This window comes from Pseudomonas kitaguniensis (assembly GCF_009296165.1).
GTDB classification, from domain to species: domain Bacteria; phylum Pseudomonadota; class Gammaproteobacteria; order Pseudomonadales; family Pseudomonadaceae; genus Aquipseudomonas; species Aquipseudomonas kitaguniensis.
The window spans coordinates 1-43,053 of record NZ_VUAZ01000023.1 but is presented as its reverse complement, the minus strand read 5'-3'; the positions used below and the strand labels follow the sequence as shown (position 1 = coordinate 43,053).

Genomic DNA, 43,053 nt, shown 5'->3' with positions numbered 1-43,053 from the left:
GCAAGCCCCCTCCCACATTAGATTTTCAGTGGATTAGCGGTTACGGCTTGGCGATTCAGGCGTCGTCGCCTTCATCATCATCCGCACCGTCAACCTTCATCCCCAGCTCTTTGATCTTGCGAGTCAGGGTATTGCGGCCCCAACCCAGCAGCACAGCGGCGTCGCGGCGGCGACCTGCGGTGTGCTTGAGCGCGGTTTCGATCATGATTCGCTCGAAGGCCGGCACGGCGCTGTCCAGCAGGTTCGACTGGCCACGCGCCAGCGCCTGATCGGCCCATTGGCGCAGCGCCTGCTCCCAGTTGGTCACCGGGGCCGAATCCTGCGGCAAACTCAACAGCTCTGGCGGCAGGTCGCTGATATGCACTTCGCGGCCGGAGGCCATCACCGTAATCCAGCGGCAGGTGTTCTCCAACTGGCGCACGTTGCCGGGCCACGGCAGGTTCTTAAGGTATTCCTCGGTCTCGCTTTTCAACAGCTTCGGCTCGACGGCCAGTTCTTGCGCGGCGCGGCTGAGGAAGTGGCGGGCGAGGGTCGGGATGTCTTCGCGACGGTCCGACATGCGCGGGATGTGGATGCGGATCACGTTCAGGCGGTGGAACAAGTCTTCGCGGAACTTGCCGGCCTGCACCAGGGTTTCCAGATTCTGGTGCGTCGCCGCGATGATGCGCACGTCGACCTTGACCGGCGTGTGCCCGCCAACGCGGTAGAACTCACCGTCTGCCAACACGCGCAGCAAGCGGGTTTGGGTGTCGGCCGGCATGTCGCCGATTTCATCGAGGAACAGCGTGCCGCCGTCGGCTTGTTCAAAGCGGCCGCGACGCAGGTTGGCGGCACCGGTAAACGCGCCTTTTTCGTGGCCGAACAGCTCCGACTCCATCAAGTCCTTGGGAATCGCCGCCATGTTCAGCGCGATAAACGGCGAGGCTGCCCGTGGGCTGTGGCGATGCAGTGCATGCGCCACCAATTCTTTACCGGTACCCGACTCGCCGTTGATCAGCACGGTGATGTTGGAGTGGCTCAAGCGCCCGATGGCGCGAAACACTTCCTGCATCGCCGGGGCTTCACCGATGATTTCCGGGGTGCGCGTCAGGGTCGGTGGCGCTTGCTGGTTTTGCTGTTCCTGGGCGTGCTGGTTGGCGCGCTTGACCAGCGCCACCGCCTCGTCCACGTCGAACGGCTTGGGCAGGTATTCAAAGGCGCCGCCTTGATAGGAGGCGACAGCGCTGTCCAGGTCGGAGTGCGCGGTCATGATGATCACCGGCAGGCGCGGGTGTTGCTCGCGGATGCGCGCGAGCAAGTCCAGGCCACTGGCGCCGGGCATGCGAATGTCAGAGATGATCACGTCCGGCTGCTGGCGGGCCAGGCGGCTCATCACCCCGTCGGCGCTGTCGAAGCTTTGGGTGGTCATGCCTTCTTGCTGCAAGGCTTTTTCAAGGACCCAGCGGATAGAACGGTCGTCATCGACGATCCACACAGTTTCACTACGGCTCATGTCGATGGGGCTCCTTGTTCCAGAGGCAGAAAGATCGAGAAGGTGGTGTGGCCAGGATGGCTCTCACATTCGATCAAACCCTGATGCTGGCTGATGATGTTCTGGGTAATGGCCAGGCCCAGCCCGGTACCGTCCGGGCGGCCACTGACCATGGGAAAGAAAATGGTTTCCTGCAGTTCCGCAGGAATGCCCGGGCCGTTGTCGATGATCTCGACTTTGGTCACCAGGCGATGGCGCACATGGCCGATGGTGAACTGGCGCAGGGCGCGCGTGCGCAGGCTGATACGGCCCAGGCGCAGCTCGTTCTGGCTGCTGATGGCCTGCATGGCGTTGCGCACGATGTTCAGCACCGCCTGGATCATCTGCTCGCGGTCGATCAATACGTCGGGGATGCTCGGGTCGTAGTCGCGCACCAAGGTGATGCAGCCCTGGCTTTCAGCCTCGACCAAGTGGCAGACGCGCTCCAGCACCTCATGCACGTTGGTCATGGCCAGCGACGGCAGCTTGTTGGAGCCGAGCATGCGGTCGACCAGATTGCGCAGGCGGTCGGCCTCTTCGATGATGACGTTGGTGTAATCCTTGAGGTGCTCTTCGGGCAGTTCGCGGGCCAGTAACTGCGCCGCGCCACGAATCCCGCCGAGCGGGTTCTTGATCTCGTGGGCCAGCCCGCGCACCAGCATTTTGCTGGTTTCCTGCTTGGACAACTGCGCTTCTTCTTTGGTAATGCGCAGCAGGCGGTCGCGCGGGTGCACTTCAAGCAACAGCAGCGTGGCGCCATTGCTCAGGATCGGCGTCACCGCATAGTCGACCGTCAGCGTCTGGCCGGTGAGGGCGGTGAGCATCGCTTCGCGTTTGGTGAACGGATGCGCCTGCTCCACCGCTTGGCGCAATGAACTCAAGGCTTCGGCCGACTCGGTGAACAATTCGCTGATGAACTGCCCATGGCTGCGCTGACCACTGATGGCCAGGAGCATCTCCGCCGCCGGGTTCATGTACTCAAGACGCAAGTCGTCATTGAGCAGGATGGTGGCGGTGGTCAGGTTGTCGAGTAACAAACGGTGCAGTGCATCGCTAATGGTCATCAGGACCTCTTTTGGAGCAAGGCGCGGGCTTGAGGCACACGCTGATACAATGAAAATGCAAAAACCAAACCAAGGCTCCGAAAAGAAGCGCTAAAGCTTTGAAATAGGGGTTTATGGCTCGAAACTGTGGCGTTCTGCCAGCTTGATCGGGAAGATTCGAACCAAAATGGGCTGTTCGGCTGGGAAGAGTGCAGCGTGTCGCACCAATATAGTGCGATTTTGAAAGGTGTGTTCAGGAAGTTGCCGATAGCAGTGGGTCAGTCAGCTTATGTGTGGCTTAACCACTGCTATCGGGAGCAAGCCCCCTCCCACATTGAATATTGGCGTCAGTGGGGGAGATGGCTTGCAGTTTTCAGCCTTTGTAGATGCACAGCTCGGCGGTGGCGCGAATCATCGCCAGTTGGCGCATTGGGTCGTTCTGCGGCTCATGCACGGCCTGCGATACCCATTGCTGGCACTGAGGGTCGGTGCGATGCGGGGTGAAATCGGCTAATTGCTTGAGCAGGCGTTTTTGCAGTTGGTCCAGTTGCGGGCGAATTTGCTTCACCAGGTCCGGGCGCGGGGTGTCGGGCGCCTTGCCTTGAAATTGCCAGTCGGACAGCAAGGTGTATTGCACCAGCTTATTGGCCTCGATCTGCGCCGAGAAAAATTGCTCGGCGGCGGCGGGCGGCAGTTTGTAGTTGGGTGCCTGGTTAACCACGCTGGCGATCACGTCCTGCTCTCGCTGTCGGTCTTCTACAGCCTTGTGGCTGTCCCATTTGCTCAGCGCTACTTGTTCACCAATCTCCAGGCGCTCGGCGATGCTGTTGAGCAAGGGGGTGAGGGAAGAAGGTGGCGCAGCGCTCGCACTGGCGCTGACGAATAACAGGGCGAATACAAGTCGAGACTTCAAGGGTGATCTCCTGTGGGGGCGGGCGCTCCCGCAATGGCGGAGGATTACTAATACAACATGTAACTGGTTTCGCGCTATCGCAGCACAGTGCCAGCGAGCCTGTGTGGCAAGCCCGCTTGCCACGGCAGCACTGCCCGCTAAAGCGCAGGCAAAAAAAGACCTCCCGGAGGAGGTCTTTTTTCATCACGCCGCGTTAAGCGGCGCTACCGGATCAGCAGCTGTAGTACAGCTCGTATTCCAGTGGGTGTACGAAGGTGCGTACTTTGATTTCTTCTTCGCTTTTCAGCTCGATGTAAGCGTCGATGAAGTCGTCGCTGAACACGCCGCCTTTGGTCAGGAACGCACGGCCCTTGTCCAGCTCTTCCAGGGCTTCTTTCAGGCTGCCGCACACTTGTGGGATCTCTTTGGCCTCTTCAGGCGGCAGGTCGTACAAGTTTTTGTCGGCGGCGTCGCCAGGGTGGATCTTGTTCTGGATACCGTCCAAGCCAGCCATTACCAGCGCAGCGAAGGCCAGGTACGGGTTGGCTGCCGGGTCCGGGAAGCGGGCTTCGATACGGCGAGCGCGCGGGCTGGACACGTAAGGAATACGGATCGAAGCAGAACGGTTACGCGCCGAGTAGGCCAGCATTACCGGTGCTTCGAAACCTGGAACCAAGCGCTTGTAGGAGTTGGTCGACGGGTTGGTGAAGCCGTTCAGGGCCTTACCGTGCTTGATGATGCCGCCGATGAAGTACAGGGCGGTGTCGGACAGGCCGGCATAACCTTCGCCAGCGAAGGTGTTCTTGCCTTCTTTGGCGATCGACAAGTGAACGTGCATACCCGAGCCGTTATCGCCATACAGCGGCTTAGGCATGAAGGTAGCGGTACGGCCGTAGGCATCAGCCACGTTGTGTACGCAGTACTTCAGGGTCTGAACTTCGTCAGCCTTGGCCACCAGGGTGTTGAACTTCACACCGATTTCGTTCTGGCCGGCAGTGGCCACTTCGTGGTGGTGAACTTCGATAACCAAGCCCATTTCTTCCATGGCGTTGCACATGGAGGTACGGATTTCGTGGTCATGGTCGAACGGCGGAACCGGGAAGTAGCCACCTTTGATACCTGGACGGTGGCCTTTGTTGCCGCCTTCGATGTCCTGGTCAGACATCCACGAACCTTGTTCGGAGAAGATTTTGAACATGGAGCCGGAGATGTCGGACTTGAACTTGACCGAATCAAAGATGAAGAATTCTGGCTCCGGGCCTACGAATACGGTGTCACCGATACCGGTCGACTTCAGGTATTCCTCGGCACGCTTGGCGATCGCACGTGGGTCGCGGTCGTAGCCTTGCATGGTCGAAGGCTCGATCACGTCACACACGATGATCACGGTTGGGTCTTCGGTGAACGGGTCGAGTACGGCAGTGCTGTCGTCCGGCATCAGGATCATGTCGGAAGCTTCAATGCCTTTCCAGCCAGCAATGGAGGAACCGTCGAACATTTTGCCTTCTTCGAAGAAAGCGTCATCCAGCGCGTCGCGAGCCGGCATGGTCACGTGGTGCTGAGTGCCTTTTGTGTCCGTGAAGCGCAGATCAATCCATTTAACGTCATGATCTTTGATGAGTTGAACCGACTTCGACATGGTGTCCTCCGGGTGGCTTCGGGCTGGGGTAGTGGAGTTAGCCCTTAGAATGTGGGTGATGCCGGCGCGAATAGTCGACCAAGGCAACCTGCCTCACAAGAGAGCAAATTGCATGCCAGTGCGCCAACATGGCCTTTTTGCCTCAAATTGGCCCCTATAACGGTGCAATTCGTAAAACTACAGCAAATGGCGCACTGCAATGCAGCGTTAATGTGCGCGAGTGATCCGTTTTGGTGCGCGATAGGTGCGATGCATATTAACTGGTCAAACCTTGAGCGATTTCCGCTATAATCCGCGCCCCCCTTTTTCGGCAGGCTCTGCGCGCGCTGTTTCCATGAAATTAATCGTTAAAGTCTTCCCCGAAATCACCATCAAGAGCCGACCGGTACGGATGCGTTTCATCCGTCAGTTGGCCAAGAACATCCGTGCCGTGCTCCGCGATCTGGACCCGGCTGTGGTGGTGAACGGCGTGTGGGACAACCTCGAACTGGAAACCCGCCTGACCGATGCCAAAGCCTTGAAGGACATGACCGAGCGCCTGAGCTGCATGCCGGGCATCGCGCATTTCCTGCAGGTCGACGAGTACCCGCTGGGCGACTTTGACGACATCACCGAAAAGTGCAAACAGCACTTCGGCAATGAGCTTGAGGGGAAGATTTTTTCGGTGCGTTGCAAGCGTGCCGGCAAGCACCCATTCAGCTCCATGGACGTCGAAAAATACGTCGGCAGCAAGCTGCGTCGCGAGTGCGGCGCCGCCGGAATTTCCCTGAAAGCACCGCAAATTGAAGTGCGCATGGAAATTCGCGACCAACGGTTGTTTGTGATCCACAGCCAGCACAACAGCATCGGTGGCTACCCGCTGGGCGCCCTGGAACAGACCCTGGTATTGATGTCCGGCGGTTTCGATTCCACGGTCGCGGCTTACCAGATCATGCGCCGTGGGCTGATGAGCCATTTCTGCTTCTTTAATCTGGGCGGGCGTGCACACGAATTGGGCGTGATGGAAGTCGCGCACTTTATCTGGAAGAAGTACGGCAGCTCCCAGCGCGTGCTATTTGTGAGCGTGCCGTTCGAGGAAGTGCTCGGCGAAATTCTCGCAAAAGTCGATAACAGTCATATGGGCGTAGTATTGAAGCGTATGATGTTGCGCGCTGCGTCGAAGATTGCCGATCAGTTGCAGATTGATGCACTGGTAACCGGTGAAGCGATTTCCCAGGTGGCCAGCCAGACGCTGCCCAACCTGTCGCTGATCGACTGCGTGACCGAGAAGCTGGTATTGCGCCCGCTGATCGCCAGTCACAAGCAGGACATCATCGACCTGGCCGAAGAAATCGGCACGGCAGATTTTGCCAAGCACATGCCTGAATATTGCGGGGTCATCTCGGTGAACCCCAAGACCCACGCCAAGCGCAACCGCGTGGAGTACGAAGAACAACAGTTCGACATGGCGATTCTCGAGCGTGCGCTTGAGAACGCCAAAATGGTGCCAATCGATCGCGTAATTGACGAATTGGGCCAGGATGTACAGATCGAAGAAGTCAGCGAAGCCCTGGCCGGTCAAATCGTCGTCGATATCCGTCACCCGGATGCCGCTGAAGATGAGCCGCTGGAAATCGCTGGCATCGACGTGCAAGCGCTGCCGTTCTACGCACTGAACGCGCGTTTCAAGGAACTGGATAACAGCCGTCAGTACCTGCTGTATTGCGACAAAGGCGTGATGAGTCGCCTGCATGCCCACCATTTGCTCAGTGAGGGGCATGCCAATGTGCGCGTTTATCGACCGAGCTAAGAGCCCGGGGCTGTTTGCCTGTGGCCTGCGTCACCGGCCCCCCGACTCTGCCGTCAAGCTGTAACGGCAAGGCCTGACTCTACTGTTAATCGCTGCCACGACCTGTCAGCACACCGAATCCTCTGATCGAGATACACAAGTGATCGAAAATCTACGTAACATCGCCATCATTGCTCACGTTGACCATGGTAAAACCACCCTGGTAGACAAACTCTTGCGTCAATCCGGCACCCTGGAGCGCAACGAGCTCAACGACGAGCGCGTGATGGACTCCAACGACCAGGAAAAAGAGCGCGGTATTACCATCCTGGCTAAAAACACCGCTATCAACTGGAACGGCTACCACATCAACATCGTGGACACCCCGGGCCACGCCGACTTCGGCGGCGAAGTTGAACGTGTAATGTCGATGGTTGACTCCGTTCTGCTGCTGGTTGACGCTCAAGACGGCCCTATGCCGCAAACCCGTTTTGTGACCAAGAAGGCTTTCGAAGCCGGCCTGCGTCCAATCGTCTGCATCAACAAGGTTGACCGTCCAGGCGCGCGTCCGGACTGGGTTCTGGACCAGATCTTTGACCTGTTCGACAACCTCGGTGCTACCGAAGAACAGCTGGACTTCAAAGTCGTCTACGCCTCGGCCCTGAACGGTATTGCCGGTCTGGACCACAACGACATGGCTGACGACATGACCCCGCTGTACCAGTCGATCGTCGACAACGTGCCTGCGCCGGCTGTTGACCGTGACGGCCCGTTCCAGATGCAAATCTCGGCACTCGACTACAACAGCTTCCTGGGTGTTATCGGCGTTGGCCGTATCGCTCGTGGCAGCATCAAGCCAAACACCCCGGTTGTAGCGATCGGTGCTGATGGCAAGAAGCGTAACGGTCGTATCCTGAAGCTGATGGGTCACCACGGTCTGCACCGTGTAGACGTTGAAGAAGCAGCTGCAGGCGACATCGTGTGCATCAGCGGCTTCGACCTGCTGAACATCTCCGACACCCTGTGCCACCCGGACACCGTTGAAGCGATGAAGCCGTTGACCGTTGACGAGCCAACCGTTTCGATGACCTTCCAGGTAAACGACTCGCCTTTCTGCGGTAAAGACGGCAAGTTCGTAACCTCGCGTAACATCCGTGAGCGTCTGGACAAAGAGCTGCTGTACAACGTTGCGCTGCGCGTTGAAGAAGGCGACTCGGCTGACAAGTTCAAGGTTTCCGGCCGTGGTGAGCTGCACCTCTCGGTACTGATCGAAACCATGCGTCGCGAAGGCTTCGAAATGGGCGTTGGTCGTCCAGAAGTGATCATCCGTCAAGTTGACGGCGTGAAGCAGGAACCGTTTGAAAACGTCACCATCGACACCCCTGAAGAATCCCAGGGCAAGGTCATGGAAGAGATGGGCCTGCGTAAGGGCGACCTGACCAACATGGTGCCGGATGGCAAAGGCCGTGTGCGTCTGGAATACAACATCCCTGCACGTGGTCTGATCGGTTTCCGTAACCAGTTCCTGACCCTGACCAACGGCGCCGGCATCCTGACCTCGATCTTTGATCGCTACGACACCATGAAGTCCGGCGACATGTCCGGCCGTCAAAACGGTGTTCTGGTATCGGTAGAAACCGGCAAGGCGCTGACCTACTCCCTGGAAACCCTGCAGGCGCGTGGCAAGCTGTTCGTTGAACACGGTCAAGAGATCTACAACGGTCAGATCGTTGGCTTGAACAGCCGCGACAACGACATGGGCGTTAACCCAACCAAAGGCAAGAAGCTCGACAACATGCGTGCTTCGGGCAAAGACGAAACCATCGCTCTGGTTCCACCGGTGAAGTTCACCCTGGAACAAGCTCTGGAATTCATCCAGGACGACGAGCTGTGCGAAGTTACGCCTAAGTCGATCCGCCTGCGCAAGAAGATCCTGGACGAAGGCGAGCGTACCCGCGCTGCCAAGAAAGCCAAGAACTGAGTTAGCTCAGGCTTAAAAACGCCCCCGGTCGAAAGGCCGGGGGCGTTTTTTTATGCCTGCAGATTAAGTGGTGACGGTGCTGGCCTCATCGGGAGCAAGCCCCCTCCCACATTTGACCGAGTTCCAACTTTGGAATGCATTCAAATGTGGGAGCGGGCTTGCTCGCGAAGAGGCCAGTCAAAACACCAAAAAGTCCAGATCAGAACTTATCCAGCGTCCGAAACTTGGTTTCGCGCACCACTTCTTTCGGCTTGTACGCACAATACCCTGGCCGTGGGCCGATTTTCGGGTGGTTGCGGCAAGTATCCGGGCGCTTGTCATAAATAGTGCAGAAGCGCGTCTTACGATCCAGGTACAGGCAATCGTTGTTGCTCATGCGCTGCAGGGTAAAAATCTCGGATTTGGAATTGAAGCGCTCCACGATGCCTTCTTTCTGCAACCGCTTGGCGATGTTCTTCGGCGGGTCGCCGAGCTCGAATTCATCGACGATGCCAATGCGGATCAGGTCCTTGATCTTCACTTCGACCGGCAGCGTGCAGCAGCTGGACACGCAGCCACCGCACATGTGGGCGGAATATTTCTGCCATGTCTCGAGACGGTCGAGTTCCGCGGCGGCGATCAGTTGAGGCTTCATCAGGGTTCCAAGGTGGGGCTGTATCCGGGCGCGCGATCATACCGGGATTGGTGATTTTTTGAACAACATTTTACAGGTTTCAGCTCAAAGGTTGAGGCGGCGGCCGATCAGGCACGACCCCTGCATCAAATTCCGACAACGGTGAATGAGTTAAAAAACTGCCGAACCAGAGCCCCTGCCGTCTGTCAGACCGACTAGGCTTTAGCAACTCTTTCAATCTCGCCCGAGGTCGCATCGATGTCTCAGGAACCGCTAGCACGAGAAGCAGAGGTAGCCGCATTTCGCGATGCTGTCTTGACCAAACTCACTTACGCGGTGGGTAAAGACCCCGACCACGCCTTCGACCATGACTGGTTCGAAGCCATTGCACTGGCCGCCCGCGACCAGATGGTCGACCACTGGATGGACCACACACGGCGGATCTATCGCAAAGGCCAGAAGCGGGTTTACTACCTTTCCCTGGAATTTCTGATCGGCCGTTTGCTCTACGACAGCCTGAGCAACCTCGGCGTGCTGGAGATCGCTCGCGAAGCGCTGTCCGAGCTGGGTGTCGACCTGGAGCGCATCCGCCTGCTGGAGCCCGACGCGGCGCTCGGCAACGGTGGCCTGGGCCGTTTGGCGGCATGTTTTATGGAAAGCATGTCGACCTTGGGCATTGCCGGCCACGGTTATGGCATTCGCTATGAGCACGGCCTGTTCCGCCAGGCGATTGTGGATGGCTGGCAGCAGGAACAAACCGAACGTTGGCTGGATTTTGGTAACCCATGGGAGTTCGAACGGGCCGAAGTGATTTACCCGATCGGCTTTGGCGGCAGCGTCGAAACCCTGCCGGACGCCTCCGGCAAAATGATTCAGGTGTGGACGCCGAACGAAACCGTACGCGCAGTGGCCTACGACACCCCAGTAGTCGGCTGGCGCGGTGCCAGCGTCAACACCCTGCGCCTGTGGCGTGCACGCGCCGTGGAAGACCTGCACCTGGAGCGCTTTAACGCCGGTGACCACTTGGGCGCCGTCGCCGAAGTGGCCCGTGCAGAAAGCATCTCGCGTGTGCTGTACCCGGCCGACAGCACCGAGGCGGGGCAGGAATTGCGCCTGCGCCAGGAATATTTCTTCGTCTCTGCCTCACTCCAGGACTTGCTGCGCCGCCACAAGAACATGCATGGCTCGGTGCTGAGCCTGGGCGAGCACGCCGCGATCCAGCTTAACGACACGCACCCATCGATTGCCGTGGCCGAGTTGATGCGTCAACTGGTCGACCTGCACGATATTCCGTGGGAAGCCGCGTGGGACGTGACCGTCGAGACGCTTTCGTACACCAACCACACGCTGCTGCCCGAGGCGCTGGAAACCTGGCCGGTCGGCTTGATGGAGCGCATGCTGCCGCGGCACATGCAGATCATCTACCTGATCAACGCGCAGCACATCGATTCGCTGCGTGCCAAGGGCGTTCACGATTTCGACGTACTGCGCGCCGTGTCGCTGATCGAAGAAGACAACGGCCGCCGCGTGCGCATGGGCAACCTGGCGTTCCTCGGCTCGCACAGCGTGAATGGCGTATCGGGTTTGCACACCCAGTTAATGCGCAACACGGTGTTCTCCGAACTGCACAAGCTCTACCCGGACCGCATCAACAACAAAACCAACGGCATCACCTTCCGCCGCTGGCTGTACCAGGCCAACCCGAAGCTGACGTCGATGCTGGTCGAAGCGTTGGGGCCGGATATTCTCGACACCATGGAAACCCGCCTGACGGAGTTGGAAACCTTCGCCGAGAAGCAAACCTTCCGCAAAGCCTTCGCCGATCAGCGCCTGCACAGCAAGCGCGCACTGGCCGAGATCATCCACGAGCGCCTGGGCATTTCGGTTAACCCGGCGGCGATGTTCGATGTACAGGTCAAGCGCATCCACGAATACAAACGCCAGTTGCTCAACCTGCTGCACACCGTGGCGCTCTACCAGGCGATTCGTGCCGAGCCGGGCACTGATTGGGTGCCCCGCGTGAAGATCTTCGCGGGCAAGGCTGCCGCGAGTTATCACCAGGCCAAGTTGATCATCAAGTTGACCAACGACATCGCGCGCACCGTCAATAACGACCCGACCGTGCGCGGTTTGCTCAAAGTGGTGTTCCTGCCCAACTACAACGTCAGCCTGGCGGAGAGCATTATTCCGGCGGCGGACCTTTCGGAGCAGATCTCTACCGCTGGCTTTGAAGCCTCGGGCACCAGCAACATGAAGTTCGGCCTCAACGGCGCGCTGACCATCGGCACCATGGACGGCGCCAACGTGGAGATGCACGAGCGCGTAGGCGCCGATCACATGTTCATCTTCGGCCTCAGCGCGCAGCAAGTCGAAGCCCGCAAGCACGCCGGTGAGTTCAACGCCGGGCCGGACATCGCGGCTTCGCATCGTTTGAACGATGTGCTGCAAGCGATCCGTGGCGGGGTGTTCTCGCCGGATGACCCAGGCCGTTATGTCGGCTTGATCGACGGGCTGATCGATTACGACCGCTTCCTGGTGTGTGCCGACTTCGATGCCTACTGGGACGCCCAGGCGCGCGTCGAGGCGCATTGGCATGACTCCAAGGCGTGGTGGCGTTCGGCTGTGCTGAATACCGCGCGCATGGGCTGGTTCTCGTCCGACCGCACCATCCGCGAGTACGCCACGGAGATCTGGAAAGCCCTCGACTAAACCCAGCGGTAGCAATTGTGGGAGGGGGCTTGCTCCCGATGCCGGTCTGTCAGTTGACGAATAAGTCGACTGACACACCGCCATCGGGCGCAAGCCCCCTCCCACATTGTTTAGGCGCAAGCCATGAACTCTATTGGCGTTAATTCCTCTGATTAGAGGAAATAACCCTCGACTCGCGCTAAACTGCGCGGGTTTTCAAGCCCCCCATTGTCGTCCGGAGCCTTCCATGTCCCGCGTTACCCTGAGTCGCTATTTGATCGAGCAGACCCGCAGCAACAACACGCCTGCCGATCTGCGCTTCCTTATCGAAGTGGTGGCGCGTGCTTGCAAGGAAATCAGCCACGCCGTATCCAAAGGCGCGCTGGGCGGTGTCCTGGGCAGCATGGGCACTGAAAACGTGCAAGGCGAAGTGCAGAAGAAACTCGACGTGATCTCTAACGAGATCCTGCTTGAAGCCAACGAATGGGGCGGTCACCTGGCCGGCATGGCGTCCGAAGAAATGGACAATGCCTACCAGATCCCGGGCAAGTACCCGAAAGGCGCCTACCTGTTGGTGTTCGACCCACTGGACGGCTCGTCCAACATCGACATCAACGCACCGGTCGGCACGATCTTCTCGGTACTGCGTTGCCCGAACGAATACCTGAGCCAAAACGAAGCCCTCAACGAAAACGCCTTTTTGCAGCCAGGCACCGAGCAAGTTGCCGCCGGTTACGCGATCTACGGCCCGCAAACCATGCTGGTGCTGACCCTGGGCGATGGCGTCAAAGGTTTCACCCTGGACCGCGAAATGGGCAGCTTCGTGCTGACCCACGAAGACATCACCATTCCTGCCTCCACGCAGGAATTTGCGATCAACATGTCCAACCAGCGCCACTGGGAAGAACCGGTAAAGCGCTACGTGAACGAGTTGATGGAAGGCGAAGAAGGCCCGTTGAAGAAGAACTTCAACATGCGCTGGGTGGCCGCGATGGTTGCCGACGTACACCGCATCCTGACCCGTGGCGGGCTGTTCATGTACCCACGTGACAGCCGTGAGCCTGCCAAGCCCGGCAAACTGCGCCTGATGTACGAAGCCAACCCGATGTCGTTCCTGGTTGAGCAGGCGGGTGGTGCGTCCACCGACGGCCACCAGCGCATCCTCGACATCCAGCCTGAAGGCCTGCACCAGCGCGTAGCGGTGTTCCTGGGCTCCAAGGAAGAAGTTGAGCGTGTGACCGGTTACCACAAAAAGTAAGTGCGGTGAGGGAGCTTGCTCCCTCGCTACGTTCAAGACGTGAGGTTTTGAACGGCAAGGAGCCCCGAAACGTTTCAGCGTTTGCGGGGCTTTTTTGTTTTCGCGCACCGGGAACCAGACCCCGCTTTTCCCTTCTAAGCTTCTGGCAGATACCCCAGCTGCGTTGTCCCTCCAGGAGTTTTTCCATGTCATTACGCCGTCTCGCCCTGCTGACTTTTTGCGTGCTTTTGGCCGCTTGCAGCAAGGTTAACCAAGAAAATTACGCGAAGTTGTCGGCGGGCATGGCCAAGGCTGAGGTGGAGTCGTTGCTGGGCACGCCAACCGATTGTTCCGGCGCGCTGGGCATGTCCAGCTGCACCTGGGGCGATAAAGAAAGCTTTATCAGCGTTCAATATGCCGGTGACAAGGTTCTGATGTTTTCCGGGCAAGGCCTGAAGTAAACCGGGGCGCGAGCCTGCGGGAGAAGAAGAATGATGCGTTTTGTTTTATGCCTTTGTGCCAGCCTGTTTTTGGCGGGCTGCGCCAGTCATTCTGGCGATGATCTGCAACCCAAAACAGCCAACAACGTCAATCTCAAGCGTTACCAGGGCACCTGGTACGAATTGGCGCGATTGCCGATGTACTTCCAGCGCAACTGCGCGCAGTCCGAAGCCCGCTACACCTTGCTGCCTGATGGCGATATGTCGGTGTTCAACCGCTGCCTCACCAGCGAGTGGAAGTGGGAAGAAGCCAAAGGCACGGCCACGCCGCAAGTGCCTGGCAAGACCGACAAGCTCTGGGTCGAATTCAATAACTGGTTTACCGCGCTGCTGCCGGGTGTTGCCAAGGGCGATTACTGGGTGCTGTACGTCAGCGATGACTACAAAACCGCCATCGTCGGCAGCCCGAGCCGACGCTACATGTGGATCTTGTCGCGCACCCCGACGGTGAGTACCGACACCCGCGAAGACCTGCTGAGCAGGGCGCGCCAACAAGGGTATGACACCACGCGATTGATCTGGCGTACCTCGGACAAACAGATGGCCAAAACCTCGCAGTAACCCGAGAAGGCCATTGTTCTAATGTGGGAGCTGGCAAGCCAGCTCCCACATTTGTCAGGTGTCGCCTGTTAGCCGAGCAGGTCTCTCAAGACTTGCGTGAATGCGCGGCTGCTCTCTTCCTCGCCAGCATGATGCCCATCGCGCACCACCCACTTGCCGTTCACCAGTACATCACGCACTTGCCGATCGCCACCGGCAAATAGCCAGCGATTGAGAATTGCGTCTTCAGTCGCGGTCGCCAGGTACGGGTCGTTGCCGTCGAGTACCAACCAGTCTGCGCGCTTGCCCACTTCCAGCCGGCCAATTGGCTGGCCCAGCGCCTGCGCGCCGCCGTCCAGTGCAGCATCGAACAGCGTGCGGCCGACCATCGGCTGATCACTGCGGTACACGCGATTACGCCGCTGATCGCGCAGGCGCTGGCCATATTCGAGCCAGCGCAATTCCTCCACCACACTCAGCGACACATGGCTGTCGGAGCCAATACCCATGCGCCCGCCTTGGGCAAGAAAATCCACCGCCGGGAAAATCCCGTCGCCCAGGTTGGCCTCAGTGGTCAGGCACAAGCCGGCAATCGCGCGGCTGTTGGCCATGCGCGTAACCTCGTCCGCATCGGCGTGAGTGGCGTGCACCAGGCACCAGCGCTCATCGACTTCAACGTTGTCATACAGCCATTGCAGCGGGCGTTTGCCGCTCCAGGCCAGGCAGTCGTCGACTTCTTTTTGCTGCTCGGCAATATGAATATGCACCGGGCAAGCCTTGTCGCTGGCGGCCAGGACTTCGTGGATTTGCTGCGGCGTGACCGCGCGCAGCGAGTGAAAACACAGGCCTGATTGCTGCGCCGGTTGCGCGGCCAGAATCGGTTTCAGGCGCGCTTGCAGGTCGAGGTAATCCTCGGTGCTATTGATAAAGCGTCGCTGGCCTTCGTTCGGCGCCTGGCCACCAAAGCCTGCGTGGGTGTACAGCACTGGCAGCAGCGTCAGGCCAATCCCGCTGCTCGCCGCCGCTTGGCTGATCTGCCGCGACAGCTCGGCGCGGTCGGCATACGGTTGGCCGCCGGCATCGTGGTGCACGTAGTGAAACTCAGCCACGGAGGTATAACCGGCCTTGAGCATTTCGATGTAAAGCTGCCGCGCGATGATCTGCAATTGGTCCGGGCTGATCTTGCCGACCATGCGGTACATCAAGTCGCGCCAGGTCCAGAAGCTGTCATTCGGGTTGCCTGCCACTTCCGCCAAGCCGGCCATGGCACGCTGGAATGCATGCGAATGCAGGTTGGGCATACCTGCCAACACCGGGCCTCTCAGCCGTTCGGCGTGTTCTGCACTGGCATTCGGCTCAACGTGTGTCAGCAGGCCATCGGCGCTGACTTCAAAGCGTACATCGTTGGCCCATCCACTAGGCAGCAGCGCGCGTTCGGCAAAGAAAGCGGACATGATCAAGGCACCCCGGTCGTGTGTTTATTTGTATATACATATACAGACGTTTGCCTGCTCGGTAAACTCCGGCAATCTATGCATCTTTTCCCCCTGCAAGGATTCCCTGTGCCGACTCCGCCTGCCAAGTCTTCGCTGGCTGCCCACATGGACGAAAGTCCGGCGCCCTTGTACGCCCGCGTCAAACAAATGATCAGCCAGCAGATCCTCAACGGCAACTGGCCGCCGCATTACCGCGTACCGTCAGAGAGCGAACTGGTCAGCCAATTGGGCTTCAGCCGCATGACCATCAACCGCGCGCTGCGTGAACTCACCGCCGAAGGGTTGCTGGTGCGCATGCAAGGCGTCGGCACTTTCGTCGCCGAGCCCAAGAGCCAATCGGCGCTGTTTGAAGTGCACAACATTGCCGATGAGATCGCCTCCCGCGGCCATCGGCACACCTGCCAAGTCATCACCCTGGGCGAAGAGGCCGCCGGCTCCGAGCGCGCCGTCGCCCTGGAAATGCGCGAAGGCGGGCGGGTGTTCCACTCGCTGATCGTGCATTTTGAAAACGATATTCCGGTGCAAATCGAAGACCGGTTCGTCAACGCACTGGTCGCGCCGGAATACCTGCAGCAGGATTTCACCCAGCAAACCCCTTACGCGTATTTGAACCAAGTGGCGCCGCTGACCGAAGGCGAGCACGTGGTTGAAGCGATCCTCGCCGATGCCGCCGAGTGCAAGCTGTTGCAGATCGAGCCCAGCGAGCCGTGCCTGTTGATTCGCAGACGCACCTGGTCGGGTCGCCAGCCGGTGACCGCCGCGCGTTTGATCCACCCCGGTTCCCGTCATAGCCTGGAAGGGCGTTTCAGTAAATGAGTGAAGTGAAAGTCTGGCGCGCGCCGATTACATTCGCATGCCGTGGAAAAACGGCGGCGGCAGCACCGAAGAAATCACGCGTGACGCAGGCACCGGCCTGGAGGGTTTTGGCTGGCGCCTGTCGATTGCCGACATTGCCGAGTCAGGTGGCTTTTCGACCTTCGAAGGTTACCAGCGCGTGATCACCGTGATCAAAGGCGCCGGCATGGTGCTGACGGTGGACGGCGAGGAGCAGCGCGGCTTGTTAACGCTGCAGCCGTTTGCGTTCAAGGGTGAGAGCGAAGTGTCGTGCCGCTTGATCACCGGGCCGATCCGCGACTTCAACCTGATTTATTCGCCTGAGCGCTACCATGCGCGCCTGCAGTGGATTGACGGCGTGCAGCGGTTTTTCAGCACCGCGCAGACGGTGTTGGTGTTCAGCGTGGCGGATGAGGTGAAAGTGCTCGACCAAAAGCTCGGCCATCACGATTGCCTGCAAGTGGACGGTAACACTGGCCTGCTGGATCTCGCCGTCACCGGGCGCTGCTGCCTGATCGAACTGACTGCACGCGGTTAAAACGCTGGAAGCTCTGCAAACTCTGCAAACTCTGCAAACTCTGCAAACTGTGGAAACTGTGGAAACTGTGGAAACTGTGGAAACCTGTGGGAGGGGGCTTGCTCCCGATTGCGGTGTGTCAGCCAGTACATCTGGCACTGACACACCCCCATCGGGAGCAAGCCCCCTCCCACGGTTGATCTGTGATTGTCACAAAATTTTGTTTCCAGCCCTGTGCACCAATTTGTTACCGAACGCCCCAGCGTGGCGCAAACGCTCGCTGTCGCCACAACCCAGCCTGCGCTGCAAACCTCCCCCAAAACAAATTTAATCCCGCCCCGAAGCCTTAATTTTCAAGGCTTTTGCACGCCTCACAAAAAAATCTCCACAACCCACTCAGAAAGTTGGCCGCTCGATTGCATATGCTTGTATGTACAAGTAAAGGTGTGTGCGTAAGACTCCCTTTCGCACCCTCCATGTTCGCGCATCGTGCCGAGGAGTCCAGCTGTGACCGATTTTTCCGCTAAGCCTACTAAATACCGTGACGTCGAAATCCGCGCAGCCCGCGGTAACAAGCTCACCGCCAAAAGCTGGCTGACTGAAGCACCGCTGCGCATGCTGATGAACAACCTCGACCCGCAAGTGGCCGAGAACCCGAAAGAACTGGTGGTGTACGGCGGTATCGGCCGTGCAGCGCGTAACTGGGAGTGCTACGACCAAATTGTCGAGAGCCTTACCCACCTGAATGACGACGAAACCCTGCTGGTGCAATCCGGCAAGCCGGTCGGCGTGTTCAAGACCCACAGCAATGCGCCGCGCGTATTGATCGCCAACTCCAACCTGGTGCCGCACTGGGCCAGTTGGGAACACTTCAACGAACTGGACGCCAAGGGCCTGGCCATGTACGGCCAGATGACCGCCGGCAGCTGGATCTACATCGGCAGCCAAGGCATCGTCCAGGGCACCTATGAAACCTTCGTCGAAGCCGGGCGCCAGCACTACGATTCGAACCTCAAGGGCCGTTGGGTACTCACCGCCGGGCTCGGCGGCATGGGCGGCGCGCAACCGTTGGCCGCTACCCTGGCGGGCGCCTGCTCGCTGAACATTGAATGCCAACAGGTCAGCATCGATTTCCGCCTGGCCAGCCGTTATGTCGACGAGCAAGCCACCGACCTCGACGACGCCTTGGCGCGCATTGCCAAATACACCCAAGAAGGCAAGGCCATCTCCATCGCCCTGCTGGGCAACGCGGCTGAAATTCTGCCGGAACTGGTCAAGCGCGGCGTGCGCCCAGACATGGTCACCGACCAGACCAGCGCCCACGATCCGCTCAATGGTTACCTGCCGGCTGGCTGGACGTGGGACGAATACCGCGCCCGCGCCAAGACCGAACCAGCAGCCGTGATCAAGGCCGCCAAACAGTCGATGGCCGTGCACGTGAAAGCAATGCTTGAGTTCCAAAAGCAGGGCATTCCGACCTTCGACTACGGCAACAACATTCGCCAGATGGCGCAAGAAGAAGGCGTCGAAAACGCCTTCGACTTCCCCGGTTTTGTGCCGGCGTACATCCGCCCGCTGTTCTGCCGTGGCATCGGCCCGTTCCGCTGGGCCGCACTGTCGGGCGACCCGCAGGACATTTACAAGACCGACGCCAAAGTCAAAGAGCTGATCCCCGACGACGCCCACCTGCACAACTGGCTGGACATGGCCCGCGAGCGCATCAGCTTCCAGGGCCTGCCGGCGCGTATCTGCTGGGTTGGCCTCGGCCAGCGCGCCAAGTTGGGCCTGGCGTTCAACGAAATGGTACGCAGCGGCGAGTTGTCGGCGCCGGTCGTCATCGGCCGTGACCACCTCGACTCCGGCTCGGTTGCAAGCCCTAACCGCGAAACCGAATCCATGCAAGACGGCTCCGACGCCGTGTCCGATTGGCCACTGCTTAACGCCTTGCTCAACACCGCCAGCGGCGCGACCTGGGTTTCGCTGCACCACGGCGGCGGCGTGGGCATGGGCTTCTCCCAGCATTCGGGCATGGTGATTGTGTGCGACGGCACCGATGAGGCGGCCGAGCGTATTGCCCGCGTGCTGCACAACGACCCGGCCACCGGCGTGATGCGCCACGCAGACGCCGGTTACCAGATCGCCATCGACTGCGCCAAAGAGCAGGGCTTGAACCTGCCGATGATCAAGTAAGCCAGCGCCACCCAGAAAACAATCCATCAGAGGTTGAACACCCATGGCTGCAAATGACGCGCGTGCAAGCACCACCCCGTTGATCGAGCGACGTTCGATCGACTACATCCCGGAATCGGAACGCCACGGCCGTCTCTTCAGCCAGTTCACCCTGTGGCTGGGTGCCAACCTGCAGATCACCGCCATCGTCACCGGGGCGTTGGCCGTGGTGTTGGGCGGTGATGTGTTCTGGTCGTTGATCGGCCTGCTGATCGGTCAATTGCTCGGCGGCGGTGTCATGGCGTTGCACGCGGCGCAAGGGCCAAAGCTCGGGCTGCCGCAGATGATTTCCAGCCGCGTGCAGTTCGGCGTGTATGGCGCGGCCATCCCGATTGTGCTGGTGTGTTTGATGTACCTGGGGTTCACCGCAACCGGCGCGGTGCTTTCCGGCCAGGCGCTGGGCCAGTTGTTTGGCGTCAGCGACAGCGTTGGCATCCTGATCTTCGCCAGTGTCATTGTGCTGGTCACGGTGCTCGGCTACCGGGTGATCCATTTCATCGGCCGTGTCGCCAGCGTCATTGGCGTGATCGCCTTTGTTTATCTGTTCAGTCGGCTGATCAGCCAGACCGACGTGGGTGCACTCCTGCAAATCCGCCACTTCAGTTGGAGCAGTTTTTTGCTCGCAGTGTCGCTCGCAGCCTCCTGGCAAATCGCTTTCGGCCCTTACGTGGCCGACTACTCACGCTACTTGCCGAGCAACACGTCGTCGCTGAAAACCTTTCTGGCGGCTGGCGCGGGCTCGGTGATTGGCGCACAGGTGGCGATGATCCTCGGCGTGTTTGCCGCCGCCATGTCCAACGGGCAGTTCGCCGGTCACGAGGTGGCCTACATCGTCGGGTTGGGCGGCACCGGTGCGACGGCTGCGTTGCTGTACTTCAGCATCGCGTTCGGCAAAGTGACTATTTCTACGCTCAATTCCTACGGCAGCTTCATGTGCATTGCGACCATCATCAGTGGCTTTCGCGGTCGCCTGGAGGTGACGCGCTTGCAGCGGCTGGTGTTCGTGCTGGTGATCGTCGGTGCTGCAACCCTGATCGCCTTGCTCGGCCAGCACTCGTTCCTCGGTGCATTCAAGTCCTTCATCTTGTTCCTGCTGGCGTTTTTTACGCCATGGAGTGCGATCAACCTGGTGGACTACTACTGCATCACCCGCGACCGTTATGACGTACCGGCACTGGCCGATCCGACCGGTCGCTACGGCCGCTGGAACCCGCTCGGTATCAGCGTTTACGTGTTTGGTGTGCTGGTGCAATTGCCGTTCATCTCCACCAAGTTCTACACCGGCCCGCTGGTTGCCGCGCTGGGTGATGTGGATATTTCCTGGATCATCGGCCTGGTGCTGCCCGCCGCCCTGTACTACCTGTGTGCGAAAAAATGGCACGGCGCAGTCCCCGAACACCTGATTCTGCCGGTAGAGCAGGGCGCTACACGCATAACTACCCCTAAAAATAACGGGCTGGCTGCACAAGCCTGATGGGACGTGGACAGGGCAGGACGCCTACTGACTGCCGTAATCCATTTCAAGATTGGGAGCGTCACAACAATGAAAATGACTAAGACCCTGCTGGCGACAGTGTTCTCTGTGAGCGTGTTGGCGAGTGCTGGCGCGCAGGCGGCCGGCTGGTGCGAATCCGGTAAACCGGTGAAATTCGCAGGCCTGAACTGGGAAAGCGGCATGTTGCTCACCGACATCCTGCAAACCGTCCTCGAAAAGGGCTACGACTGCAAAACCGACAGCCTGCCGGGCAATTCCATCACCATGGAAAACGCCCTGAGCAGCAATGACATTCAGGTGTTCGCCGAAGAATGGGTCGGCCGCAGCGAAGTCTGGAACAAGGCCGAGAAGGCCGGCAAAGTCGTCGGCGTGGGTGCGCCGATTGTGGGCGCCATTGAAGGTTGGTACGTGCCGCGTTACGTGATCGAAGGCGATGCCAAACGCAAACTCGAAGCCAAGGCGCCGGGCCTGAAAAGCATCGCCGACCTGGCCAAATATGCCGCCGTGTTCAAGGACCAGGAAGAACCGTCCAAGGGCCGTTTCTACAACTGCCCGGCCGGTTGGACCTGTGAGCTGGACAACAGTGAAATGCTCAAAAGCTATGGCCTCGAAAGCACCTACACTAACTTCCGCCCAGGCACCGGCCCGGCGCTGGATGCGGCAGTGCTGTCGAGCTACAAGCGCGGCGAGCCGATTCTGTTCTATTACTGGTCGCCAACCCCGCTGATGGGCCAGGTCGACCTGGTCAAGCTGGAAGAAAGACCCGGCGTGGATAAAAGCGTGAGCATCAAGGTTGGCCTGTCGAAAGCCTTCCACGAGCAAGCGCCTGAACTGGTCGCCGTGCTGGAAAAGGTCAACCTGCCCATCGACCTGCTGAACCAGAACTTGGGCCGCATGGCCAAGGAACGAATTGAGTCGCCGAAACTGGCGAAAATTTTCCTCAAGGAACATCCTGAAGTCTGGCACGCCTGGGTGAGTGAAGACGCAGCCAAAAAAATCGACGCGGCCTTGTAGGTTGAGTGCGCCCGCACGCCTTAACAGGCGAGCGGGCGCCCAGCCACAACCCACTGGATCGAGAGCACGCTATGTTTCCTGAGAGTTTTACGTTTTCCATCGCCGACTGGGTCAACGGTTGGGTCGACTCACTGGTCACTAACTACGGTGATGTGTTCCGGCACATCTCCGACACCCTGCTATGGGCCATCGTCAACCTGGAAGGGTTGTTGCGCGCGGCGCCCTGGTGGCTGATGTTGGCCATCGTCGGCGGCATTGCCTGGCACGCCACCCGCAAGGTGCTGACCACGGCGGTGATTGTCGGTTTGCTGTTCCTGGTGGGCGCGGTTGGCCTGTGGGACAAGCTGATGCAAACCCTGGCGCTGATGATGGTCGCCACGGTGATCTCGGTGCTGATCGGTATTCCGCTGGGCATTTTGTCGGCGCGCAGCAATCGCCTACGCTCGGTGTTGATGCCATTGCTCGACATCATGCAAACCATGCCGAGCTTTGTGTACCTGATTCCGGTGTTGATGCTGTTCGGCCTGGGTAAGGTGCCGGCGATTTTCGCCACGGTGATCTACGCCGCGCCGCCGCTGATCCGCCTGACCGACTTGGGCATTCGCCAAGTCGATGGCGAGGTCATGGAAGCCATCAACGCGTTCGGTGCCAACCGCTGGCAGCAACTGTTCGGCGTGCAACTGCCGCTGGCACTGCCAAGCATCATGGCCGGTATCAACCAGACCACCATGATGGCGCTGTCTATGGTGGTGATCGCCTCGATGATCGGCGCGCGTGGCTTGGGTGAAGATGTACTGGTGGGCATTCAGACCCTCAACGTCGGCCGAGGCCTGGAAGCCGGGCTGGCGATCGTGATTCTTGCAGTGGTCATCGACCGCATTACCCAGGCCTATGGTCGTCCACGGCACGAGGCGAGCAAATGACTAGCGTCAGCAAAATTGAAGTTAAAAACGTCTTCAAGATTTTCGGTAACCGCTCCAAAGAAGCCCTGGCGCTGATTGGTCAGGGCAAGAGCAAAGACCAGGTGCTGGCCGAAACCGGTTGCGTGGTGGGCGTGAACGACTTGTCGCTGAGCATCGCTACCGGCGAGATTTTTGTGATCATGGGCCTGTCGGGCTCGGGTAAGTCCACGCTGGTGCGCCACTTCAACCGCCTGATCGACCCTACCAGTGGCGCGATCCTGGTGGACGGCGAAGACATCCTGCAACTCGACATGGACGCCCTGCGCCAATTTCGTCGGCACAAGATCAGCATGGTGTTCCAGAGTTTTGGCTTGTTGCCGCACAAGAGCGTGCTCGACAACGTTGCCTACGGCCTCAAAGTGCGCGGCGAAACCAAGCAGGTGTGCGCCGAACGCGCCCTGCACTGGGTCGAAACGGTGGGCCTGAAGGGCTACGAAAACAAATACCCGCATCAGTTGTCCGGTGGCATGCGCCAACGTGTCGGCCTGGCCCGCGCCTTGGCAGCCGACACCGACATCATCCTGATGGACGAAGCCTTCAGCGCCCTCGACCCGCTGATCCGCGCCGAGATGCAGGACCAATTGCTGGCGCTGCAAAAGACCCTGCACAAAACCATCGTGTTCATCACCCACGACCTCGACGAGGCTGTGCGCATCGGCAACCGCATTGCGATCCTCAAGGACGGCAAGCTGATCCAGGTCGGCACGCCGCGCGAGATTTTGCATTCGCCGGCGGATGAGTATGTGGACCGGTTTGTTCAGCGGCGCGCGGCGGTGGTCTGATCCGAAAGGTGTGGTGCGGCTGCTGGCCCTTTCGCGAGCAAGCCCGCTCCCACATTTGGAATGCATTTCCCCTGTGGGAGGGGCGGTTCGACGCTTCGACTTGCTCCCGAAGAGGCCAGTGAAGCTGCACAAGAATTGAAGAAGGTACAAAGATGTCACAGGCAGCAAAAATCATCATCGCCGACGGCCCGCTGCGTTGGCAGGACGTGGTCGCCGTCGCACGCTTTGGCGCCGTACTCGAACTCTCGGGCCAGGCCTGGGCGCGCATCGACAACGCCCAAGCCATCGTGCAGCGCATCGTCGCCAGCGGCGAACGTGCGTATGGCGTCAACACCGGGCTGGGCGCGCTGTGCAATGTGTCGCTTAAGGGCGAGCAACTCAGCCAGTTGTCGCGCAACACTTTGCTGAGCCACGCCTGTGGCGTCGGGCCGGCGCTCAGCGACGAGCAAACCCGCGCGATCATTTGCGCCGCAATTATCAATTACAGCCACGGCAAATCCGGCCTGCACCCGCAGGTGGTGCAGGCGTTGCTCGCGCTGCTCAACCACGGCATCACGCCGCAGGTGCCGTCGCAGGGTTCGGTGGGTTATTTGACCCACATGGCCCACGTGGGCGTGGCCTTGCTCGGTGTTGGCACGGTGAGCTATCGCGGCCAAATCGTCAGCGCACAACACGCCCTGAACGCCGAGGGTTTGCAGCCGGTGGTGCTCGGCGCCAAAGACGGCCTGTGCCTGGTCAACGGCACGCCATGCATGACCGGCCTGAGCTGCCTGGCCCTGGCTGACGCGCAGCATTTGTTGCAATGGGCCGACGTGATCGGCGCCATGAGTTTTGAAGCGCAGCGCGGGCAGATCGACGCGTTTGACGAAGAAATCATCGCCCTCAAACGCCATCCAGGCATGCAGCTCGTCGGCAGCAACCTGCGTGCCTTGCTCGACGGCAGTGAGGTGATCGCCAGCAGCAAAGGCCTGCGTACCCAGGATGCCTTGAGCATTCGCTCGATCCCGCAGATTCACGGCGCAGCGCGTGACCAAATACAACACGCGACTCGCCAGGTCGAGACCGAACTCAACAGCGCCACCGACAACCCGCTGGTACTCGGCACGCCGCACAACTACCGCGTGGTTTCACAGGCCAACCCGCACGGGCAGTCTGTGGCGCTGGCCGCCGACCTTATGGCCATCGCCATGGCCGAAATCGGCTCGGTGGCCGAACGCCGCCTCGACCGCCTGATCAACCCGCACGTCAGCGGCTTGCCGGCCTTTCTGGTCAGCGACCCCGGGGTTAACTCCGGGATGATGATCGTGCAGTACGTCGCCGCGTCCTTGTGCGGGCAAAACCGCCAGTTGGCGCAACCGGCGGTGCTCGACAACTTCGTCACCTCGGGCCTGCAGGAAGACCACCTGAGCATGGGCACCAACGCCGCGCTCAAGCTGCATCAGCTGTTGGCCAATGTCACCCAAATTCTTGCCATCGAGTACTTGCTGGCGGCCCAGGCGTTCGAGTTTCTCAAGGGCCAGCGTTTCGGCGCGGGCACCGACAAGGCCTGGCGTTTGTTGCGTGAGGTCGTACCGGCTTACGCGCAAGACCGTTGGCTGGCGCCGGATATTGCGAGCGCCGCCAAGCTGCTTAAAGACACCGCTTTACCCCATTTGCGTTGAACAATAATTTTCAAGGAGCATGAATGTGACTGCGCTAAACCTGATTCCAGGCCAACTGAGCCTTGCCCAACTGCGGGCCATCTACCAGCAGCCGGTAACCCTCAGCCTGGATGACAGCGCCACGGCGCAGATCGACGCCAGTGTGGCCTGCGTGGAGCAGATACTCGCCGAGAACCGCACCGCCTACGGCATCAACACCGGTTTCGGCCTGCTGGCCTCGACCCGCATCGCCAGTGCCGACCTTGAAAACCTTCAGCGTTCCCTGGTGCTGTCGCATGCCGCCGGTGTCGGCGAGCCGATCAGCGACGCGCTGGTGCGGCTGGTCATGGTGCTCAAGGTCAACAGCCTGAGCCGTGGGTTCTCGGGGATTCGTCGGCAGGTCATCGACGCGCTGATCGCGCTGATCAATGCCGAGGTGTACCCGCACATTCCGCTGAAAGGTTCGGTCGGCGCCTCCGGCGATTTGGCGCCACTGGCGCACATGTCGCTGGTGCTGCTGGGCGAAGGCAAAGCGCGCTACAAGGGCGAATGGCTGGAGGCGACCGAGGCGCTGAAAGTCGCCGGGCTGACGCCGTTGACCCTCGCCGCCAAAGAAGGCCTGGCGCTGCTCAACGGCACCCAGGTGTCTACCGCCTATGCGTTGCGCGGCCTGTTTGAAGGTGAAGATTTATTCGCCGGCGCACTCGCCTGTGGTGCCCTGACCGTCGAGGCTGTGCTGGGCTCGCGCTCGCCGTTCGACGCGCGTATTCACGCGGCGCGTGGCCAGCGTGGGCAGATCGACTCGGCGGCGGCGTATCGCGCGCTGCTGGGTGAAAGCAGCCAGGTGTCGCAGTCGCACCAGAACTGCGACAAGGTGCAAGACCCGTACTCGCTGCGTTGCCAGCCGCAAGTCATGGGCGCCTGCCTGACCCAGTTCCGCCAGGCCGCCGAGGTGCTGGTGGTGGAAGCCAACGCTGTGTCGGATAACCCGCTGGTGTTTGCTGCCGAAGGTGACGTGATTTCCGGCGGCAACTTCCACGCTGAGCCGGTGGCCATGGCCGCCGATAACATGGCGTTGGCCATCGCCGAAATCGGCTCGCTGAGTGAGCGGCGTATCTCGCTGATGATGGACAAGCACATGTCGCAACTGCCGCCGTTTCTGGTAGGCAATGGCGGCGTGAACTCCGGTTTCATGATCGCCCAAGTCACCGCTGCGGCGCTTGCCAGCGAAAACAAAGCACTGGCGCATCCGCACAGCGTCGACAGCCTGCCAACCTCGGCTAACCAGGAAGACCACGTGTCGATGGCGCCCGCTGCGGGCAAACGTCTGTGGGAAATGGCCGAGAACACCCGTGGTGTGTTGGCGGTGGAATGGCTGGCGGCATGCCAGGGCCTGGACCTGCGCAACGGTTTGAAAACCTCGCCGACGCTGGAAAAAGCCCGCGAAATTCTGCGCGACAAAGTCGCGTTCTACGACAAGGACCGGTTCTTCGCCCCCGACATCATCGCCGCCACCGAGCTGCTCGCCAGCCGCTGCCTGAATGAGCTGGTGCCTGCGCAACTGCTGCCGAGCCTCTGAGCCCGCAAGGCTTTGTCTCATCGATAATTCAGGGAGGCGTTGATGAAAACGCTCTGGCAACACTGCCACATCGCAACCATGGCCGACGGCAAGTATTCGATCATCGAAGACGCCGCGCTGGTCACGCACGGTTCGCTGATCGCATGGATCGGCCCGCGCAGCGAACTGCCGGCCGCAGATTATGCGCAGGTGCATGACCTGCAAGGCGCATGGGTCACCCCGGGGCTGATCGACTGCCATACCCACACGGTGTTTGGCGGCAATCGCAGCGGCGAATTCGAGCAGCGCCTTGAGGGCGCAAGCTACGCCGACATCGCCGCCCAGGGTGGCGGCATCGCCAGCACCGTACGCGCCACCCGCGCAGCCAGCGAAGATCAGCTGTTTGACAGCGCCCACAAACGCTTGCGCAGTTTGCTGCGCGATGGCGTGACCACGGTGGAGATCAAATCCGGCTATGGCCTCGACCTTGCCAGCGAGCGCAAGTTGCTGCGGGTGATTCGTCGCCTCGGCGAAGCGCTGCCGGTCAGCGTGCGTGCCACCTGCCTTGCGGCTCACGCGTTGCCGCCGGAGTACAAGGATCGCGCGGACGACTACATCGATCACATCTGCGACGAGATGCTGCCGGCACTCGCCGCAGAAGGGCTGGTGGACGCGGTGGACGCCTTTTGCGAATACCTGGCCTTTTCCCCGGCGCAGGTGGAACGCGTGTTTAAAGTCGCCCGGCAACTTGGCCTGCCGGTGAAGTTGCACGCCGAGCAACTCTCGTCGCTGCACGGGTCCAGCCTGGCCGCGCGTTACCACGCGTTGTCCGCCGACCATTTGGAATTCATGACCGAAGCAGACGCCATCGCCATGGCGGCGTCCGGCACCGTCGCCGTGCTGCTGCCCGGCGCGTTTTACTTCCTGCGCGAAACCCGGTTGCCGCCGATGGACGCTCTGCGCAAACACGGCGTGAAAATCGCCATCGCCAGCGACCTTAACCCCGGCACCTCGCCGGCGTTGTCGGTGCGGCTGATGCTGAACATGGCCTGCACGCTGTTTCGCATGACCCCGGAAGAGGCGTTGGCCGGTGCCACGCAACACGCCGCCAGCGCGTTGGGCATGGGCGACACGCACGGTTCGCTGGAAGTCGGCAAAGTCGCCGATTTTGTCGCCTGGCAAATTGATCGCCCCGCTGATCTGGCCTACTGGCTGGGCGGCGAGTTGGATAAACGCGTGGTGCGCCACGGCGTCGACGTGACTGTTTAAGGAGGAGTGTTGTGGATAAGGTTCTGAGCTTCAAACAAGGCCGCGTGCCGCTGCTGATCAGCATGCCGCATGCAGGGTTGCGCCTGACGCCTGCGGTTGAGGCCGGGTTGATCGACGCGGCGCAAAGCCTGCCGGACACCGACTGGCATATCCCCACGCTGTACGACTTTGCCGAGGCGCTGGGTGCCAGTACGTTGGCAGCCGAGTACTCGCGGTTTGTCATCGACTTGAACCGGCCCTCGGACGACACACCCTTGTATGCCGGCGCCACCACCGGGCTTTATCCGGCAACCTTGTTCGAGGGCGTGCCGTTGTTCCGTGAGGGGCTGGAGCCGTCCAAGGAGGAGCGCGCTACTTACCTTGAGAAAATTTGGGTGCCCTACCACCGCACCCTGCAAGACGAGCTGGCACGGCTCAAGGCCGAGTTTGGTTACGCACTGCTGTTTGACGCGCATTCGATTCGCTCGGTGATCGCGCACCTGTTCGACGGCAAGCTGCCGGACTTCAACCTCGGTACCTTCAACGGCGCTGCCTGCGACCCGGAACTGGCCAGCCAGCTGGAAGCCATCTGCGCCACTCATCCGCAGTACACCCACGTGCTCAACGGGCGCTTTAAGGGCGGGCATATCACCCGGCACTACGGCAACCCGGCGCAGGCTATTCACGCGGTGCAGCTGGAGTTGTGCCAAAGCACTTATATGGAAGAGTTCGAGCCGTTCCGTTATCGCACCGACCTGGCCGAGCCGACACGCGTGGTGCTCAAGCAGTTGCTGCAAAGCCTTCTGGCGTGGGGGCGCAAGCGCTACGGCTGATAAGCCATGAAGTGAGGGCTGTTGTGGCGAGCCTGCCGCAACAGCCCGCTCGCCACAGGGCTGAAACACGTCTAATTGCTCAAGGACATGCTCATTGCACAATTCGGGTTTATGATGCCGGACGGCAAGAATAATCGACGTCCCCCCAGGGATGGACCCGACACCCTACGGAGCGCGCAATGCAGACTTGGTACCCGCAGATCAAACCCTATGCCCGCCACGATCTGGCAGTCGATGACACCCACACGCTGTACGTCGATGAAAGCGGCTCCCCCGAAGGCTTGCCCGTCGTATTTATCCATGGTGGCCCTGGCTCCGGTTGCGACGCCCAAAGCCGCTGCTACTTCGATCCAAACCTGTACCGAATCGTCACCTTCGACCAACGCGGTTGCGGTCGCTCCACGCCTCGCGCCAGCCTCGAAAACAACACCACGTGGGACCTGGTCGCAGACCTTGAGCGTATCCGTGAACACTTGGGTATCGATAAATGGGTGCTGTTCGGCGGCTCCTGGGGCTCGACCCTGGCGCTGGCCTACGCGCAAACCCACCCCGAGCGCGTGCACGGCCTGATCGTGCGCGGCATTTTCCTGGCGCGCCCGCAGGATATTCGCTGGTTCTACCAGGAGGGCGCGAGCCGCCTGTTTCCGGATTACTGGCAGGACTACATCGCGCCAATCCCGGCCGATGAGCGCCACGACATGGTCGCCGCTTACCACAAACGCCTGACCGGCAACGACCAGATTGCCCAAATGCACGCGGCCAAAGCCTGGTCCGGCTGGGAAGGGCGCATGTTGGGCCTGTGCCCGAGCCCGCAGCACGTTGAACGGTTTTCCGAGCCGCAGCGTGCGCTGTCCATCGCGCGTATCGAATGCCATTACTTCACCAACAACTCCTTCCTGGAGCCCAACCAGCTGATTCGCGACATGCACAAGATCGCCCATCTGCCTGGCGTAATCATCCATGGCCGCTACGATATGATTTGCACGCTGGACAATGCCTGGGACCTGCACCAGGCGTGGCCCAACAGTGAGTTGCAAGTGATTCGCGAAGCCGGCCATGCCGCGTCCGAGCCCGGCATTACCGATGCATTGGTGCGCGCAACCGGCGAGATGGCACGGCGCCTGCTTGATCTGCCACCAGAAGAAGCATGAAGGGCCTGTTGCAACGGGTGAGTGGCGCCCGGGTCGAAGTCGCGGGGGAAATTGTAGGGGCGATTGATCAGGGTTTGCTGGTGCTGGTGGCCGTCGAACCTTTAGATACGCAAGAGAGCGCCGACAAACTGTTGCACAAGCTGCTTAACTATCGGGTGTTCAGCGACGACGAAGGCAAGATGAACCTGTCGTTGAAGGATGTCGGTGGCGGTTTGCTGCTGGTCTCGCAGTTCACCCTGGCGGCGGATACCAAAAGCGGGTTGCGGCCGAGCTTCTCCACGGCGGCGCCTCCAGCCCTCGGGGCAGCGCTTTTTGATCACTTGTTGTTACAAGCGCAACAATTGCATGGCAAGGTGGCTTCAGGGCGTTTTGGCGCGGATATGCAGGTGCATTTGGTCAATGATGGCCCTGTGACATTCCTCATACAGACATGAATGGTTTAAAAACGACTTTAATGCCTAAAAACGTACGGTTTCGCTACAAATACTTCGTTGTCCCTGATGCGTTGTACCGCGGGCTACTAGATAATCGCGCGCTACGGGGATCAGCGTTGTTTGGTCCATTTTTGACTTAGGTAGAGACTTGTCCGACGTTCATTGGGGAATCATTTTCACCCAAGGGAGTCGGAACAATGCTCGCCAACCTGGCATATAGATAGCTGGCCGTTGGTTTTTTGATTCGTTTTCGGCGAGGGTTGCTCGTGATTGTTAGTCCCTGTAATGCACCAAAATTGTCTGCCAAACGGTTACGAAACGCACTGGTAACGGGCTCTGCCCTGTTTTGCCTGTTCGGCGCGGGTCAACTGTGGGCATTCAGTCTGGATGATGTGTCGGCCAAAGCTAAAGAGCTGGCCGGGCAAAAATACGAAGCACCGCGCAGCAATCTGCCGAACGAATTTCGCGAAATGAAATTCGCCGATTATCAGAAAATTCGCTTCCGTAACGAAAAAGCCGAGTGGGCCGATCAGAACACGCCGTTCAAGCTGTCCTTCTATCACCAGGGTATGCACTTTGATACGCCGGTGAAAATCAACGAAGTGACTGCCGACAGCGTGCATGAGATCAAGTACGACCCGACGCGTTTCGATTTCGGCGACGTGAAATTTGATCCAAAAGCCACCGAACAACTGGGTTATGCCGGTTTCCGTGTGCTGTACCCGATCAACAAAGACGACAAACAAGACGAAATCATGACCATGCTCGGCGCCAGCTACTTCCGCGTCGTTGGTAAAGGCCAGGCGTATGGCCTGTCCGCGCGTGGCATGGCGATCGACACTGCGTTGCCGTCCGGTGAAGAATTCCCGCGTTTCACCGAGTTCTGGATCGAACGTCCAAAACCGGGTGAAAAACAGCTGGTGATCTTTGCTCTGCTGGACTCGCCACGCGCTACCGGCGCCTACCGCCTGACGCTGCGCCCTGGCACCGACACCATCGTTGACGTCAAGTCGCAGATGTTCCTGCGCGACAAGGTCACCAAACTCGGCGTTGCGCCGTTGACCAGCATGTTCCTGTTCGGCGCGAACCAGCCGTCGAAAGTGCTCAACTACCGTCGTGAGCTGCACGATTCCAGCGGCCTGTCGATTCATGCCGGTAACGGCGAGTGGATCTGGCGCCCACTGAACAATCCAAAACACCTGTCGGTCAGCAACTTCAGCGTCGAGAACCGCGCGGGTTCGGCCTGCTGCAACGTGGCCGCGACTTTAGCCACTACGAAGACCTCGACGACAACTACGACAAGCGCCCAAGCGCCTGGATCGAGCCTGAAGGTGATTGGGGCAAGGGTTCCGTTGACCTGGTAGAGATTCCGACCGCCGATGAAACCAACGACAACATCGTTGCGTTCTGGAGCCCGGCCGAATTGCCAAAAGTCGGCGAGCCGCTGGACATCAGCTACCGCCTGCACTGGACCATGGACGAAAAAGCCCTGCACCCGGCTGACAGCGCGTGGGTCAAGCAGACCCTGCGTTCCACCGGTGATGTGAAGCAATCCAACCTGATCCGTCAGCCGGACGGCAGCGTGGCGTACCTGGTGGACTTTGAAGGCCCGTCCCTCAAGAACCTGCCGGCAGACGCCCCGGTGCGCGCCCAAGTAAGTGTTGGCGACAACGCCGAAGTGGTTGAAAACAGCGTGCGTTACAACGAGCACACCAAAGGCTGGCGCTTGACCCTGCGCATGAAAATCAAGGACGCAGGCAAGCCGACCGAAATGCGCGCGGCGCTGGTCGAGGACATCCCGGAGCCAGAACCTGAGGCTGTTTCGACCCAAGTGCTCAAGGCCGACAAGGTTTTGGCCAAGCAACACGAGAAGCAAGCCAAGAAAGACGCGAAGGACGCAAAAGACGCGAAAGACAAGGAAGATAAGGACGCCAAGCAGCCAGAAGCTGCCCCGGCCACGCCACTCTCTAACCCGGAGCCGGCCAAGACAGAACACGTCCTGACCGAAACCTGGAGCTATCAGTTGCCTGCCGATGAGTAATTCTCAAGCCACGCCAGAGACTTTGTCCGAGTACCTGGCGCACCTCCCGATGACTGCAGAGCAGCGCGCCGAACTGGCGGGCTGCAACTCTTTCAGTGAGCTGCACGAACGTTTGTCGTCAAAAACCTTCGACGCCCCGACCGACGCTGCCCAAGCGTCGGTCGGCCGTCGGCTGACCCTCAACAGCGCCGAAGAGCTGCAAGAAGCCGAAATGCTCGGGCTCGACGCCAGTGGCCGGGTTTGCCTGAAGGCTACGCCGCCGATCCGTCGGACTAAAGTGGTGCCAGAGCCTTGGCGCACCAACATTTTGGTGCGCGGTTGGCGCCGGATGACCGGTCGCACCAACCCGCCGGCTCCGCCGAAGGATGAACGTGTATTGCCGGCCGCGCGCTGGCGTACCGTGGGGTCGATTCGTCGTTACATCCTGTTGGTGCTGATGCTCGGCCAAACCATCGTCGCCGGCTGGTACATGAAAGGCATCATGCCGTACCAGGGCTGGTCGCTGGTCGACTTCGACGAGATCCGCAACCAGACGCTGCTGCAAACCGCCACTCAAGTGCTGCCGTACGCGTTGCAAACCAGCATCCTGATCATGTTCGGGATCTTGTTCTGCTGGGTGTCGGCCGGTTTCTGGACTGCGCTGATGGGCTTCCTGGAGCTGCTCACAGGGCACGATAAATACCGTATTTCCGGTAAAAGTGCCGGTGATGAGCCGATCCCCAAAGAAGCGCGCACCGCACTGGTAATGCCGATCTGCAACGAAGACGTGCCGCGGGTATTTGCCGGTTTGCGCGCCACGTTCGAGTCGGTGGCCGCCACAGGCGACCTCGACCGTTTCGATTTCTTCGTACTCAGCGACAGCAACGACGCCGACATCTGCATCGCCGAACAGCAAGCCTGGCTCGACGTGTGCCGCGAAGCCGGTGGTTTCGGCAAGATTTTCTATCGCCGCCGTCGTCGTCGCGTTAAACGTAAAAGCGGCAACCTCGACGACTTCTGCCGTCGTTGGGGCGGTGAATACAAGTACATGGTCGTGCTCGACGCCGACAGCGTAATGAGCGGCGAATGCTTGACCAGCCTGGTGCGCTTGATGGAAGCCACCCCGGATGCGGGGATTATCCAGACCGCGCCACGGGCGTCGGGCATGGACACCTTGTATGCGCGCATGCAGCAGTTTGCTACCCGCGTTTACGGCCCGCTGTTCACCGCTGGCCTGCACTTCTGGCAGTTGGGTGAATCCCACTACTGGGGCCACAACGCGATCATCCGCATGAAGCCGTTTATCGAGCACTGCGCCCTGGCGCCGTTGCCGGGCAAGGGCGCGTTTGCCGGTTCGATTCTGTCCCACGACTTCGTTGAAGCCGCGCTGATGCGCCGTGCCGGCTGGGGCGTGTGGATTGCCTACGACCTGCCGGGCAGCTACGAAGAACTGCCGCCGAACCTGTTGGACGAACTCAAGCGTGACCGTCGCTGGTGCCACGGCAACCTGATGAACTTCCGCTTGTTCCTGGTCAAGGGCATGCACCCGGTGCACCGTGCGGTGTTCCTGACCGGCGTTATGTCCTATCTGTCGGCGCCGTTGTGGTTCTTGTTCCTGGTGTTGTCCACGGCCTTGCTGGCGGTGAACACGTTGATGGAACCGCAGTACTTCATGGCCCCACGCCAGTTGTACCCGCTGTGGCCACAATGGCACCCGGACAAGGCGGTGGCGTTGTTCTCCACCACCATCGTGCTGCTGTTCCTGCCCAAATTGCTGAGCATCATCCTGATCTGGGCCAAGGGCGCGAAAGAGTTCGGTGGCAAGTTCAAGGTAACGCTGTCGATGCTGTTGGAGATGCTCTTCTCCATGCTGCTGGCACCGGTGCGGATGATCTTCCACACGCGTTTCGTACTGGCCGCGTTCCTCGGCTGGGCCGCGACCTGGAACTCGCCGCAGCGTGACGACGACTCCACGCCATGGGGCGAAGCGATCAAGCGCCACGGCACGCAGACCTTGCTCGGCTTCTTCTGGGCGCTGCTGGTGGTGTGGTTGAACCCGAGCTTCCTGTGGTGGCTGGTGCCGATCGTCGGTTCGTTGATGCTGTCGATCCCGGTGTCGGTAATTTCCAGCCGGGTTAACCTCGGTCTCAAGTCCCGCGACGAGAGCCTGTTCCTGATTCCTGAGGAATACAATCCGCCGCAAGCCTTGCTCTCGACAGAGAAATACACCCACGAGAACCGCTGGCATGCCCTGCATGACGGGTTTGTGCGTTCGGTGGTCGACCCGCAGCAGAACGCGTTGGCTTGCGCCCTGGCGACCTCGCGTCACCGTGAGGCGGAGCCCATCGAGTTCCTGCGCATCGAGCGTGTTCGCCATGCGTTGAAAGTCGGCCCCGCCGGCCTCAACAACGGCGAGCGCGTGGCGTTGCTCAGCGACCCGGTGGCACTCGCCCGTCTGCACGAACAGGTGTGGAGCGAGGGTCATGCTGAGTGGCTCGACGCTTGGCGCGCATCGGTCAAGGCCGATCCGCACGCGCCTTTGCTGCCGCTGCAACCGCTGTCATCGCAGGCCCAACCGGCCTGATTCAGACGCCCCCGAGGGTTCACCTCGGGGGTGTTTCAAGCGCTGGTCCTACAGCGTTTTGCGCCTCTTCCCTTGATTACCAAGCCCTTGTTATTTCGACACAAAAGACCTTTGTTCGAAGCGTATTGCCGTGCCTGCGACTGGGTTAGCATCGCCCCCCGAAAACTGATTCGCCACGGGGGTATTCATGATCAAAAGGTATTGTTCGGCATGGCTTATCGGCCTTGTAGCATTGGGTTATGCAGGTTGGCTGAGTGCCGGCGCGCTGGATGACGCCGTTCGACGAGGTGTGCTGAAAGTCGGCACTACGCCCACCTATGTGCCCTTTGAGATGACCGACAAGCAGGGGCGCATCGTCGGCTTCGAGATCGATTTGCTGCAGGCGATGAGCCGTGCCTTGGGCGTCAAGCTTGAACTGGTCGCGGTGCCCTACAGCGAATTGCTGCCGGGGTTGATCGAGAAAAAATTCGACCTGATCGGCAGCGGCATGACGGTCACGCAGGAGCGCAATCTGCAACTGAACTTCAGCGACTCCTTTATCGTGGTCGGCCAAACCGTGCTGCTGCATCCCAGCCTTGCCGGCAAAATTTCCAGTATCGAAGACCTCGACGATGCGGGCTACCGGATCGCGGCCGCCGAGGGCACCACCGGGGAAGCCGCAGCCAAACGCTTTCTCGGGACGGCTCAGTTGAGCAGTTTCGCCACCGCAGATGAGGCCGTGCGGCAGGTGGCGGAAGGCAAGGCGGATGCATTTGTTAACGATGCGCCGTACAACCTGATCGCCATGACCCGGCCGGAAAACCGCGCGCTGTTGTCACTTGAGCAGCCGTTTACCTTTGAACCGCTGGCGTTCGGCCTGAAAAAAGGTGATTACGACAGCCTTAACTGGATCAATCATTTCCTCAACCAGGTGGCACAGGACGGGACCTACGATCGCCTGCACGACAAATGGTTTAACGACACCGCCTGGATGGCGGAGATCGACTGGTCGTCATAACTACTTACACATCAATCAATTACCGATTCCTTGCGCTGATGCGTCTGCCGCCTGCGCTGTTCTGCACCGTTGTGGGGCTTTTCCGACACGCGCCGTTAACATTTACCCGTGAAACCTTTGTGACGGGCATCGAGTGGGTTAGCATCGCACCCCGAATTGGTGCAGCCCTTTTGCGCGCCGACCTTACAAGAATCGTTCAGGGGACTTGATGATGAAAAAGTATCTTTCGACGCTGATGCTCGGCCTTGCCGCGCTGGTTGCCGCGACGGCGGCCCACGCTGGCGCCATCGATGACGCGGTCAAGCGTGGCACCTTGAAAGTCGGCATGGACCCCACCTACATGCCGTTCGAAATGACCGACAAACGCGGTGAAATCATCGGCTTCGAAGTCGACATCCTCAAGGCCATGGCCAAGTCGATGGGCGTCAAGCTGGAGCTGGTGTCCACCGGTTATGACGGCATCATCCCGGCCTTCCTGACCGGCAAGTTCGACATGATCGGCAGTGGCATGACCCTGACCCAGGAACGCAACCTGCGCCTGAACTTCAGCGAACCGTTCATCGTGGTTGGCCAGACCCTGCTGATTCGCAAAGACCTTGAAGGCACCATCAAGTCCTACAAAGACCTCAATGACGAGAAATATCGCCTGACCTCCAAGCTCGGCACCACCGGTGAAATGGTCGCCAAAAAGCTGATCTCCAAAGCCAAGTACCATGGCTATGACAACGAGCAGGAAGGCGTGCTCGACGTGGTCAACGGCAAGGCCGATGCCTTTGTGTACGACGCGCCGTACAACGTGGTTGCCGAGAAAAAAGTCGGCCTTGGCAAGCTGGTGTTTCTGGACGAACCCTTCACGTTTGAGCCGTTGGCGTTCGGCTTGAAGAAAGGCGATTACGACAGCCTCAACTACATCAACAACTTCCTGCACCAGATTCGCAACGACGGCACCTACGATCGCATCCATGACAAGTGGTTCAAGAGCGCCGAGTGGCTCAAGGACATGGAATAAGCTCAAGCTACTGCGAGTGAGCGCCCGCCCTTTTTGGATGTTGAGTAATGAAACAGAAAAAAGCCCAGTGGCCCTGGCACCTGCTGACCGTGGTTGTGTTGGTTGGCCTGGCGGGTGCGTTGTACTACGCCACCTCGCTGATGTCCTACGAATGGCGCTGGAACCGCGTGCCGCAATACTTCGCCTACCAGGCTGAAGAGTCCCAGCGCGCCGCCGACATTTCCACCGTGATTGAGTTGGTGCGCAAAGGCGACGTCGCCGAAGTCACCCTGCGCAACGACGCCGGCGCAGAGCAAACGCTGAGCGTGGCCAGCAACAGCCTGCAAGTGGCGCGTGGCGATGACGTGGCCGAAGGCGATGTGGTGGGGGTTACCCGGCATTGGGCGCTGGGGCCGCTGATGTGGGGTTTGTGGACCACGTTATGGCTGTCGGTGGTCTCCGGCGTGTTGGGCTTGGCGATTGGCTTGGCGACGGGGTTGTGCCGTTTGTCGAGCAACCCGACCTTGCGCGATCTGTCGACGATCTACGTCGAGCTGGTGCGCGGTACGCCGCTATTGGTGCAGATATTCATTTTTTACTTCTTCATCGGCACGGTCCTTAACCTGTCGCGGGAGTTCGCCGGGATCGCCGCCTTGTCGCTGTTCACCGGTGCCTACGTGGCGGAAATCGTGCGCGCGGGTGTGCAGTCCATCACCCGAGGCCAGAACGAGGCCGCACGCTCACTGGGCCTGAGTGCCGGCCAGTCGATGCGTCACGTGGTGTTGCCACAAGCGTTCAAACGCGTGCTGCCGCCGCTGGCCGGGCAATTTATCAGCCTGGTCAAAGACACGTCCCTAGTGTCGGTCATCGCGATTACCGAACTGCTCAAAAGTGGCCGCGAAGTGATCACCACCTCGTTTTCGCCGTTTGAAATCCTGTTTTGTGTGGCAGGCCTTTACCTGCTGATCAACCTGCCGCTGTCAAAAATGGCCAGCCGGCTTGAGCGGAGGCTTGCGCAAAGTGATTGAAGTTCGCGACCTGGTAAAAGTCTTCGACACGCGTGGCCACGTGGTGCGCGCGGTAGACCACGTCAGCACACACGTCGCCAAGGGTGAAGTGCTGGTGGTGATCGGCCCATCGGGGTCGGGTAAATCCACCTTTCTGCGCTGCCTTAACGGTTTGGAAGAATTCGACGCAGGCTCGGTCAGCATCGACGGCCTGCAGTTGGCCGACCCGAAAACCGACGTGAACGCCTACCGCCGTGAAGTCGGCATGGTGTTCCAGCACTTCAACTTGTTCCCGCACATGACCGTGCTGGAAAACCTCTGCCTGGCGCAAAAAGTCGTGCGCAAGCGCGGCAAAAAAGAGCGGGAAGCCAAGGCGCTGGCGTTGTTGGAAAAGGTCGGTATTGCACAAAAGGCCAACGAGTTTCCCTCGCGGCTGTCCGGTGGTCAGCAACAACGCGTGGCGATCGCCCGCGCGTTGGCCATGGAACCCAAGGTGATGCTGTTTGACGAGCCCACCTCGGCCCTCGACCCGGAAATGGTCGGCGAAGTACTCGACGTGATGAAGACCCTGGCCCTGGAAGGCATGACCATGGTCTGCGTCACCCACGAAATGGGTTTCGCCCGCGAAGTGGCGGACCGCGTGCTGTTCTTTGATCATGGCAAGTTGCTCGAAGACGCCTCCCCGGCGGAGTTTTTCGGCGCCCCCAAAGACCCGAGAGCCCAAGCCTTCCTGCGCCAGGTGCTGTAAACCCTGTGGCGAGCAAGCCCGCTCGCCACAGAAGTTTGCTCGCCGCTAGAGCCTGAACTTGCCAACCAGTGCCTGCAAGTCACCGCTCAGGCGCGTCAATTGCACGCTGGCCGCCGCCGTTTCCTCACTGGCGGCAGCGGTTTGCTCCGACACATCCCGTACCTTCAACACGCTGCGATTGATCTCTTCGGCCACCGCGCTTTGCTGCTCGGCGGCGGCGGCAATCTGCGGGTTCATTTCCTGGATGATCGACACGGTACGGGTAATCGCTGCCAATGCATCACCTGCATTGCGGCTCAAGTCGACACTGCCGTCGGTCAAGGTGCGGCTACCGTCCATGATGTCAGCCACTTGTTGGGTGCCGGCGTGCAAGCCGACGATCAGCCCTTCGATTTCTTCGGCCGCTTCCTGCGTGCGCCGCGCGAGGTTGCGTACTTCATCGGCGACCACCGCAAAACCTTCACCTGCCGCGCCAGCCCGCGCTGCCTCGATGGCCGCGTTCAGGGCTAGCAGGTTGGTCTGCTGGGACACGGATTTGATGACGTCCAGCACGCCGCTGATCTTTTGGCTCTGATGCTGCAGCGCAATCATCGCTTGGCTGGAACGCGTCATTTCATGGGCCAGGTGGCCTATCTGCTCAATGGCTTGCGCGACCACCTTGTCGCCGACGCTCGCTTGTTGATCCGCCTCATTCGCCGCGACCGATGCCTGTTCGGCGTGCCGGGCGACTTCCTGGGCGGTGGCGAGCATTTGATTCATGGCCGTAGCAACCTGGTCGGTCTCGTCTTTTTGGTTATTGATGCCAGCGCGGGTCTGCTCGGTGACCGCTGACAATTGCCCGGCCGCGCTGCTGATCTGCCGAGCGCTGTCGCCGATACCACTGATCAAACTGCGCAGGTTGCGGGTCATTTGCCCGATGCTGTGTTGCAACTGGCCCAGTTCATCACGGCGATCCACCTGAGTGTCATGGCTCAAGTCGCCGTCGGCGATACGGTGGGCGACGGTCAGCACTTCTCGCAGCGGCAGGGCAATTTGCCGTGCGATCCACCACGCGGCCAGCACGCCCAGGAACAAGGCGGCCGCTGTCACGCTGATCAACAATGTGCGGGTGTTTTCAGCCTCGCTGTCACGTTTGGCGTTCTGCCCCTGGCTGAGCAAGTGGCTTTGCTCGCGCAATCCATTGAGCTGTTGTTCAAAGCGGTTTTGCACGGTTTCGGTGTTGAGCTGGGCCTCCTTGAGTTTGATCAATTGCTCGAGATAATTAGCCAGGTCGGTTTTCAGCTTTGTCGCGTCCACCGGTAGAGTGGCGACCTTGTTTTGAGCCACCTGCATAACGTCGAGCGCTTTGTCGACGGCCTCGACATAAACCGGCAGCGATTCTGCGGCCCATGCCGGGCTCTGGGCGCGATCCTCGGCCAGTTCCATGGCTTGGCGCAGGTGCTCGATCGCGTCCAGTGCCGCCTCGTCTTGTTGGTCGGGTAAGTCGCTGGCGAACTCTGCAAGCGTATCGCTGGCTTGCAGCGCGGCGCGCTTGAGCGTGGGGCGAATGCTCTCGCGTTGCTCGACCAGTGGCGGCAGCAGTACCAGCGCCGCCTTGAAACCCTCCACCAGACGCGTCGATTCTTGAAGTTTCTGCAGGTCGGACGGGTCTTTCAATCGGTCTGAAAGCTCAGCCAAATACTCGTCAATCTTTTTGATTTGCGCAGACATAGTGCTCAGGCTGTCGGCGCCCGTGAGGGTACGGTACACGAGGCGTTCGGCGCGCATGGCCTCGGCGTCGACGGCCAGTTGCGCCAGAGTCGTCAGGCTGCTGGAGCGATACAGCGCGGCGTTTAACGCGTGCCAGCCTGTCACTGCGATCATGAAGCTCAAGATCAGCACTTGGGCGAAACCCACGGCGAGTTTGAGGTGGACGCTGGCGTTGGCCAGAAAACCGGTCAGCCGAAACATGGTGAACCTCCAAATCAGAGAGAGCGCTGCTGATGAAACGCTAATTCGATTTGGGGCAATGGCGGGCTGATAACTGCGTAGGAAATTTCACAAGTTGCGCGGTGCGGCGGCCTGGATTGGCCGCCGCACGGGCTAATCAGATACGAAAGCGGCCTACAAGCGTTTGCAAGTAGATGCCCAGGCGCGCCAATTCTGCGCTGGACGCGGCGGTTTCTTCACTGGCCGAAGAGGTCTGTTCAGACACATCACGCACGTTCAACACGCTGCGGTTGATCTCCTCGGCCACGGCGGTTTGTTCCTCGGCGGCGGTGGCGATCTGCGAGTTCATCGCCTGGATGGCCGATACCGTGCGGGTGATGTTAGTCAGCGCCTGACCCGCGCGACGGGTTAATTCGACGCTGCTTTCAGTGAGGCCACGGCTGTTGTCCATGATCGTCGCCACCTTGTGGGTGCCGCTTTGCAGGCCGACGATCAACTCTTCGATCTCTTCGGTGGACTTCTGGGTGCGCTGGGCGAGGCTGCGCACCTCGTCAGCCACCACCGCAAAACCACGTCCGGCTTCACCGGCACGCGCCGCTTCAATCGCCGCGTTAAGCGCCAGCAAGTTGGTTTGCTGGGCGACCGACTTGATCACGTCGAGCACGCTGCCGATCTTGTCGCTTTCGCGCTGCAAGTGGCCCATGGCTTCGGTCGAGTTGCCGACTTCGGTGGCCAGGCGTTCGATCTGGGCGATGGCTTCACCCACCACCTTGTCGCCTTCGCGGGCTTGCTGGTCTGCGGCCACGGCGGCTTCGGACGCCTCCTCGGCGTTACGCGCCACCTCCTGCACGGTCGCGGTCATTTCATTCATCGCGGTGGCGACCTGGTCGGTCTCGATCTTCTGGCTGTTGACCCCGGCGCTGGTCTGTTCGGTTACCGCTGACAGCTGTTCGGCGGCGCTGGCGATTTGGGTAACGCCGTCGCTGATGCCGCCGATCAACTCGCGCAGGCCCACCGTCATGCTTTGCATGGCGCGTTGCAACTGGCCCAGTTCATCCTGGCGTGTGGAGGTCAGGTTGTGGCTCAAATCGCCGGAGGCCACGCGTTCGGCGACCAGCAGGGTTTGGTTCAGCGGCAGGGTGATCTGACGGGTGATGGCCATGGCGGCCACCAAGCCGAAGATCAGCGCCAGTGCGCTTGCCAATAGCAGCAGTTGCTTGGCGTGCGCGACATCGACATCGCGTACGAGCGTTTGCGAAAGGGTAAGTTTTTTGCTGCGATCAATCAGGATGTCGCCTTGCTCAGCCATCTTTTTCGTCGCCGCGAGGATGGCGACCTGGGAGTCGCCGAATTGGCTGACGGCCGCACGGTAGGCTTGTAGAGAAACGCTGGCCTGTTGCAAGTTGGTGGCGTATTGCTCGGGCACTTGGCCGTCAAGCGCGATGATTTTTTTCAGGGCATTATCGATGGCATCCAGCGCCGGCTGTTGCGCTTCAGGTTTGCCGCTGTAGGTGTAACCGCGCACTTGAAAACGCGCCTGCTGAATCAGCTTGCTCAGGTCGACCACGTTGTTGAACTGGGTGACGCTGTCACCTTGCAGCAAGGCTTTTTCGACTTCGCCGACCTTGAGCACTGCATTGTCGGCGGTATCGCCCAGCTTGCTGCGGGCGTTTTCACGGTTGGCGCCAGCCTGGACCATCTCGCTGAACGCGGCTTTGTATTGTTCAATCGCGACCAGTTGTTGGTCGACCAGCAAGTTGTCGACTGGTTGATCGATCAGGTCGTCGGCGGTTTTGAGGCTGCTTTCAAGCTTGCCCACCAATTCGTTTACGGCCGCGGGGCCTTGTTCGCCCCGGCGCATTTCGTAGTCCAGGCGAGCCAGGCGCAGGTCTTTGGTCAGTTCAGTCAGGCTTGAGATATAGCCCAGTTTGTCACCGCGACTTGTCACATTGCCTAACCCGGCCCAGCCGGTGAAAGTGATCATTAGCGTGAGGATCAGAACCAGGCCAAAGCCTACGCCCAGCTTGGTTTTGACGCTGACATTCCCCAGCTTTTCGGCTAACCGACGATACATGCTGCAACCTCCCTGATACAACGCTTGGACTTATTTCAGGGTTATCGGCCTGGATACACAATTCTGTAGCTGTGCTGTATCCCCGCCATCGGGAGCAAGCCC

Annotated in this window: 31 protein-coding genes and 2 pseudogenes; 25 read left to right on the top strand and 8 right to left on the bottom strand. The window is 59.9% G+C overall.

The window, feature by feature from the left end; all coding sequences use genetic code 11:
- Positions 1-55: 55 nt before the first annotated feature.
- From ntrC to glnA, 4 genes are all read right to left on the bottom strand, one after another.
- Positions 56-1,492 (bottom strand): nitrogen regulation protein NR(I), encoded by a 1,437-nt coding sequence (gene ntrC, locus F0169_RS05490; RefSeq protein WP_058413149.1) that lies wholly within the window; start codon positions 1,490-1,492, stop codon positions 56-58.
- Positions 1,489-2,574, bottom strand: a complete 1,086-nt coding sequence (gene glnL, locus F0169_RS05485; protein ID WP_046034638.1) for a nitrogen regulation protein NR(II) — start codon at positions 2,572-2,574, stop codon at positions 1,489-1,491. Before glnL ends, ntrC begins: the two co-directional genes overlap by 4 nt.
- A 352-nt stretch (positions 2,575-2,926) precedes the next feature.
- Positions 2,927-3,466 carry a chorismate mutase gene (locus F0169_RS05480; protein ID WP_152745944.1) on the bottom strand — a complete coding sequence of 180 codons (540 nt, stop codon included), beginning with the start codon at positions 3,464-3,466 and terminating at the stop codon, positions 2,927-2,929.
- 211 nt (positions 3,467-3,677) lie between these two features.
- Complete coding sequence (glnA, locus tag F0169_RS05475) at positions 3,678-5,084, bottom strand: glutamate--ammonia ligase (protein ID WP_058413151.1); 1,407 nt, start codon at positions 5,082-5,084, stop codon at positions 3,678-3,680.
- Between the two features lie 334 nt (positions 5,085-5,418).
- On the opposite strand from glnA, the gene thiI reads away from it, so the two are divergent.
- Complete coding sequence (gene thiI, locus F0169_RS05465) at positions 5,419-6,873, top strand: tRNA uracil 4-sulfurtransferase ThiI (RefSeq protein ID WP_058413152.1); 1,455 nt, start codon at positions 5,419-5,421, stop codon at positions 6,871-6,873.
- Positions 6,874-7,012: 139 nt separating this feature from the next.
- Positions 7,013-8,833 carry a translational GTPase TypA gene (gene typA / locus F0169_RS05460; RefSeq protein ID WP_058413153.1) on the top strand — a complete coding sequence of 607 codons (1,821 nt, stop codon included), beginning with the start codon at positions 7,013-7,015 and terminating at the stop codon, positions 8,831-8,833.
- Positions 8,834-9,032: 199 nt separating this feature from the next.
- Here typA and F0169_RS05455 read toward each other — a convergent pair whose 3' ends face one another.
- Positions 9,033-9,467, bottom strand: a complete 435-nt coding sequence (locus F0169_RS05455) for a YkgJ family cysteine cluster protein (protein WP_152745942.1) — start codon at positions 9,465-9,467, stop codon at positions 9,033-9,035.
- A 237-nt stretch (positions 9,468-9,704) separates the two neighbouring features.
- On the opposite strand from F0169_RS05455, the gene F0169_RS05450 reads away from it, so the two are divergent.
- The 4 genes from F0169_RS05450 (at position 9,705) to F0169_RS05435 (ending at position 14,432) form a co-directional block, all read left to right on the top strand.
- Positions 9,705-12,155, top strand: a complete 2,451-nt coding sequence (locus F0169_RS05450) for a glycogen/starch/alpha-glucan phosphorylase (RefSeq protein WP_058413155.1) — start codon at positions 9,705-9,707, stop codon at positions 12,153-12,155.
- 226 nt (positions 12,156-12,381) lie between these two features.
- On the top strand, positions 12,382-13,392 hold the full coding sequence (locus F0169_RS05445) for a class 1 fructose-bisphosphatase (RefSeq protein ID WP_099240949.1): 1,011 nt from the start codon (positions 12,382-12,384) through the stop codon (positions 13,390-13,392).
- A gap of 185 nt (positions 13,393-13,577) precedes the next feature.
- Positions 13,578-13,832, top strand: coding sequence for a hypothetical protein (locus F0169_RS05440; RefSeq protein WP_058413157.1), 255 nt, complete (start codon positions 13,578-13,580; stop codon positions 13,830-13,832).
- Positions 13,833-13,862: 30 nt separating this feature from the next.
- On the top strand, positions 13,863-14,432 hold the full coding sequence (locus tag F0169_RS05435) for a lipocalin family protein (protein WP_122251979.1): 570 nt from the start codon (positions 13,863-13,865) through the stop codon (positions 14,430-14,432).
- A 68-nt stretch (positions 14,433-14,500) separates the two neighbouring features.
- Here the strand turns inward: F0169_RS05435 and F0169_RS05430 are convergent, their stop codons facing one another.
- Entirely contained in the window at positions 14,501-15,865 is a 1,365-nt protein-coding gene (locus F0169_RS05430) for a formimidoylglutamate deiminase (protein ID WP_152745941.1), read from the bottom strand.
- Positions 15,866-16,012: 147 nt separating this feature from the next.
- Between F0169_RS05430 and hutC the strand changes: the two genes are divergently transcribed.
- The 19 genes and pseudogenes from hutC to F0169_RS05335 all read left to right on the top strand — a co-directional run bounded on the left by hutC (position 16,013) and on the right by F0169_RS05335 (position 38,948).
- Positions 16,013-16,723, top strand: a complete 711-nt coding sequence (gene hutC, locus F0169_RS05425) for a histidine utilization repressor (RefSeq protein WP_173668614.1) — start codon at positions 16,013-16,015, stop codon at positions 16,721-16,723.
- A pseudogene (locus F0169_RS05420) lies at positions 16,720-17,279 on the top strand (HutD/Ves family protein). Before hutC ends, F0169_RS05420 begins: the two are co-directional and overlap by 4 nt.
- 486 nt (positions 17,280-17,765) lie before the next feature.
- The gene (gene hutU / locus F0169_RS05415; RefSeq protein WP_099240941.1) at positions 17,766-19,448 is read left to right on the top strand and encodes a urocanate hydratase; all 1,683 of its coding nucleotides are present in this window, start codon (positions 17,766-17,768) and stop codon (positions 19,446-19,448) included.
- 43 nt (positions 19,449-19,491) lie between these two features.
- Entirely contained in the window at positions 19,492-20,961 is a 1,470-nt protein-coding gene (locus F0169_RS05410; RefSeq protein WP_152745939.1) for a purine-cytosine permease family protein, read from the top strand.
- A gap of 69 nt (positions 20,962-21,030) precedes the next feature.
- Positions 21,031-21,996: an ABC transporter substrate-binding protein gene (locus F0169_RS05405; protein ID WP_152745938.1), complete on the top strand. Its 966-nt coding sequence runs from the start codon at positions 21,031-21,033 to the stop codon at positions 21,994-21,996.
- A 71-nt stretch (positions 21,997-22,067) separates the two neighbouring features.
- Positions 22,068-22,919, top strand: coding sequence for an ABC transporter permease (locus F0169_RS05400; protein ID WP_058411854.1), 852 nt, complete (start codon positions 22,068-22,070; stop codon positions 22,917-22,919).
- Positions 22,916-23,740 (top strand): quaternary amine ABC transporter ATP-binding protein, encoded by an 825-nt coding sequence (locus tag F0169_RS05395; protein ID WP_122251975.1) that lies wholly within the window; start codon positions 22,916-22,918, stop codon positions 23,738-23,740. Before F0169_RS05400 ends, F0169_RS05395 begins: the two co-directional genes overlap by 4 nt.
- 152 nt (positions 23,741-23,892) lie before the next feature.
- Positions 23,893-25,401 (top strand): HAL/PAL/TAL family ammonia-lyase, encoded by a 1,509-nt coding sequence (locus F0169_RS05390; protein ID WP_152745937.1) that lies wholly within the window; start codon positions 23,893-23,895, stop codon positions 25,399-25,401.
- A 19-nt stretch (positions 25,402-25,420) separates the two neighbouring features.
- Positions 25,421-26,959, top strand: a complete 1,539-nt coding sequence (hutH, locus tag F0169_RS05385) for a histidine ammonia-lyase (protein WP_122251973.1) — start codon at positions 25,421-25,423, stop codon at positions 26,957-26,959.
- A gap of 42 nt (positions 26,960-27,001) precedes the next feature.
- Complete coding sequence (hutI, locus tag F0169_RS05380) at positions 27,002-28,207, top strand: imidazolonepropionase (protein WP_152745936.1); 1,206 nt, start codon at positions 27,002-27,004, stop codon at positions 28,205-28,207.
- Positions 28,208-28,218: 11 nt separating this feature from the next.
- On the top strand, positions 28,219-29,019 hold the full coding sequence (hutG, locus tag F0169_RS05375; RefSeq protein WP_058411850.1) for an N-formylglutamate deformylase: 801 nt from the start codon (positions 28,219-28,221) through the stop codon (positions 29,017-29,019).
- Between the two features lie 179 nt (positions 29,020-29,198).
- Positions 29,199-30,170: a prolyl aminopeptidase gene (gene pip, locus F0169_RS05370; RefSeq protein WP_058411849.1), complete on the top strand. Its 972-nt coding sequence runs from the start codon at positions 29,199-29,201 to the stop codon at positions 30,168-30,170.
- Positions 30,167-30,604, top strand: a complete 438-nt coding sequence (dtd, locus tag F0169_RS05365) for a D-aminoacyl-tRNA deacylase (protein ID WP_152745935.1) — start codon at positions 30,167-30,169, stop codon at positions 30,602-30,604. The genes pip and dtd overlap by 4 nt, the downstream gene beginning before the upstream one ends.
- 266 nt (positions 30,605-30,870) lie before the next feature.
- Positions 30,871-32,645, top strand: a pseudogene (locus F0169_RS05360) (glucan biosynthesis protein G).
- On the top strand, positions 32,638-35,208 hold the full coding sequence (mdoH, locus tag F0169_RS05355; RefSeq protein WP_058411847.1) for a glucans biosynthesis glucosyltransferase MdoH: 2,571 nt from the start codon (positions 32,638-32,640) through the stop codon (positions 35,206-35,208). Before F0169_RS05360 ends, mdoH begins: the two are co-directional and overlap by 8 nt.
- Before the next feature lie 187 nt (positions 35,209-35,395).
- A complete protein-coding gene (locus F0169_RS05350; RefSeq protein WP_152745934.1) occupies positions 35,396-36,205 on the top strand; it encodes a transporter substrate-binding domain-containing protein in 810 nt (269 codons plus the stop codon).
- A gap of 211 nt (positions 36,206-36,416) precedes the next feature.
- Positions 36,417-37,214, top strand: coding sequence for a transporter substrate-binding domain-containing protein (locus F0169_RS05345; RefSeq protein WP_058411860.1), 798 nt, complete (start codon positions 36,417-36,419; stop codon positions 37,212-37,214).
- A 47-nt stretch (positions 37,215-37,261) separates the two neighbouring features.
- Positions 37,262-38,221, top strand: coding sequence for an amino acid ABC transporter permease (locus F0169_RS05340; RefSeq protein WP_152745933.1), 960 nt, complete (start codon positions 37,262-37,264; stop codon positions 38,219-38,221).
- A complete protein-coding gene (locus tag F0169_RS05335) occupies positions 38,214-38,948 on the top strand; it encodes an ATP-binding cassette domain-containing protein (protein WP_172979338.1) in 735 nt (244 codons plus the stop codon). Before F0169_RS05340 ends, F0169_RS05335 begins: the two co-directional genes overlap by 8 nt.
- A 45-nt stretch (positions 38,949-38,993) precedes the next feature.
- On the opposite strand, the gene F0169_RS05330 is transcribed toward F0169_RS05335, so the two are convergent.
- Together F0169_RS05330 and F0169_RS28585 are read right to left on the bottom strand one after the other, a co-directional pair.
- Positions 38,994-40,898, bottom strand: coding sequence for a methyl-accepting chemotaxis protein (locus F0169_RS05330; RefSeq protein ID WP_152745931.1), 1,905 nt, complete (start codon positions 40,896-40,898; stop codon positions 38,994-38,996).
- Between the two features lie 136 nt (positions 40,899-41,034).
- The gene (locus F0169_RS28585) at positions 41,035-42,951 is read right to left on the bottom strand and encodes a HAMP domain-containing methyl-accepting chemotaxis protein (RefSeq protein ID WP_152745930.1); all 1,917 of its coding nucleotides are present in this window, start codon (positions 42,949-42,951) and stop codon (positions 41,035-41,037) included.
- Positions 42,952-43,053 lie beyond the last annotated feature (102 nt).

What these genes read in the sequence shown, in the direction of transcription:
- F0169_RS05345 (WP_058411860.1), top strand. Translation starts at nt 36,417, where the DNA reads ATGAAAAAGTATCTTTCGACGCTGATGCTCGGCCTTGCCGCGCTGGTT.
- F0169_RS05445 (WP_099240949.1), top strand. Translation starts at nt 12,382, where the DNA reads ATGTCCCGCGTTACCCTGAGTCGCTATTTGATCGAGCAGACCCGCAGC.
- F0169_RS05395 (WP_122251975.1), top strand. Translation starts at nt 22,916, where the DNA reads ATGACTAGCGTCAGCAAAATTGAAGTTAAAAACGTCTTCAAGATTTTC.
- dtd (WP_152745935.1), top strand. Translation starts at nt 30,167, where the DNA reads ATGAAGGGCCTGTTGCAACGGGTGAGTGGCGCCCGGGTCGAAGTCGCG.
- thiI (WP_058413152.1), top strand. Translation starts at nt 5,419, where the DNA reads ATGAAATTAATCGTTAAAGTCTTCCCCGAAATCACCATCAAGAGCCGA.
- ntrC (WP_058413149.1), bottom strand. Translation starts at nt 1,492, where the DNA reads ATGAGCCGTAGTGAAACTGTGTGGATCGTCGATGACGACCGTTCTATC.
- F0169_RS05430 (WP_152745941.1), bottom strand. Translation starts at nt 15,865, where the DNA reads ATGTCCGCTTTCTTTGCCGAACGCGCGCTGCTGCCTAGTGGATGGGCC.
- hutI (WP_152745936.1), top strand. Translation starts at nt 27,002, where the DNA reads ATGAAAACGCTCTGGCAACACTGCCACATCGCAACCATGGCCGACGGC.
- F0169_RS05330 (WP_152745931.1), bottom strand. Translation starts at nt 40,898, where the DNA reads ATGTTTCGGCTGACCGGTTTTCTGGCCAACGCCAGCGTCCACCTCAAA.
- F0169_RS05435 (WP_122251979.1), top strand. Translation starts at nt 13,863, where the DNA reads ATGATGCGTTTTGTTTTATGCCTTTGTGCCAGCCTGTTTTTGGCGGGC.
- glnL (WP_046034638.1), bottom strand. Translation starts at nt 2,574, where the DNA reads ATGACCATTAGCGATGCACTGCACCGTTTGTTACTCGACAACCTGACC.
- F0169_RS05410 (WP_152745939.1), top strand. Translation starts at nt 19,492, where the DNA reads ATGGCTGCAAATGACGCGCGTGCAAGCACCACCCCGTTGATCGAGCGA.
- F0169_RS05400 (WP_058411854.1), top strand. Translation starts at nt 22,068, where the DNA reads ATGTTTCCTGAGAGTTTTACGTTTTCCATCGCCGACTGGGTCAACGGT.
- pip (WP_058411849.1), top strand. Translation starts at nt 29,199, where the DNA reads ATGCAGACTTGGTACCCGCAGATCAAACCCTATGCCCGCCACGATCTG.
- F0169_RS05350 (WP_152745934.1), top strand. Translation starts at nt 35,396, where the DNA reads ATGATCAAAAGGTATTGTTCGGCATGGCTTATCGGCCTTGTAGCATTG.
- F0169_RS05390 (WP_152745937.1), top strand. Translation starts at nt 23,893, where the DNA reads ATGTCACAGGCAGCAAAAATCATCATCGCCGACGGCCCGCTGCGTTGG.
- F0169_RS05450 (WP_058413155.1), top strand. Translation starts at nt 9,705, where the DNA reads ATGTCTCAGGAACCGCTAGCACGAGAAGCAGAGGTAGCCGCATTTCGC.
- F0169_RS05440 (WP_058413157.1), top strand. Translation starts at nt 13,578, where the DNA reads ATGTCATTACGCCGTCTCGCCCTGCTGACTTTTTGCGTGCTTTTGGCC.
- hutH (WP_122251973.1), top strand. Translation starts at nt 25,421, where the DNA reads ATGAATGTGACTGCGCTAAACCTGATTCCAGGCCAACTGAGCCTTGCC.
- F0169_RS05455 (WP_152745942.1), bottom strand. Translation starts at nt 9,467, where the DNA reads ATGAAGCCTCAACTGATCGCCGCCGCGGAACTCGACCGTCTCGAGACA.
- F0169_RS05405 (WP_152745938.1), top strand. Translation starts at nt 21,031, where the DNA reads ATGAAAATGACTAAGACCCTGCTGGCGACAGTGTTCTCTGTGAGCGTG.
- F0169_RS05340 (WP_152745933.1), top strand. Translation starts at nt 37,262, where the DNA reads ATGAAACAGAAAAAAGCCCAGTGGCCCTGGCACCTGCTGACCGTGGTT.
- mdoH (WP_058411847.1), top strand. Translation starts at nt 32,638, where the DNA reads ATGAGTAATTCTCAAGCCACGCCAGAGACTTTGTCCGAGTACCTGGCG.
- hutC (WP_173668614.1), top strand. Translation starts at nt 16,013, where the DNA reads ATGGACGAAAGTCCGGCGCCCTTGTACGCCCGCGTCAAACAAATGATC.
- glnA (WP_058413151.1), bottom strand. Translation starts at nt 5,084, where the DNA reads ATGTCGAAGTCGGTTCAACTCATCAAAGATCATGACGTTAAATGGATT.
- F0169_RS28585 (WP_152745930.1), bottom strand. Translation starts at nt 42,951, where the DNA reads ATGTATCGTCGGTTAGCCGAAAAGCTGGGGAATGTCAGCGTCAAAACC.